54 protein-coding genes (2 of these 54 cut by a window edge) are annotated in these 57,671 nt (G+C 60.9%); 53 read left to right on the plus strand and 1 reads right to left on the minus strand.

What is annotated here, in order from left to right; genetic code table 11:
* The 45 genes from K3819_RS07800 to flhB all read left to right on the plus strand — a co-directional run.
* Positions 1–3,093, plus strand: partial view of a glycosyltransferase gene (locus K3819_RS07800; RefSeq protein WP_221398967.1) — the 3' portion only. 501 nt of this gene lie to the left of the window's left edge; 3,093 of the gene's 3,594 nt are visible here — the last part of the coding sequence; the start codon falls outside the window, past its left edge; the stop codon is at positions 3,091–3,093.
* A gap of 223 nt (positions 3,094–3,316) precedes the next feature.
* Complete coding sequence (locus K3819_RS07805; RefSeq protein ID WP_221398968.1) at positions 3,317–5,725, plus strand: calcium-binding protein; 2,409 nt, start codon at positions 3,317–3,319, stop codon at positions 5,723–5,725.
* 246 nt (positions 5,726–5,971) lie between these two features.
* A complete protein-coding gene (rfbF, locus tag K3819_RS07810; RefSeq protein WP_221398969.1) occupies positions 5,972–6,745 on the plus strand; it encodes a glucose-1-phosphate cytidylyltransferase in 774 nt (257 codons plus the stop codon).
* Positions 6,727–7,809, plus strand: a complete 1,083-nt coding sequence (gene rfbG / locus K3819_RS07815) for a CDP-glucose 4,6-dehydratase (RefSeq protein ID WP_011333026.1) — start codon at positions 6,727–6,729, stop codon at positions 7,807–7,809. The genes rfbF and rfbG overlap by 19 nt, the downstream gene beginning before the upstream one ends.
* Positions 7,806–8,366, plus strand: a complete 561-nt coding sequence (rfbC, locus tag K3819_RS07820; protein ID WP_085611546.1) for a dTDP-4-dehydrorhamnose 3,5-epimerase — start codon at positions 7,806–7,808, stop codon at positions 8,364–8,366. The genes rfbG and rfbC overlap by 4 nt, the downstream gene beginning before the upstream one ends.
* The gene (locus tag K3819_RS07825) at positions 8,363–9,589 is read left to right on the plus strand and encodes a class I SAM-dependent methyltransferase (protein WP_221398970.1); all 1,227 of its coding nucleotides are present in this window, start codon (positions 8,363–8,365) and stop codon (positions 9,587–9,589) included. The genes rfbC and K3819_RS07825 overlap by 4 nt, the downstream gene beginning before the upstream one ends.
* Positions 9,586–10,437, plus strand: coding sequence for an NAD(P)-dependent oxidoreductase (locus K3819_RS07830; protein ID WP_085611544.1), 852 nt, complete (start codon positions 9,586–9,588; stop codon positions 10,435–10,437). Before K3819_RS07825 ends, K3819_RS07830 begins: the two co-directional genes overlap by 4 nt.
* Positions 10,434–11,507, plus strand: coding sequence for a class I SAM-dependent methyltransferase (locus tag K3819_RS07835; RefSeq protein WP_085611543.1), 1,074 nt, complete (start codon positions 10,434–10,436; stop codon positions 11,505–11,507). The genes K3819_RS07830 and K3819_RS07835 overlap by 4 nt, the downstream gene beginning before the upstream one ends.
* Before the next feature lie 17 nt (positions 11,508–11,524).
* Positions 11,525–12,262, plus strand: coding sequence for a cephalosporin hydroxylase family protein (locus K3819_RS07840; protein ID WP_064378606.1), 738 nt, complete (start codon positions 11,525–11,527; stop codon positions 12,260–12,262).
* Positions 12,263–12,317: 55 nt separating this feature from the next.
* Positions 12,318–15,233 carry a TIGR00180 family glycosyltransferase gene (locus K3819_RS07845; protein WP_221398971.1) on the plus strand — a complete coding sequence of 972 codons (2,916 nt, stop codon included), beginning with the start codon at positions 12,318–12,320 and terminating at the stop codon, positions 15,231–15,233.
* A gap of 30 nt (positions 15,234–15,263) precedes the next feature.
* Complete coding sequence (pseB, locus tag K3819_RS07850; protein WP_064594325.1) at positions 15,264–16,265, plus strand: UDP-N-acetylglucosamine 4,6-dehydratase (inverting); 1,002 nt, start codon at positions 15,264–15,266, stop codon at positions 16,263–16,265.
* Entirely contained in the window at positions 16,262–17,419 is a 1,158-nt protein-coding gene (pseC, locus tag K3819_RS07855; RefSeq protein WP_221398972.1) for a UDP-4-amino-4,6-dideoxy-N-acetyl-beta-L-altrosamine transaminase, read from the plus strand. The genes pseB and pseC overlap by 4 nt, the downstream gene beginning before the upstream one ends.
* A 31-nt stretch (positions 17,420–17,450) precedes the next feature.
* Positions 17,451–18,071 (plus strand): pseudaminic acid biosynthesis-associated methylase, encoded by a 621-nt coding sequence (locus tag K3819_RS07860; RefSeq protein WP_011333034.1) that lies wholly within the window; start codon positions 17,451–17,453, stop codon positions 18,069–18,071.
* Positions 18,068–18,763 (plus strand): pseudaminic acid cytidylyltransferase, encoded by a 696-nt coding sequence (gene pseF, locus K3819_RS07865; protein ID WP_221398973.1) that lies wholly within the window; start codon positions 18,068–18,070, stop codon positions 18,761–18,763. The genes K3819_RS07860 and pseF overlap by 4 nt, the downstream gene beginning before the upstream one ends.
* The gene (pseG, locus tag K3819_RS07870) at positions 18,760–20,262 is read left to right on the plus strand and encodes a UDP-2,4-diacetamido-2,4,6-trideoxy-beta-L-altropyranose hydrolase (RefSeq protein WP_221398974.1); all 1,503 of its coding nucleotides are present in this window, start codon (positions 18,760–18,762) and stop codon (positions 20,260–20,262) included. The genes pseF and pseG overlap by 4 nt, the downstream gene beginning before the upstream one ends.
* Entirely contained in the window at positions 20,259–21,311 is a 1,053-nt protein-coding gene (gene pseI / locus K3819_RS07875) for a pseudaminic acid synthase (protein ID WP_221398975.1), read from the plus strand. The genes pseG and pseI overlap by 4 nt, the downstream gene beginning before the upstream one ends.
* 226 nt (positions 21,312–21,537) lie before the next feature.
* Positions 21,538–22,464: a ketoacyl-ACP synthase III gene (locus K3819_RS07880; protein WP_085611535.1), complete on the plus strand. Its 927-nt coding sequence runs from the start codon at positions 21,538–21,540 to the stop codon at positions 22,462–22,464.
* 86 nt (positions 22,465–22,550) lie between these two features.
* Positions 22,551–23,843, plus strand: a complete 1,293-nt coding sequence (locus K3819_RS07885) for a motility associated factor glycosyltransferase family protein (protein WP_221398976.1) — start codon at positions 22,551–22,553, stop codon at positions 23,841–23,843.
* Positions 23,840–24,106: a hypothetical protein gene (locus K3819_RS07890; RefSeq protein ID WP_064594345.1), complete on the plus strand. Its 267-nt coding sequence runs from the start codon at positions 23,840–23,842 to the stop codon at positions 24,104–24,106. Before K3819_RS07885 ends, K3819_RS07890 begins: the two co-directional genes overlap by 4 nt.
* Positions 24,107–24,349: 243 nt before the next feature.
* Positions 24,350–25,210 (plus strand): flagellin domain-containing protein, encoded by an 861-nt coding sequence (locus K3819_RS07895; protein WP_221398977.1) that lies wholly within the window; start codon positions 24,350–24,352, stop codon positions 25,208–25,210.
* A 71-nt stretch (positions 25,211–25,281) separates the two neighbouring features.
* Complete coding sequence (locus K3819_RS07900) at positions 25,282–25,638, plus strand: flagellar protein FlaG (RefSeq protein ID WP_039765579.1); 357 nt, start codon at positions 25,282–25,284, stop codon at positions 25,636–25,638.
* 80 nt (positions 25,639–25,718) lie between these two features.
* On the plus strand, positions 25,719–27,185 hold the full coding sequence (gene fliD / locus K3819_RS07905) for a flagellar filament capping protein FliD (protein ID WP_085611532.1): 1,467 nt from the start codon (positions 25,719–25,721) through the stop codon (positions 27,183–27,185).
* A gap of 129 nt (positions 27,186–27,314) precedes the next feature.
* Positions 27,315–27,713 carry a flagellar export chaperone FliS gene (gene fliS / locus K3819_RS07910; protein WP_007958302.1) on the plus strand — a complete coding sequence of 133 codons (399 nt, stop codon included), beginning with the start codon at positions 27,315–27,317 and terminating at the stop codon, positions 27,711–27,713.
* A gap of 10 nt (positions 27,714–27,723) precedes the next feature.
* Positions 27,724–28,020, plus strand: coding sequence for a hypothetical protein (locus tag K3819_RS07915; RefSeq protein ID WP_039765621.1), 297 nt, complete (start codon positions 27,724–27,726; stop codon positions 28,018–28,020).
* A gap of 172 nt (positions 28,021–28,192) precedes the next feature.
* Positions 28,193–29,668, plus strand: a complete 1,476-nt coding sequence (locus K3819_RS07920) for a sigma-54 dependent transcriptional regulator (RefSeq protein ID WP_039765583.1) — start codon at positions 28,193–28,195, stop codon at positions 29,666–29,668.
* A gap of 109 nt (positions 29,669–29,777) precedes the next feature.
* The gene (locus tag K3819_RS07925; RefSeq protein ID WP_039765586.1) at positions 29,778–30,989 is read left to right on the plus strand and encodes a PAS domain-containing sensor histidine kinase; all 1,212 of its coding nucleotides are present in this window, start codon (positions 29,778–29,780) and stop codon (positions 30,987–30,989) included.
* 5 nt (positions 30,990–30,994) lie between these two features.
* A complete protein-coding gene (locus tag K3819_RS07930; protein WP_064600713.1) occupies positions 30,995–32,386 on the plus strand; it encodes a sigma-54 dependent transcriptional regulator in 1,392 nt (463 codons plus the stop codon).
* Between the two features lie 128 nt (positions 32,387–32,514).
* On the plus strand, positions 32,515–32,844 hold the full coding sequence (gene fliE, locus K3819_RS07935) for a flagellar hook-basal body complex protein FliE (protein WP_011333048.1): 330 nt from the start codon (positions 32,515–32,517) through the stop codon (positions 32,842–32,844).
* A gap of 15 nt (positions 32,845–32,859) precedes the next feature.
* The gene (gene fliF / locus K3819_RS07940) at positions 32,860–34,647 is read left to right on the plus strand and encodes a flagellar basal-body MS-ring/collar protein FliF (protein WP_221398978.1); all 1,788 of its coding nucleotides are present in this window, start codon (positions 32,860–32,862) and stop codon (positions 34,645–34,647) included.
* The gene (gene fliG / locus K3819_RS07945; protein WP_007958288.1) at positions 34,640–35,659 is read left to right on the plus strand and encodes a flagellar motor switch protein FliG; all 1,020 of its coding nucleotides are present in this window, start codon (positions 34,640–34,642) and stop codon (positions 35,657–35,659) included. The genes fliF and fliG overlap by 8 nt, the downstream gene beginning before the upstream one ends.
* Positions 35,660–35,663: 4 nt before the next feature.
* Positions 35,664–36,470: a flagellar assembly protein FliH gene (gene fliH / locus K3819_RS07950; protein ID WP_085611531.1), complete on the plus strand. Its 807-nt coding sequence runs from the start codon at positions 35,664–35,666 to the stop codon at positions 36,468–36,470.
* Positions 36,460–37,818 carry a flagellar protein export ATPase FliI gene (gene fliI, locus K3819_RS07955; RefSeq protein WP_039765593.1) on the plus strand — a complete coding sequence of 453 codons (1,359 nt, stop codon included), beginning with the start codon at positions 36,460–36,462 and terminating at the stop codon, positions 37,816–37,818. The genes fliH and fliI overlap by 11 nt, the downstream gene beginning before the upstream one ends.
* A gap of 6 nt (positions 37,819–37,824) precedes the next feature.
* On the plus strand, positions 37,825–38,274 hold the full coding sequence (fliJ, locus tag K3819_RS07960; RefSeq protein ID WP_011333052.1) for a flagellar export protein FliJ: 450 nt from the start codon (positions 37,825–37,827) through the stop codon (positions 38,272–38,274).
* A gap of 101 nt (positions 38,275–38,375) precedes the next feature.
* Entirely contained in the window at positions 38,376–38,675 is a 300-nt protein-coding gene (locus K3819_RS07965; protein WP_011333053.1) for an STAS domain-containing protein, read from the plus strand.
* 5 nt (positions 38,676–38,680) lie between these two features.
* Positions 38,681–40,384 (plus strand): fused response regulator/phosphatase, encoded by a 1,704-nt coding sequence (locus K3819_RS07970; protein WP_221398979.1) that lies wholly within the window; start codon positions 38,681–38,683, stop codon positions 40,382–40,384.
* 30 nt (positions 40,385–40,414) lie between these two features.
* Positions 40,415–40,762, plus strand: a complete 348-nt coding sequence (locus tag K3819_RS07975; RefSeq protein ID WP_085611528.1) for an Hpt domain-containing protein — start codon at positions 40,415–40,417, stop codon at positions 40,760–40,762.
* Positions 40,763–40,867: 105 nt separating this feature from the next.
* Positions 40,868–42,229: a flagellar hook-length control protein FliK gene (locus K3819_RS07980; protein WP_221398980.1), complete on the plus strand. Its 1,362-nt coding sequence runs from the start codon at positions 40,868–40,870 to the stop codon at positions 42,227–42,229.
* Positions 42,230–42,453: 224 nt separating this feature from the next.
* On the plus strand, positions 42,454–42,957 hold the full coding sequence (gene fliL, locus K3819_RS07985; RefSeq protein ID WP_064594377.1) for a flagellar basal body-associated protein FliL: 504 nt from the start codon (positions 42,454–42,456) through the stop codon (positions 42,955–42,957).
* Positions 42,958–42,966: 9 nt separating this feature from the next.
* Positions 42,967–43,935, plus strand: a complete 969-nt coding sequence (fliM, locus tag K3819_RS07990) for a flagellar motor switch protein FliM (protein WP_003222890.1) — start codon at positions 42,967–42,969, stop codon at positions 43,933–43,935.
* 57 nt (positions 43,936–43,992) lie between these two features.
* Entirely contained in the window at positions 43,993–44,451 is a 459-nt protein-coding gene (gene fliN / locus K3819_RS07995) for a flagellar motor switch protein FliN (protein ID WP_011333057.1), read from the plus strand.
* On the plus strand, positions 44,452–44,910 hold the full coding sequence (fliO, locus tag K3819_RS08000) for a flagellar biosynthetic protein FliO (RefSeq protein ID WP_007951949.1): 459 nt from the start codon (positions 44,452–44,454) through the stop codon (positions 44,908–44,910).
* Positions 44,910–45,668: a flagellar type III secretion system pore protein FliP gene (fliP, locus tag K3819_RS08005; RefSeq protein ID WP_039765605.1), complete on the plus strand. Its 759-nt coding sequence runs from the start codon at positions 44,910–44,912 to the stop codon at positions 45,666–45,668. Before fliO ends, fliP begins: the two co-directional genes overlap by 1 nt.
* On the plus strand, positions 45,665–45,934 hold the full coding sequence (gene fliQ, locus K3819_RS08010) for a flagellar biosynthesis protein FliQ (protein WP_007951951.1): 270 nt from the start codon (positions 45,665–45,667) through the stop codon (positions 45,932–45,934). The genes fliP and fliQ overlap by 4 nt, the downstream gene beginning before the upstream one ends.
* Before the next feature lie 3 nt (positions 45,935–45,937).
* Positions 45,938–46,723 carry a flagellar biosynthetic protein FliR gene (fliR, locus tag K3819_RS08015; RefSeq protein ID WP_085611525.1) on the plus strand — a complete coding sequence of 262 codons (786 nt, stop codon included), beginning with the start codon at positions 45,938–45,940 and terminating at the stop codon, positions 46,721–46,723.
* Positions 46,724–46,726: 3 nt separating this feature from the next.
* Complete coding sequence (gene flhB, locus K3819_RS08020; protein ID WP_039765610.1) at positions 46,727–47,866, plus strand: flagellar biosynthesis protein FlhB; 1,140 nt, start codon at positions 46,727–46,729, stop codon at positions 47,864–47,866.
* A 225-nt stretch (positions 47,867–48,091) separates the two neighbouring features.
* On the opposite strand, the gene K3819_RS08025 is transcribed toward flhB, so the two are convergent.
* Positions 48,092–48,466, minus strand: coding sequence for a DUF6124 family protein (locus K3819_RS08025; RefSeq protein WP_085611524.1), 375 nt, complete (start codon positions 48,464–48,466; stop codon positions 48,092–48,094).
* A 526-nt stretch (positions 48,467–48,992) separates the two neighbouring features.
* Between K3819_RS08025 and K3819_RS08030 the strand changes: the two genes are divergently transcribed.
* The 8 genes from K3819_RS08030 to K3819_RS08065 all read left to right on the plus strand — a co-directional run.
* The gene (locus K3819_RS08030) at positions 48,993–49,661 is read left to right on the plus strand and encodes a hypothetical protein (protein WP_221398981.1); all 669 of its coding nucleotides are present in this window, start codon (positions 48,993–48,995) and stop codon (positions 49,659–49,661) included.
* Between the two features lie 186 nt (positions 49,662–49,847).
* On the plus strand, positions 49,848–51,977 hold the full coding sequence (gene flhA / locus K3819_RS08035) for a flagellar biosynthesis protein FlhA (RefSeq protein ID WP_064378626.1): 2,130 nt from the start codon (positions 49,848–49,850) through the stop codon (positions 51,975–51,977).
* 11 nt (positions 51,978–51,988) lie between these two features.
* Positions 51,989–53,329: a flagellar biosynthesis protein FlhF gene (flhF, locus tag K3819_RS08040; RefSeq protein ID WP_064594406.1), complete on the plus strand. Its 1,341-nt coding sequence runs from the start codon at positions 51,989–51,991 to the stop codon at positions 53,327–53,329.
* A 113-nt stretch (positions 53,330–53,442) separates the two neighbouring features.
* Positions 53,443–54,273 carry a flagellar synthesis regulator FleN gene (gene fleN / locus K3819_RS08045; RefSeq protein WP_003222917.1) on the plus strand — a complete coding sequence of 277 codons (831 nt, stop codon included), beginning with the start codon at positions 53,443–53,445 and terminating at the stop codon, positions 54,271–54,273.
* Complete coding sequence (gene fliA / locus K3819_RS08050) at positions 54,270–55,010, plus strand: RNA polymerase sigma factor FliA (protein ID WP_007951959.1); 741 nt, start codon at positions 54,270–54,272, stop codon at positions 55,008–55,010. Before fleN ends, fliA begins: the two co-directional genes overlap by 4 nt.
* Positions 55,011–55,177: 167 nt before the next feature.
* A complete protein-coding gene (locus K3819_RS08055) occupies positions 55,178–55,549 on the plus strand; it encodes a chemotaxis response regulator CheY (protein WP_003183998.1) in 372 nt (123 codons plus the stop codon).
* A gap of 18 nt (positions 55,550–55,567) precedes the next feature.
* Positions 55,568–56,356, plus strand: a complete 789-nt coding sequence (locus K3819_RS08060) for a protein phosphatase CheZ (protein ID WP_011333071.1) — start codon at positions 55,568–55,570, stop codon at positions 56,354–56,356.
* Between the two features lie 54 nt (positions 56,357–56,410).
* On the plus strand, positions 56,411–57,671 hold the 5' portion of the coding sequence (locus K3819_RS08065) for a chemotaxis protein CheA (protein WP_085611521.1). It continues 1,010 nt past the right edge of the window; the window shows 1,261 of its 2,271 coding nt (coding positions 1–1,261); the start codon lies at positions 56,411–56,413; its stop codon lies beyond the right edge, outside the window.

Genomic DNA, 57,671 nt, shown 5'->3' on the forward strand with positions numbered 1-57,671 from the left:
TTCACCAACGCACTGTTCCGGCGTGCCGACGTTGAAGAGCTGTTGCCGGCGCTGACTCAGGAAGGTCACTGCTTCGTCGCGTCGCTGGATTTTGCCCTGTACGTCTGCCTGCTGCGGCGCGGCAATCTGGCCGTCTCCAACAACGTGCTCAGCGCCGAGCGGCTCTACCCGGAACGTCTGAGTGCGCAACAGCCGATGAAAGACGCGCTCGAGGTCGAGCGTGAGTGGATGCTGCAGATGCTCAAATCGCGCAGCGGCGAAGCCGCGCCGGCGCCGGGATGGGTTCGCTATGTTCCGCTGAGCAAGGCCGATGAGTCTCCGCGGGTCTGGGAAGAGCTGCCGCTGAGTCGCACCCTGGGCTCCAAACAGAGCCGTCAGGAGTGGAGTGTCGGCATCGACAGCTGGAGTTTTGCCGAGCTCTACGCTCAGTGGCTCAATTGCCGAGTGCTGACTGAAGGTCAGCGCACGTTGCTGCCGGAAACCCTGGCCGGCTGGTCGCATCAACCACGGATCGTGCCGATTGTCATCGACGGGCAGGGCAGTCGTGACAGTGTCGAACGCACACTGGCATCGCTTGCCGCTCAGGATTATCCGCCGGAGCTGATCCTTGTCCTGTCCGCCTCGTGTACCGAAACCGAGCTGGACGGGCGGGTGTTCCGCATGCCTTTGCAAGACGACGGCATGGAGCAGATCAATACGCTGCTGCCGCAACTGGCGGGAGCCGACTGGTTCTACCTGTTGCAGGCGGGTGATCGGCTGGTGGCGCCGGCGTTGCTGGTCATGGCCGAGCGCATCGTGCATTGCCCGTCACTGAAATGTCTGTACAGCGACGAGGGCAGCTTGCGTGACGGGGAGTCGGCAGAACCTGCGTTCAAGCCGGATTTCAACCTCGACCTGATGCGCAGCTACCCTTATGTGGGCCGGGCACTGGCTTTCGAGCGTGAGCGTTTTCTGGCGCTCGGTGGTTTTGCACCTGACTTCGCTCAGCTCGCGCCGCACGATGTGTTGTGGCGTCTGGTCGAGAGCGATGGCACACAGGTTGTCGGCCACATTGCCGAGGTCATGCTGGAGTCGCCTTTCGACCTGTCGAAGTGGCTGGCGGCCCCGGGCGTCCTCGAACAGAATCCGCGCGTGCTTGAAGCGCATCTGCAGCGTCTGGGTCTGGCCCACGACATTCGCCGTGGCAGCTGCGAGCTGCTCAATCGTGTCGACTATCATCACGCCCGGCGTCCGCTGGTGTCGGTCATCATTGTGACCCGGGACCAGACCGCCGCCTTGCAGCGTTGCGTCGAGACGCTGCTGGAAAAAACCGCCTACACCGAGTACGAGCTGCTCCTGGTCGATAACGGCAGCACCAGTGCCGAAGCGCTGGCCTGGCTGGACGGCATGGCGCAACTGGGCAGCGACCGGGTTCGCGTGCTGAGCTTCGCGCAACAGGGCAATGCAGCCGCCACGCACAACTTTGCGGTAGGGCAGGCCCGCGGCGAATACGTGCTGATGCTCAATACCTTTGCGGTGATCACCCAGTCCGACTGGCTGGACGAACTGCTCAATCATGCGCAGCGTCCGGAAGTCGGGGTCGTCGGCGCCAAGTTGTACAATCCGGACGGTTGCGTACTGCATGCCGGCCTGATTCTGGGCATGCAAGGCGCCGTGGGATTGCCTTTCTATGGTCAGTCGTTGCAGGCGGACGGGTACATGTTCCGCTTGCAGGCGGTGCATGACCTGAGTGCGGTCGGCGGTGATTGCCTGATGATTCGCAAGTCTGTCTACGAAGCTGTCAACGGGCTCGACGAACAGGATCTGGCGCAGGCCCTCAATGTGGCGGATCTGTGTCTGCGCGTCGGCCGGGAAGGTTACCTGGTGGTCTGGACTCCTTATGCCATGCTGGCCCTGGGCGCGCGGCCGACGGCCGAGGCCACGGCAGAAGAAGAGCAACTGCAGATTCAGGAGCACGAAACGTTCTACAAGCGCTGGTTGCCACTGATTGCGCGCGATCCTGCGTTCAACGTCAATCTGGCGGTGCAGGGTGTCGGTGCGACCAGCTTCAGTCTGGAGCCGGGCCTGCGTACCGGCTGGAGTCCGTTTTCGCGCAAACAGTTGCCGAATGTGCTGGCGGTGCCCATCAACGCTTCCGCCATTGGTCACTATCGCATCAGCCAACCGATGATCGAACTGGAGGCGGCCAACCGTGCCGAGGGGCGGATCTGCTACGGTTTGCCTTCGATCATCGACATCGAGCGGCAGGCCCCCGATGTGATCGTATTGCAGGGGCGCTATTCGGAAAGTGCCATCGATGAAATTCCACCGCTGAAAAACTTTTTCAACGCCCGGCGGATCTACGAGCTCGATGACTATGTCATCGATGTCCCTCATCGCAACGCGCACATTCGCAACATGCCGAACAAGCAGGAAATGGAGCGGCTGGTGCGGCGGGCGATCGGTCTGTGCGATCGGGTGGTGGTGTCTACCCAACCGCTGGCCAACGTTCTGTCGGACATGCATCACGACATCCGGGTCGTACCGAACATGTTGTCGCGGCACTTGTGGACCGACTTGCGCAGCCAGCGTCGCACCTCGAAAAAGCCGCGGGTCGGCTGGGGCGGCGGCACCAGCCACCACGGTGATCTGGCGGTGATTGCCGATGTGGTTCGTGAACTGGCAAACGAGGTCGACTGGGTGTTCTTCGGCATGTGCCCGGATGACTTGCGTCCGTACATGCATGAATTCCACGGCGTGATCCCGCTGGATGTGTATCCGGCGAAACTGGCCAGCCTCAACCTCGACCTGGCCCTGGCACCGCTGGAGTTCCACATCTTCAACGACTGCAAGAGCAACCTGCGCCTGCTGGAGTACGGCGCGTGCGGCTACCCGGTGGTCTGCACCGATACCGAGGCCTATCAGGGTTACCTGCCGTGCACCCGGGTCAAGACCAACTCCACCGAGGAGTGGCTGCAAGCGATCCGCATGCACCTGGCTGATCCGGATGCCAGTTACCGCATGGGTGATCAGCTGCGTGAAGTCGTACTGCGCGACTACGTGCTGCGCGGCGACAACCTGCGGTACTGGGAAAACGGCTGGCTGGCGGACTGACCGGCACTGCTGAAAAAAAGGCGACTTTCGAGTCGCCTTTTTTGCGTCTTCAAGATTCTGTTTGTATCGGTGTCGATACTTTTTTCACCGCAGAGCCTCAAGAATCGGAATTTTCCTGTCGATACTTCTCTATTCGCTGACCTCGGACGGTTGCTGCTGGCGTGATCGGCCTGTGCCCGGGAGGCAGGTTTCCGGTTTCAACAACAATGCAAGGAAGAAGCAAATGTCAGTAATCAATGGAACAAGTGACGCGGACATCCTGTTGGGCACCGATGGCAATGACGAACTCTACGGACTGGAGTCGGATGATCAGTTGATGGCGACCGACGGATCGGATCTGCTCGATGGTGGGGAAGGCTTTGATACGGCGGACTACAGCGGGCTTCCTTCGGCGGTAAATGTCGAGATCGGCGCGGGTGCGTCGACTGTCACGGGTGTCGACGGCAAGAGCGATACCTTGCTCAATATCGAAAAAGTCATCGGTACCAATCTAAACGACACCTTCACCGCCAACCTCTCCGGTGTGACGCTGGACGGAGGCTGGGGCGACGATGTGTACATCGTCGGCAGCGAAGGCGTGACCATCCTCGAAGATGACCACGAGGGCTACGGCGGCCACGACGAAGTGCGTACCAGCCTCAATACCATCAAGATTAATGCCTCTATCGAGCAGTTGACCTTCACCGGAACCGGGGATTTCAAGGCCTACGGCAGTGACACCGACAACGAGATCGTCGGTGGCGCCGGCAACGACTGGCTGTGGGGCGGCGACGGGGCCGACCACTTCGTGGGCGGCGATGGTTTCGACACCGTCAGCTACAGCGATAGCCCGGAGGGCGTGAGATTCAATGACTACACCAACTTCGACTGGCTGACCTTCGCTTATGGGGACACCTTCACCGGTATCGAAGCCATTCAGGGCTCGGCCTTTGACGACGTGTTCTATTTCAATCAGCCTGAGGACCAGGCGTTTATCCTCGATGGTGGCGAGGGTTACGACACGGTCAGCTATCAATACTCCTATCCGGTGGATATCGAGATCGGCGGTAACTCCAGGTTGTTGAATATCGAAAAAATCATTGGCTCCGGTTTGGCCGATCACTTCACAGCCAGCATCGGTGGTGTGACTTTGGCGGGTGGCGGGGGGGATGATGTCTACACCATCAATAGTGCCGGCGTAATCATCGAAGAAATCGAGGGTTACTTGGGTGGCACCGATCACGTTTACACCAGCCTGTCGACGATGCATCTGGAGTCGTTCGTTGAAAATCTGACCTACACCGGGACCGGTGATTTCACCGGCTACGGCAACGACACCTGGAACTTCATCGTCGGCGGCAGTGGCAATGACGTGCTGTATGGCGGTGGTAACGGCGACAGCTTTGACGGTGGCGACGGTATCGATGTGCTCAGCTACGGTGACAGCAAAGTTGCCATGACGCTGAACTGGGCGACCCGAGAGTTCTCCGGGATTGCCGAAGGCGATATGTACATGAACATCGAAATCATCCGTGGCAGTGACTTCGGCGACACTTTCTACGCCAGTGGCAGGGTTTGGGAACTCGGCCTGGATGGCGGAGCGGGTCAGGATTTGCTCAGCTACAAATACGCCTACATGCCGATAGTTTTCGACCTCAGTGGTGCTGCCTACCAGCCATGGAATCCCGTACCTGTTTTTAACGGGATCGAGTTGATCGAGGGCAGTCAGTATTTCGATTATTTCATCGGTTCCGCCGGCAATGACACCTTCATCGGTGGGGGTGGTGGGGACGTGGTCGATGGCCGCGATGGTCACGACAGTCTCTGGTATCTCACCAGCGCGACAGCGGTCGAAGTCAACCTGCAAACCGGCATTAACATCGGTGGCGATGCGCAGGATGACCAGTTGACCAATATCGAAGGCGTGATGGGCAGCCATTTCAACGACACGCTGATCGGCAATGAGGTCGACAACTACCTGGAGGGCGGACGCGGCAGCGATCTGATCAATGGCGGTGACGGCAACGACACGCTCTACGGCGGACTGGTGTCGGACATCGGACCGTTCAGCCTTGAAGGCGGGGCCGACGATGCGCAGGCCGATCAGTTATATGGCGGTTTGGGAAATGACGTGATTGTCAGCGCTGAAAACGACCTTGGCACCCAGGCTTTCGGTGAGGCTGGCAACGACACCCTGACCGTGGTCAACGGCGTCGCCGATGGCGGCGTCGGCGACGACGTATTGACTGGCAAGGGCAGCACCTATTCGCTGTTCGGTGGTGAGGGGGACGACCGGTTGATTCTCAACCTTTTCGGCCAGCAAGAGTCCGGTGGCGTTGCTGATGGTGGTGAAGGGGATGACGCCTATGTGGTGAACACCTCTGGCCTGGTGACGATCAAGGATGGTGGCATCAGTCTGAATGACACCCTGATTCTGAACACCATCGCCAATCTCAGCCAGTTGAACGTCACTCGCATCGGTGACGACGCCTACCTGCATGGCGCCAACGACGGCAGCACCGGCGTTCCTGACAGCGGTGTGAAACTGCAGGGCTGGTACGCCGGGTACAACAACATCGAGCATCTGCAGACCGCTGACGGTCAGGTCTACGACCTGCCGGCCACGGTCGACGGATTTGCGATGTTTGGCTGATCCGCGCAATTCACTGAAGTAGCTTGATGACAGGGATGATTCCGGCAACGGACTCATCCCTTTTTTCATGCCTTGCATTCCCGCTGACGCAGGGCTGGCGGAGCTGGCGCGTTTCCTGCAAGTCCCCCTCAAATCGCCATAAAACGAGCGCTCGCGGTCATTCACCTGCGCCCGGACTGGCAAAGGTTCAGCCGCAAAGGCCTGCAACAGCGAGGCCGAGCCCTGTGACGTAGAAGAGGGGAGACGATGAAGGCAGTTATTTTGGCGGGTGGCCTCGGCACGCGCATCAGTGAAGAGTCGCACCTCAAGCCCAAGCCAATGATCGAGATCGGCGGCAAGCCAATTCTCTGGCACATCATGAAGCAGTATTCCGCCCACGGAATCCACGACTTCGTGATCTGCCTCGGCTACAAGGGCTACGCGATCAAGGACTTCTTCGCCAACTACTTCCTGCACACCTCCGACGTCACGTTCGACATGCGCAACAACCGCATGGACGTTCACCAGAACTACAGCGAGCCGTGGAGCGTCACCCTGATCGACACCGGCGAGGAAACCATGACCGGTGGCCGTCTGCTGCGTGCCGGCCGTTACCTCAAGGATGAAGAGGCTTTCTGCTTCACCTACGGCGACGGCGTCTCCGACATCAACATTGCGCAACTGGTCGACTACCACAAGGGTCACGGCCGTCTGGCGACCGTCACCGCCGTGCAGCCGCCGGGCCGCTACGGCGCCCTTGAGCGCCATGGCGATCAGGTCCTCGGCTTCACCGAAAAACCGCGCGGCGACGGCGGCTGGATCAATGGCGGCTTCTTCGTGCTGTCGCCAAAAGTGCTGTCGTACATCGCCGGTGACGAAACCACCTGGGAAGCGGAGCCGCTGGCTCGCCTGGCCCAGGACGAACAACTGAAAGCCTTCGAGCACGAAGGCTTCTGGCATCCGATGGATACTCTGCGTGACAAGAACCATCTCGAAGCGCTGTGGCAGAGCGGGGAGGCCCCATGGAAGCAATGGGACTGAGTCCGGAATTCTGGCGCGGCAAGCGGGTTCTGGTTACCGGGCACACCGGTTTCAAGGGCAGCTGGCTGACCCTGTGGCTGCAAAGCCTCGGTGCGCAGGTCAGCGGTTTTTCCCTCGATCCGTCGACCGAGCCGAGTCTGTTCGAACTGGCACGCGTGAGCGAAGGCATCAACGATCAGCGCGGCGACTTGCGTGATCTGGGCGCCTTGCTCGAGATCATCGCCGACACCGAGCCGGAGATCGTCCTGCACCTGGCAGCACAGCCGCTGGTGCGCGAAGGCTATCGCGATCCGCTCGGCACTTATTCCAGCAACGTCATGGGCACCTTGAATCTGCTCGAAGCGATTCGTCAGGTCGGTTGCGTGCGGGCCTGCGTGCTGGTGACCACTGACAAGGTCTACGCCAACAAGGAATGGCTGTGGCCCTACCGCGAGGACGAAGCCCTCGGTGGCCACGATCCTTACAGCAGCAGCAAGGCCTGCTGCGAGTTGCTGGCGCAGTCTTACGCGGCATCGTTCTTCCCGGCCGACAAGTACGCCGAGCACGGTCTGGCCCTGGCCACCGCGCGCGCCGGCAACGTGTTGGGCGGCGGTGATTTCGCCCCAGAACGCCTGATTCCCGATGTCCTGAAAGCCTGGTCGGCAGACGAGCCGGTGACCCTGCGTTACCCGCAAGCCGTGCGCCCGTGGCAGCACGCGCTGGAGCCGCTGGCCGGCTACCTGCAATTGGCCGCCGGGCTCTACGAACAAGGCCCGGAATACGCCGGAGCGTGGAACTTCGGCCCGGGTGAAGCGGACATGTGCAGCGTCGGCGAAGTGGTCGAACTGCTCTCCAACCGCTGGCCTCAGGCCCGTGGCCTGCGCCTCGAAAAGAGCGACCTGCACGAAGCCGGTCTGCTGCGCCTGGACAGCAGCCGCGCCCGTCAGGTGCTCGGCTGGCAACCGCGCTGGACGTTGCAGCAATGCCTGACCCAGACCCTCGACTGGCACTTGGCGTGGCAGAACGGCGACGACATGCGCACCGTGACCCTCGGCCAACTGAACCTGTACCGGGGCGCGCTGTGAGCGAGTTTTCCTTGAAACCGTTGCCGCTGGCCGGGTTGTTCAGCGTCCAGCACAGACGCTTCGAAGATCAGCGCGGGCACTTCGCCCGGCTGTTCTGCGAAGGCAGCCTGAAAGCGTTCGGCAGCGAATTCCACATCCGCCAGATCAACCATTCCTGCACCCGCGAGAAGGGCAGCGTGCGCGGTCTGCATTACCAGAATGCCAATGCGCCGGAAGCCAAGTTGATCACCTGCCTGCGCGGTGAAGTGTGGGACGTGGCGGTAGACCTGCGCCCGGACTCGGAAACTTTCCTGCACTGGCACGCCGAGCACCTGAAGGCCGGCGACGGACGCAGCCTGCTGATTCCGGCCGGCTTCGCCCACGGTTTCCAGACCCTCACCGAAGACGCCGAGCTGCTTTACCTGCACAGCGCTGATTACGCGCCGGAGCACGAGGGCGGTCTGTCGGTGAACGATCCACGGCTGGCGATTGCCTGGCCGTTGCCTGTCAATAATTTGTCAGCGCGTGATTCCAGCCATCCCGCGCTCGATCAACACTTTGCTGGAGTGCGTCTATGAACTGCCGTGGGTGCGCTGCACCGCTGAGCCTGCCGCTGATCGATCTCGGCACCTCGCCACCGTCCAACGCCTACGTGCATGCCGATCGGCTGGAGCAGGCCGAACAATGGGTACCGCTGAAGGTCGCCGTGTGCGAGCAATGCTGGCTGGTGCAGACCGAGGATTACACCTCGGCCGACAGCCTGTTCGACGCCGAGTACGCCTACTTCAGTTCGTTCTCCAGTACCTGGCTGGCTCACGCCGAGCGCTACGTGGCCGAGATGGTCGAGCGCTTCGGCCTGACCGCCGACAGCCGCATGGTGGAGGTCGCCGCCAACGACGGCTACCTGCTGCAATACGTGGCCGGTCGAGGCATCCAGTGCCTGGGCGTCGAGCCGACCCGCAGCACCGCGCAGGCAGCACGGGAAAAAGGTCTGGAGATTCGTGAACTGTTCTTCGGTCGCGACACCGCCGCACAGCTGAAAAGCGAAGGCTGGGCCGCCGACCTGATGGCCGCCAACAACGTGCTCGCTCACGTGCCGGATATCAACGATTTCCTCGGCGGTTTCGCAACGCTGCTGAAGCCGACCGGCGTCGCCACCTTCGAATTCCCGCAACTGCTGACGCTGATGGCCGGCGCGCAGTTCGACACGCTGTATCACGAACACTATTCGTACCTGTCGTTGACCGCCGTGCAGACCCTGTGCGAACGCAACGGCCTGGAAGTGTTCGACGTCAGCCAGCTGACCACCCATGGCGGATCGCTGCGGGTGTTCGTCCAGCGCAAGGATGGCGAACGCCGCGCAGTGCAGCCGACCGTGCAACAGCAGTTGCAGGCCGAGCTCGACGCTGGGGTGAAAACCTCCGGGTACTACGCGACGCTGGCGCCGGCTGCCGAACGTATCAAGCATGATCTGCTGCGTTTCCTGTTGCAGGCCAAGGCCGATGGCAAGCGTGTAGTCGGTTACGGCGCCGCTGCCAAGGGCAACACCTTGCTCAACTACGCCGGGGTCAAACCGGATCTGCTGGCCTGGGTCGCCGATGCCAACCCGCACAAGCAGGGCAAGTTCTTGCCGGGCAGCCGCATTCCGATTGTCGCGCCGGCGCAGATCGATATCGAGAAGCCGGATTACGTGCTGGTGCTGCCATGGAACCTGTTGCACGAAGTCAGTCAGCAATTGGCTCAGGTGCGTCAGTGGGGCGGACGCTTCGTGATCGCCGTGCCTGAGTTGAGCGTGCTGTGAAGGTTCTGGTCACCGGGGCCACGGGCTTCGTCGGTCGTCATCTGGTCGCGGCGTTGCTGGCTCGTGGCTGCACGGTGCGGGCGGTTGCGCGCGATGTGCAGAAAGCTGCGGACATGCCGTGGATCAAAGACGTCGAGTTCGTGAGCGCGGATATTCACGCGGCGGATCTGAATGTCGCGGCGCTGACCAAGGGCGTCGATGCACTCGCGCACCTGGCCTGGCCGGGGTTGCCGAACTATCGGGCGCTGTTCCATTTCGAGCACAACCTGATGGCTGACTACCGCTTCATAAAAGGCGCGGTAGAGGCGGGCGTGAAGCAGGTGCTGGTGACTGGCACGTGCTTCGAGTACGGCATGCAGAGCGGCCCGTTGAGCGAACAGAACGACGCGCAGCCGGCCAATCCCTACGGTCTGGCCAAGCACACGCTGCACCTGTTTTTGCAAAATCTGCAGCAGGAGTATCCGTTCACCCTGCAATGGGCACGGCTGTTCTACCTGCACGGTGAAGGGCAGAACCCCAACAGTCTGTTGGCGGCGCTGGACCGGGCAATCGACGCCGGCGATACGACGTTCAACATGTCGGCGGGTGAACAGTTGCGGGACTTCCTGGCGATTGAAACGGCTACCGCGTACCTCGCCGCGATCCTGCGCAAACGCGACTTCGACGGCACGATCAACTGCGCCAGCGGCCAGCCGGTTTCGGTGCGGGCACTGGTTGAACAGCGCGTACGTGAACGCGGCGCGACCATCGGCCTGAACCTCGGCCACTACCCGTATCCGACCCACGAACCGCTGGCGTTCTGGGCGGTGACCGAGCGCCTGCAACAGTTATTGGGAGAGCCGCAATGAGGCACGAGTTGTATCGGGTCACCGACCTGCCGGTGCTGCAAAACCGCACCTTTGCCGATCCCGAATCGGCGAAGGCATCGGCCAGCGCCGACATGTTGCTGGTGCAGGATGAGCGCAGCGGTCTGATCTTCAATGCGGCGTTCGACGCCGACAAGCTCAGCTACGACGCCGACTACCAGAACGAGCAGGCGCATTCCGGCCAGTTCCAGAAGCACCTGAGCGATGTCGAATGCATCATTGCCCGGCACTTCAAGGGTCAGGAACTGATCGAAGTCGGCTGCGGCAAAGGCTATTTCCTGGAGCTGCTCAAGGGCCTGGGTTATCGCATCACCGGCATCGATCCGGCCTACGAAGGCGAGAACGCCGACGTGATCAAGGCCCCGTTCACCCTAGGCCTGGGCCTGGAGGCGGACGCCATCGTGCTGCGTCATGTGCTGGAACACATTCAGGATCCGCTGGGTTTTCTGGCGGTGATCGCCGAAGCCAATCAGGGTGGCGGGCAGATCTACATCGAAGTGCCGTGCTTCGACTGGATCCTCGAACACCGCGCCTGGTTCGACCTGTTCTACGAGCACGTCAATTACTTCCGCCTCGATGACCTGCGCCGGATGTTCGGCACCGTGCACGAGGCCGGTCACCTGTTCGGTGGCCAATACCTGTACATCGTCGCTGACCTTGCCACGTTGCGCCTGACCCCGGAACAACCGGTGCCACGCCTGGCCTTGCCGGACGATTTCACCGCCAGCCTCGAGCGCGCGGTGCAGATCATCCAGGGTGCACCCGAGCAGGGTTCGGCGATCTGGGGCGCCTCGTCCAAAGGCGTGATCTATTCGCTGTTCCTGCAACGCGCCGGCGTGGCGGTGGATCGCGTGGTCGATATCAACCCAGCCAAGCAGGGGCGTTACCTGCCCCTGAGCGGCGCCCGGGTGTCCTCGCCGCAAGAGGCGATGGACGCCTTGCCCGAGGGCGCCAACCTGTTTGTGATGAATTCCAATTACCTCGAAGAGATCAAGCGGATGACCGGTGGACGTTACGTCTATCACGCCGTCGACAGCGCTTCGTTCCAGTGACCCTTGAGATTTTGAAAATGACCGACAACAGCATCAACAAAGCTTTCGAAGCCGAATGCCGCGAGCAGATCGCCCAGCAGGGTGACGACCAGAAACTCACCGGCCTGGCCCGCGATTTCTTCAACGAATCGGCCAAGCACAAGTACAGCTACCACTTCTCGTGGATGGGCCGTCCGATCATCCAGCTGCCGCAAGACATGATGGCCATGCAGGAAATCATCTGGCAGGTGAAACCGGATCTGGTCATCGAGTGCGGCATCGCCCACGGCGGTTCGATCATCTACTACGCCTCCCTGCTGGAACTGCAAGGTCACGGCGAAGTGCTGGGCATCGATCTGGACATCCGTGCGCACAACCGCGAAGCCATCGAAAGCCACCCGATGAGCAAGCGCATCAAGATGATCGAAGGTTCGAGCATCGACCCGGCCATCGCCGCCCAGGTTCGCGCTGCCGCCGAAGGCAAGAAAGTCATTCTGGTGCTCGATTCCAACCACACCCACGACCACGTGCTCGAAGAGCTGCGCCTCTACGCGCCACTGGTTTCGGTCGACAGCTACTGCGTGGTGATGGACACCGTGGTTGAAGACATGCCGGCCGATTTCTTCCCGGATCGTCCATGGGGTCCGGGCGACAACCCGAAGACCGCCGTTTGGAAATACCTGGAAGAGAACAAGGATTTCGAGATCGATGTGCAGTTGCAGAACAAGCTGTTGATCACCGTGGCGCCGGACGGCTATCTGCGTCGCGTTCGTTAATTCGCAACATCACCAAAGCGTTGTCTCGGCGAGTCGCCGGTTGTGGAGAGAAGTTATGCAAGGCAAGTACAGTTCTGAACTGACGCTACCGCTCAACGAGCTGTTGACCGTAGTGCTGATTACGCACAATCGTCCGGCGTTCCTGCGTCGGGCGGTGAAGTATTACAGCAGCCTGCCCTGCAGAATCATGGTGCTGGACTCCACGGCCGAGCGGCCGGAAGGCGACTTCTCCGCAGTTGATTACCAACACGTGCCGCAGTTCGCCTACTGGGGCATGCAGGCCAAGCTGGCCTATGGCGTGGAGCAACTGACCACGCCGTACATGGTGCTGGCGGCCGACGACGACTTCATCCTGCACGATTCGCTGGCCGAGTCGGTGGGCTTCCTGCAGGCGAATCCGGATTACGGCATGTGCCACGGTTACTGCATGATGTACCTGACGCTGGGCGGTGGCGTGAGCTACTACCGCCGCGACAAGAAAGTGCAGGAAGACTATGCGTCCGAACGGGCGCAGGACCGCGTCGTCGACTACATGAGTCAGTACATCCCGCCGTTCTACGCGGTCACCCGTACCGACCTGATGAAAACCTGGCATTCGGCATTGCCGCCGGGCACCAGTTTCCAGTGGCAGGAAATCGGCCATGTATATTTCCTGCTGGCCAGTGCCAAGGCGCGAATCCTGCCGATCCCGTATGTGGTTCGTGAGATCAACTATGGCAACTCTGAGCACAGCACAGAGGTCTACCACTCGCTGACCTATATCGATGCGAAATCCGTGGCCGAACGCGAAGCCTTCGCCGAGTTCCTCGCGGGTCTGCCAACCGGTATCAAAGACTTGAACGCAGAGCAGGGCAAGGCGTTTGCCCTGCAAAGTTTCGAGGCGATGGTCGACAGTCTGCAAAGCGGCCGCGCCCTGACGGCGGAGTTGATTATCCAGTCGACGTGGAACCAGGAGCTCAAGCGGCCGGACCGCCGCTTCGGCCCCCTGCAGTACGTCGAAATGCCGTTCTACAACCAGGCATTCTTCGATCGTCTGGAGCAGTTCGAATTCATGCTGCACGCGATGCCGGCCGGGCGCATTCAACTGGAAAAACTCGAGGGTGTGTGGACGCGTCAGGCGCACCTGATCCAGGCGCGCAACAACGATACCCCGGCCAGCGTGCTCGACCGTCTGTGGCAGGCCCATGATCTCAATGCGTTCAACCGCACCGTAGCCAAGCGCCTGGCCGAGCAACTGGAGCTGTCTGGCGAAAGTGAGGAAGCGCTGAAGATGCGTGACTGGATCGCACGTCTGGAAACGCTGACCGTCGCCGATCACCATCAGGTGTTCGACCAGATGCAATCCGGGCGTCTGCTCAAGTGGCTGGAGTCGCGTCAAGCCGATGCGGTGCAGATCGGGTCGATTGCCGAACATCTGGCCGTGAACGGTGGTGGTCCGCAATTCGGCATTTTCCTGCTGGATATGGATGACGACATCGACAAGTTGCAGGTCAGCCTCGACAGCCTGCTCGAAGGTCAATGCAAGGCATTTCGCATTGTCGTGTTCACCACCGGTGAAGCACCGGCGGCGACCACTGCGCAGAACACGCTGCACTTTGTCCGCGTGACTCCCGAAAATCTGGTCGACAAGCTCAACCAGAGTGCTCGTCAGTCGCCTTGCGACTGGTTGCTTCTGGCTGAGGCGGGGGATGAGTTCACTGCCGGCGGCCTGTTGCGCGCCAGCCTGGAGCTGATGAACGCTGGCGGTATCAGCGCCGTGTCCACGGACGAGATTCAGCGCCGGGAAAACGGTGCGCTGATGGATGTGTTCCGTCCGGGCTTCAATCTCGACCTGTTGTTGAGCCTGCCGGGCCTGATGGCGCGGCACTGGCTGATACGGCGTGAAGTGTTGTTGGAAGTTGACGGCTACCGGGCCGATTTCAGCAAGGCGCTGGAGTTCGATCTGCTGCTGCGCATCATTGAACAGGGTGGCCTGAACAGCCTGGCGCACCTCGATGAGCCGCTGCTGATCACTCAGGCGCCGGAGCTTGAAGAGAATCCGCATGAGCGTCTGGCATTGCTGCGTCATCTGGGCAATCGCGGTTACAAGGCCAAGGTCACGTCGGCGGTGCCGGGGGTCTACCAGATCGATTATCACCATAGTGATCGCCCTCTGGTTTCGATCGTTATCCCGGCCGGGGACGATCTGTCTGCTCTGCAACGCTGCCTGGAAGGCGTGCTGTTGCGCAGCCGCTATCACAAGTACGAAATCCTGATTGCAACCACGGCTTCGCAATCGGCCGAGGTCAATGACTGGCTCGGGACTTATCAGCATCCGAAAGTCAGCGTGCTGCGCGCCGATCAATCGCTCAGCACGGCCGCGCTGTGCAACGCGGCCAGCCAGCAGGCTCAAGGCGAGTTTCTGGTGCTGTTGGCGGCGGACGCGGAAGTGGTCAATCCGAACTGGCTCGACTCGCTGCTCAACCATGCAATGCGTCCGGAAATCGGTGTGGTCGGTCCCAAACTGGTCGACCGCGACGGCAAGGTCAGCCAGGCCGGTCTGATCCTGGGCATGAACGGTGGTGTCGGCTCGGCATTCGTCGGCGAGAAACACGACGCCGAAGGCTATCTGTACCGGTTGTCCGTGGACCAGAACTACACGGCGGTTTCCAGCGTTTGCCTGATGGTGCGCAAAGAATTGTTCGAGGCGTTGGGTGGTCTGGACGACAACACGTTCGCTGCCGGCTTCAGCGATGTCGACCTGTGCCTGAAGGCCGGTCAGGCCGGCTACCTGACTGTCTGGACGCCATCGGTGCAAGTCATCCATCAGGGCGATATCGCCCAGGCTGATCAGGCACTGGCTGCATTGCAGGAAAAATGGGCGACGGCGTTCGCTCAGGATCAGGCGTACAACGCCAACCTGAGCCTGACTGGCAAAGGCTTTGTGCTGAACGACAGCGCTTCGCTGAACTGGGCGCAATTGATCGCCTAGGCCTGGCGTACAAGGAACGGAACTCAAGACATGTTCAACGGTAAATCGATTTTCATCTCCGGTGGCACCGGCTCGTTCGGTCGCAAGTTCATCGCGCGCCTGCTCGAGCAATACCAGCCCAAGCGCGTGGTGGTGTTCTCCCGGGATGAACTCAAGCAATACGAAATGCAGCAGACGTTCAACGCGCCGTGCATGCGTTACTTCCTCGGTGATGTGCGCGACGCTGATCGCCTGCGCCAGGCCATGCGCGGCATCGATTACGTGGTGCACGCCGCAGCGTTGAAGCAAGTGCCGGCGGCGGAATACAACCCGACCGAATGCATCCGCACCAACGTCAACGGCGCGGAAAACATCATCGCCGCCGCCATCGACAACGGGGTGAAGAAAGTCGTTGCGCTGTCCACCGACAAGGCCGCGAGCCCGATCAACCTGTACGGCGCCACCAAGTTGCTGTCGGACAAGTTGTTCGTCGCGGCCAACAATATCGCCGGCGAACAGCAGACGCGTTTTGCCGTGGTGCGCTACGGCAACGTCGCCGGTTCACGCGGGTCAGTGGTGCCGTTTTTCAGCAAACTGATCGCCGACGGTGCGACAGAGCTGCCGATCACTGACGAGCGCATGACCCGCTTCTGGATCACCCTCGATCACGGCGTGCAATTCGTGCTCGACAGCTTTGCGCGGATGCACGGCGGGGAAGTGTTCGTGCCGAAGATCCCGTCGATCCGCGTGGTCGATCTGGCGCGGGGAATGGCCGAGCACCTGCCGCACAAGAACGTTGGCATCCGCCCGGGCGAGAAGCTGCACGAACTGATGGTGCCGCTGGACGATGCGCGGATGACCCTGGAATTTGCCGATCACTACACCATCCAGCCGTCGATCCGTTTCACCAGCGTCGACGTGGATTTCGCCGAGGACAAACTCGGCGAGCGTGGGGTGCCGGTCGGCGAAGACTTCGAGTACCGCTCCGACACCAACCCGCACTTCCTTTCGGTGGGGCAGATCGCCGACCTGCACGCGAAGCTGTCGGTATGATTCCCTACGGTCGGCAAAGCCTCGACCAGACGGACATCGACGCGGTCGTCGAGGTGTTGCAGTCCGACTGGTTGACCCAGGGGCCGACCATCGAACGTTTCGAACAGGCGATGGCCGAGCGTTGCCAGGCTGATTTCGCCGTGGCGGTGTGCAACGCCACGGCGGCGCTGCACATTGCCTGTCTGGCGGCGGGGCTCGGCGCGGGCGACCGCTTGTGGACCACGCCGAACACCTTTCTCGCGTCGGCCAACTGCGGGCGTTATTGCGGTGCCGACGTTGATTTCGTGGACATCGACCCGCTGACCTGGAACCTCGATGCTGAAGTTCTGGCGAGCAAACTCGATGCCGCCGAGCGCGACGGCAGCTTGCCCAAAGTGCTGGTGGCAGTAGCGTTCTCCGGGCAGAGCTGCGACATGCGGCGGATTGCCGAACTGGCCGTGCGCTACAACTTCACCGTCATTGAAGATGCCTCCCACGCGGTCGGCGCTCGTTACGCTGGGCGCCCGGTGGGTTGCGGTGAATTTGCCGCGATGACCGTGTTCAGCTTCCACCCGGTGAAGATCATCACCAGCGGCGAGGGCGGCATGGTGCTGACCAATCGCCCGGAACTGGCCGAGCGGCTGCAACGCTTGCGCAGCCACGGCATGACCCGCGATCCGCAGCAGATGACCGAACCCAGCCACGGCCCTTGGTATTACCAGCAGGTCGAGTTGGGATTCAATTACCGGATCACCGATCTGCAAGCCGCGCTGGGCCTGTCGCAGCTGAGCAAGCTGGACGAGTTCATCGCCCGTCGCCGGGAGCTGGCCGCGCGTTACGACAGCTTGCTGGCGTACTTGCCGGTGACTGTGCCGAGCCTTCAGCCGGAGGCTGAATCGGCCTGGCATCTTTACGTGGTGCGTTTGCAGACCGAGCGCATCAGCCTCAGTCACCGTCAGGTGTTCGAAGGCTTGCGCGCCGCCGGCATCGGCGTGAACCTGCACTACATTCCGCTGCATTTGCAGCCGTACTATCGTGATCTGGGTTTTGCCGAGGGAGACTTTCCCGAAGCCGAGCGTTATTACGCCGAAGCGATCAGCCTGCCGCTGTTCCCGTTGCTTAGCGATCAGCAGCAGGACTACGTGGTCGAGCAATTGCGTCGGTTGACTGAATGATTGCCGCCGTGGCGGTGGATGGAAAACGGTAATGCGTGATCTGAGCGAGCAGGAACAATTCTGGCAGGGCGAATTCGGTAACCAGTACGTTGACCGCAACGTCGGCCAGCCACTGGTGGCGGCCAATCTGGCGTTGTTCGCCAAGGCGCTGACCCGGGCCGGGCGGATCGACAGCCTGCTGGAGCTGGGCACCAACGCCGGCAACAACTTGCAGGCGCTGCGTCAGCTGTTGCCCCGCTGCGAGCTGTTCGGGGTCGAAATCAATGCCAGTGCCTGTGCCCAGGCGCGTGCGCTGGAGATTGCGAACATCTGGCACGGTTCGCTGTTCGACTTTCCCCGTGAACGCCAATACGACCTGACCCTGAGCAAAGGCGTGCTGATCCATCTGGCGCCGGAACTACTGGCGACGGCGTATGCGCAGTTGTATGCGTTGAGTTCGCGCTACATCCTGATCGCCGAGTACTACAATCCGTCGCCAGTGGAAGTGTCCTATCGCGGCAATAGCGGCAAGCTGTTCAAGCGTGATTTCGCCGGGGAAATGCTCGATCGCTATCCCGATCTGCAACTGCTGGATTACGGCTTCGGTTATCACCGCGATCCGCAATTTCCGGTGGACGACATCACCTGGTTCCTGCTGGAAAAACGTCCTTGAACAACGTCGCAATCATCCCGGCCCGCGGGGGCAGCAAACGCATCCCGCGCAAGAATCTCAAGCCGTTCGACGGTGTGCCGATGATTGTCCGTTCGATTCGTACGGCCCTCGATTCAGGCTTGTTCGAGCAGGTGGTGGTCAGCACCGACGACGCAGAGATCGCCGACGTGGCGCGAGCAAACGGTGCTCATGTGCCGTTCATGCGTCCGGTGGAGCTGGCCGATGACTTCACCGGCACTGCGACGGTGATCGCGCATGCCTTGCAGCAGCTGCCAGCCTTCGATTACGCCTGCTGTGTGTACGCCACGGCGCCGCTGTTGCAGGCGCGGTTTCTGCGTCAGGGGCTGGAGTTGCTGGCGCAGCATCCGGACAAGTCCTTTGCTTTTTCAGTCACCGATTTCGGCTTTCCGGTGCAGCGCGCCCTGACCCTGGACGGGCAGGGCGCACTGACGGCGTTGTACCCCGAGTTTCGCAATACCCGTTCGCAGGATCTGCCGGCTGCCTTTCAGGATGCCGGCCAGTTCTATTGGGGCCGTAGTGAGGCCTGGCTGAGTGGAGAGGTGCTGTATTCGCCGGCCAGTCTGCCGGTGATCCTGCCCCGGCATCTGGTGCAGGACATCGATACCGCCGAAGACTGGAAGCGCGCCGAGTACCTTTACGCCGCCCTCAAGGCTGGTGGAGAGCTGCAATGAGAGTGCTGATCCGCGCCGACGCCTCGCCGACCATCGGCAGTGGCCACATCGCCCGGTGCCTGACACTGGCGCGAGTACTGCGCACGCAAGGCAGTCATGTCGCGTTTGCCTGCCGTCGTTTGCCGGGGCATCGGCTCGATGCGTTGCAGAGCGAAGGCTTCGAGACCTTCGCGTTGCCGGATCGCTATGTGGATGAAGATCCCGATCAGGCCATCGAGTCGATGCTGCCGTGGCAGGCGGATATCGATGCACTGGCGGCGCAACTGGAAGGGCAGCCCGGATTTGACTGGGTCATCGCCGACCATTACGGCCTCGACCATCACTGGCAGACCGCAGCTCGTCGCTTCGCACCACGGATCGCCGCCGTCGATGATCTGGCGACCCGCCGCTACAGCGTGGATCTGCTGCTCAATCAGAACCTCTCTGGGCTCAGCGAAAATTATCAGCCGCTGCTGCCGGCCGGTTGCCGAACACTGCTCGGACCGCGCTTCGCCATGCTGCGTGAAGAATTCAGTGGCCCGGTCATCGAGATCAAACCGGTGGCGCGCCGGGTGCTGGTGAATTTCGGCGGCTTTGATGCGGCACGCCAGACTCATCACGCGATGCTGGCGCTGGCGGATTTTTCGGCGCTTGAAGTGGATTTCGTCGCCGGTGCCGACAACCCGGCCTGGGCAGAGATGCAGGCGTTGGCCGAAAGCCGGCCGCACTGGCGCCTACATAGTTTTGTCAGTGATTTTCATCGGCGCATGACCGACGCCGACCTGTTTATTGGCGCCGGCGGTGGCACCAGTTGGGAACGCGCGGCCCTGGGCCTGCCGACGATCTGCATTGCGGTGTCGAACAACCAACAGGCCAACGGCGAAGTGTTGGCGGCGGCCGGCGCGCATGTGTTCATGGGCGCGCGGGAGCAGGTCAGCGTCGAGCAACTGCGTGATGCGATTGGCTTTGTCGTGGGCAACTTTTATTTGCGCCAGAGCCTGGCCGAGCGTTCGCGGCAACTGGTCGACGGGCGTGGTGCGCTGCGAGTGGCGGCGGCACTGGCCGGCGCGGTGCTCAAGTTGCGTCTGGCGACGCCGGATGACGCGCAGTTGCTGTTCGATGGACGTAATGCCGAGGCCGTGCGCCGCTGGTCGCTGGACAGCGCTGCGATTGATTGGACGCAACATGTGAACTGGCTGGGCGCGAGCCTGCGCAATCCTCAGCGGTTGCTGCTGGTGGCCGAGGCGGATGACGGCCCGGTCGGTGTCCTGCGCTACGATCTGCGCGGCTTTGAGGCAGAGGTTTCGCTGTATCTGATCGAGGGGCGTTTCGGCCTCGGCTGGGGCAGGGCGCTGCTGGCACAGGGCGAAGCCTTTGTGGCAGCGCACTGGCCGCAAATGACCGCCATTACCGCCCAGGTCTTGCCGGCCAATCAGCCCTCGATGAATGTTTTCCGTGACGCCGGGTTCACCCAGAGTGCCTGCGCGTTCACCAAGGTTTTGAAGGAATCCCGTCAATGAGCAGTTTCAAGATCGGCAACCGCCGGATCGGTGCCGATGCGCCGCCGTTCATCATCGCTGAAATGAGCGGCAACCATAACCAGTCGCTGGACGTCGCCTTGCAGATTGTCGAAGCGGCGGCAAAGGCCGGTGCCCATGCCTTGAAGCTGCAAACCTACACCGCCGAAACCATGACCCTGGATCTGGCGGAAGGCGAGTTCTTCATCAAGGATCCGAACAGTCTGTGGGCCGGTACTTCGCTCTACGACCTGTATGAAAAGGCCCACACACCCTGGGAGTGGCATGCGCCGATCTTCGCCCGGGCGAAAGAGCTGGGCATGCTTGCGTTTTCGACACCGTTCGATGACAGCGCCGTGGACTTTCTCGAAAGCCTCGATGTGCCGGCCTACAAGATCGCCAGTTTCGAGAACACCGATCTGCCGTTGATCCGCCGTGTCGCAGCGACTGGCAAACCGTTGATCATTTCCACCGGCATGGCCAGCATCGCCGAACTCGACGAAACCGTACGCGCCGCCCGTGAGGCGGGATGCAAGGATCTGGTGCTGCTCAAGTGCACCAGCACCTACCCGGCGACCCCGACCAACAGCAACGTGCGCACGATCCCGCATCTGCGTGAGTTGTTCGGTTGTGAGGTCGGGCTGTCAGACCATTCGATGGGTGTTGGCGTATCGGTGGCGGCGGTGGCGCTGGGGGCGACGGTGGTGGAAAAACACTTCACCCTCGACCGTGCGGCCGGTGGAGTGGACGCCAGTTTCTCGCTGGAACCGGCGGAACTGGCCAGTCTGGTGGTCGAGACCGAGCGCGCCTGGCAGGCCATGGGCCAAGTGCATTACGGCGTGACCGAGGCTGAGCAAAAGTCGCTGGTTTACCGTCGGTCGCTGTACGTCACGGCCGATATGGCGGCCGGTGAACCCTTCACGGCGGCCAACCTGCGCGCCATTCGTCCCGGTCTCGGTCTGCCGCCCAAGCACACCGAAGCCGTCCTCGGGCGCCGTGCGCGCCAGCCGATCAAACGTGGTACGCCGCTGGACTGGTCATTGGTCGAATGACCCGATCTGTCATCGATTCGGCAAAATAGCGTGACCTGCGAGTCATAACGCGCATCTTCACTGTATTGTAATGACCGGGGAGATGGCGCCTGGCCCGTTTTCGGTTCCAGTGATAGCCCTTTGCGCTCCCCGTGGCTGCCCGTTGTGGCGGCCGTTTTCTGTTTGTCGGCGCCCCTCGAATCCTTGCGAGCGGTGGTATTGGGCTGTTTATTATTGGGAAGCCGTAATGATTGGCATAAAAAGCATTGCGAGCTACGTTCCTGTAGCCGGCGTGGACAATTACGCACAAGGTGCAAAATTCGAGAAGGATGAAGAATTCATCCTCGGCAAGATCGGTTCGGCCTTCCTCCCACGCAAAGACGCGGAACAGGAAACCTCCGATCTGTGCGTTGAAGCGGCCAATGCGCTGTTTGCCAACAACCCTGAACTGAAACGTGAATCCATTGATGCGCTGATCGTCGTCACCCAGAACGGTGACGAAGAAGGCCTGCCGCACACCGCGGCCATCGTCCAGGACAAACTCGGCCTGCCGACCAATGTCGCGGCGTTCGATATTTCCCTGGGCTGCTCCGGTTACGTCTACGGCATCTATGCGATCAAAGGCTTCATGGAAGCCGCCGGCCTGAAGAATGGTCTGTTGATCACCGCCGACCCGTATTCGAAGATCGTCGATCCGGAAGACCGCAACACCACCATGCTGTTCGGCGATGCCGCCACTGCCACCTGGATGGGCGAGGACCCGGTCTGGGCGCTGGGCAAGGCCAAGTTCGGCACCGACGGTTCCGGCGCACCGCACCTGAAAGTCACCGATGGCGTGTTCTTCATGAACGGCCGTCAGGTGTTCAACTTCGCACTGCTCAAGGTGCCTGCGCATCTGCACGAACTGCTCGACGATTCCGGTCTGAAGGCCGATGACATCGATGCCTTCTGCATTCACCAGGGCAGTGCGGCGATTGTCGACGCCGTGGCGCGGCGGTTCGAAGGCGAGCCGGAGAAGTTCATCAAGGACATGGTCGAGACCGGCAACACCGTGTCGTCCAGTGTGCCGCTGCTGCTGGAAAAACACGTGATGGATTCCGATTGGAACCGCATCGCGATCAGTGGTTTCGGCGTCGGTCTGTCGTGGGGTTCGGCGATCATTTATCGTCCTTGAATCGGATAAAAACGGCGGATACAAAAATAGCGTTCAAGGGTTAACCTTGAACGCTATTTTTTTGCCTGAAGGGAGCGCGAGGCGCCATGAGTGAGTTTTTCCAGGCCAATGCTGAAGTCGTCGAGCGACGCTGGCCGGCGCTGTTCGCACGATTGCTGAACGAAGACAGTTCGGCGATCGAGGCTGAGCTGACGCAGGGGCTGGGCTCGACGCTGAGCATTGGCGGCATTCAGCTCACCAGCCGGCATGACCGTGTCCGCGAGGCGCAGATTCAGGCTGCCACCCTGCCGGCGGACAAGCCGCAACTGCATGTCTACGGCACCGGCCTCGGGGACTTGCCCACGGTGCTGCTGGAGCGCACCGGGCTCGAGCGCCTGTATGTGCACATCCTCAACGGCGCGCTGTTTGCCCTGGTGCTGCAATTGCTCGATCAACGGGAGTGGTTGCAGGACCCGCGAGTTGAATTGCTCTACGCCGGCGACCTGTCCGACATCTGCACGCCGTTCTTCGCATTGCCTGCCGAGATGTTGCTGGCTGATGACTTCAACGCGAAGATCCGCGATCGGCTGGTCAGCGAAGTGCACCTGAGCTTCAACAATCGTGAATTCGATCCGCAGTCACCGTTCATTCAACAGCGTCTGCAGGACTGCTTGCCGGTACTGCTGGCTGACGATGATGTGGCAACGCTGTTCGGCACCTGTGCCGGTCGGGAGATCTATGTGATCGGCACCGGCCCGACGCTGGAACAGCATTTCGAACGTCTCGCCGCGATCCGCGAGCGGGCCGTTCGTCCGTTGTACATTTGTGTCGATACCGCGTACCGGCCGCTGCGCGAGCATGGGATCGTGCCCGACTATGTGGTGAGTATCGATCAGCGCATCAGCTTCCGGCATTTGCCATTCGAGGAATCCGACGGCATCCCGCTGGTGTATCTGCCCATGAGTGATCCTGAGGTGCTGAGGGCCTGGAAGGGCAAGCGTTATGGTGGCTATTCGGCCAGTCCGGTCTACGCGGCATTGCGTGAGCAGCACCCGAGGGCGCTGCTGCATGTGGGTGGCAGTGTGATTCACCCGGCCGTGGACCTGGCGGTGAAGATGGGCGCTGCACGCATCACGCTGTTCGGTGCCGATTTTGCCTTCCCGATGAATAAGACCCATGCCGGCTGGAATGACGGTGACCTGGGGCCGTCGGTGAATCAGGCGCGGCACTGGGTGCGTGACGGGTATGGCCAGCGCGTCAGTACCCAGCTCAATTTTCGCGGCTATCTGTGCGTGCTGGAGCGATACATCGCCAGTCAGCCGCAGGTGGCGTTTTTCAATAGCAGCCGCGCGGGGGCACAGATTGCCGGGACGGGTTTCAATCAGGAGTTCGTGCAATGACTGCGCTGCAATCATGGGTAGATGAATGCCACCAGTGCGCCGGGCTGTTCCGCTTGGGGCGTGATGTCGAGGCCGCGTTGACCATGGTCGATGTGTTTGAGGGCGCGCAGCAGTCATTGCTGTTGGCCGGCGCGCAGACGCAGCAAGTCTGGGCGCAGTTGCTCACGCAAATGCTCGCGTGTCAGGAGCGTCAGGACTGGCTGGGTCTTGCCGATTTCATGGAGTACGAGTTGATTCAATTGCTGGAAGAATCGTCCGCCTGAAGAGGAGCGAAGGCGCTGGCCCGCCGGTTTGCGCCACGGACGGTTTTATGACGTCATTTTTTCGAAGGTAAAGTGCTGCTAAGTCTTTGTTTTCTAGGGGGTGGCAGGGTGATGGCAAATTTTTTCAAAAAAGCCCTCAAGCAACCTGCAAACCCGACGATAACTATTACGAAGGTTCTCTAGGCCATACCCGGCGGTTGCCAGGGCCGGAAGCCGCAGTACCCAACCAACGAGGAATTCGTCATGGCTTTAACAGTAAACACCAACACCACGTCGTTGAACGTTCAGAAAAACCTGAACCGCGCTTCCGACGCTCTGTCGACTTCGATGCAGCGCCTGTCTTCCGGCCTGAAAATCAACAGCGCTAAAGACGACGCCGCTGGCCTGCAGATCTCCAACCGTATGTCTTCCCAGATCCGCGGTAACACCCAGGCAATCCAGAACGCCAACGACGGTATCTCCGTTGCCCAGACCGCTGAAGGCGCTCTGCAAGCTTCGACCGACATTCTGCAGCGTATGCGTGAACTGGCTGTTAAAGCACGTAACGGTACCAACGGCACTGCTGACCAGACCGCTACCAACGCTGAATTCGCTCAGATGTCCGACGAGATCACCCGTATCTCGGCTGCTACCAACCTGAACGGCAAAAACCTGCTGGACGGTTCGGCTGGTACTGTGACCCTGCAAGTGGGCGCGAACACCGGTTCGGCTAACCACATCGACCTGGTACTGAGCTCCAAGTTCGACGCCGTCAGCCTGTCCGTAGGTAGCGGTACTGTAGTTCTGACCGGTACTACCGGTACTGGCGCTGGTTCTGCTTCGCAGAACATCGACAACGCGATCACTGCAATCGACGCCGCTATCGCTGCAATCGGTGCAACTCGTGCCAGCCTGGGTGCTTCGCAAAACCGTCTGACCAGCACCATCTCCAACCTGCAGAACATCACCGAGAACACCACTGCTGCACAAGGTCGCGTACAAGATACCGACTTCGCCGCAGAGACTGCTAACCTGACCAAGCAGCAAACCCTGCAACAGGCTTCGACCTCTGTTCTGGCTCAAGCCAACCAACTGCCTTCCGCTGTACTGAAGCTGCTTCAGTAATTTCGGAATGAGTTTTAGCGGGGGAGTGCGCTTGCGTGCTCTCTCGCTTTTTACGTTATGAGGTGATGAGCATGGACATGAGCGTCAAGCTTAACGTGTCTTATCCGGCTCCCAAGCCAGTCAATACCGTTGCCGACAAGCCGTCGGAAACCAAGCCTCAGACCGTTGATGCTGTTCCTGCCTCGAAAAAGAGTCAGGAGTCAGATGAGACCAAGCTGAAGCTGGCGGTGCAGGAGATCGAGAAGTTCGTTCAGTCGATCAAGCGCAATCTGGAGTTCTCGATCGACGAGCATTCCGGCAAGGTCATCGTCAAGGTGATCGCAAGCGAGACGGGCGAGGTCGTACGACAGATCCCTTCCGCAGAAGCCCTCAAGCTGGCAGACAGCCTCGCCAACGCAAGTCACGTGTTGTTCGACGCCAAAGTCTGATAGCTGGCATGAATAGTGTTTGAAGTTCTTTAGACGCAGGTATTGGTCAAAAGACTGGCAACAACCCAAGGGAGATGCACATGGCAAGTCCAATTTTACCGGGTTCTGGCCTGGGTTCCGGCCTGGACATCGGTGCGATCGTTACTGCGCTGGTCAACGCCGACAAGTCGCCGAAGCAGACGCAGATCGACAATGCGACGAAAACCAACACGCTGAAGATTTCCGGTGTAGGTACGCTGAAGAGTGCGCTGACGGCATTCCAGACCGCGATGACCAATCTGGGCAGCAAGACCAATCCTGCATTTGCCGGTTACACCGCCACATCGAGTACACCTGCGGTTTTGGGTGTGACTTCGGATAACACTGCAGTTTCCGGTACTTACAGTGTTGTCGTGAGTAAGCTGGCCACCGGTTCGAAAGTTGCCAGTGCATCCTTTGCCGGCGGTGCGGCCAGTGCCATTCCGAGTGGTACCCTGAAAATCAGTCAGAATGGCACTGATTACAATGTCACGATCCCGGCCAATGCGACCTTGCAGAGCACTCGTGACGCCATTAACACGGCACAGGGCTCCAACGGTATTTCCGCCAACATCGTCACCGACAGTACTGGCGCTTCGCGGCTGGTGATCAGCTCCAGCAAGACCGGTTCGGGTTCCGACCTTTCCGTCAGCGGTATTGCCGGTCTGGAAATCGATGGCACCCAGGTGATGGGCGCCACTCCGGCGGCAGGTGCGTCCGGATCGGTCGGCGGCCTCGCTCAGGATGCCTCGCTGACCATTGACGGTCTGGCGGTAACCAGCAAGAGCAACACGGTAACCGGTGCAATCAGTGGTCTGACATTGAACCTGCTGACTGTTCCGGCGATACCCGGGACGCCTGTCACGGTGACTGTCGATACCAACACCAAGGGCTTGCAGACCTCGGTTCAGGCATTCGTTGATGCCTACAATACCTTGAAGAGCACCATTGACACCTTGTCCAAGGCAACACCGGATGAGGATGGCAAGCTGACCGTTCAGGCGGCCTTCACCGGTGACTCCCTGCCGCGTTCGTTGATCGCCGATATCCGTGCGCAGCTGACAGCTCCGGGTGCAGCTGCTGCGGGGAGTCCTATGGCCTATCTGTCGCAGCTGGGTGTGATGACCGACAAGCTCACCGGCAACCTGTCGCTCGATACGACGGCTTTCAACAAGGCCATGTCCACGCCGGGCATGACCGGTCAGGTCCAGCAGATGTTTACTGGTACCAACGACACCAACGGTCTGTTGGCGCGCATGAGCAAGGCGGTGGATCCGTACCTGAAGCCTCCTGCCGGTAGTCTCCCTACCGCCACGGGCTTGCTTGATCAGCGCATGGCCATCCTGAACAACAACACCAAGAGCCTGACCAGTCAGCAACTGGCGCTCGATCTGCGTGTTGCCAACCTGACCAAGACGTTGACTGCAAAATACAACGCCATGGACTTGCTGGTAGGTCAGATGAAGTCTACGGCGAGCAACATCACGTCGTTCTTCGCCTCGCTCAACGCTCAGCAATCCGCGAAGTAACATGCAAGAGCGACAAAAACCCGGCTACGCTTTCGAGCGTGCGCCGGGTTTTTGTCTTGTGGTCTAAAGTTTTTCGACTCGCTGGCGATACACTGTTCATACGAGTCATTGTGGCAAATGAGGTAGAACATGAATCCGATGTTAGCCCTTCGGCAATACCAGAAAGTAGGCGCGCACGCTCAGACATCTGAAGCGAGCCCTCATCGCCTGGTGCAAATGCTGATGGAAGGCGGCCTGGACCGTATCGCTCAGGCCAAAGGTGCGATCGAGCGCAAGGATATTCCTGCCAAGTGCACGTCGATCAGCAAGGCCATCGGCATCGTCAGCGGACTGCGCGAAGGCCTGGATCTGGAAAATTCCGCGGATACGCTGGCTGATCTGGACGGTCTTTATATCTACATGATGAAGCGTCTCGCCGAGGCGAACATCAGCAGCGATCCGCGCATTCTTGATGAGGTTGCCGGCTTGCTGAGCACCGTCAAGGAAGGCTGGGATGCGATCGCACCTGCGCCCGCTCCGCAGTTCTGAGGAGATCACCATGAGTCTTGTTTTGCAGCGAATCGAAGAAACCCGAGTAGCGCTGGTCGGTGCCCTGGCCGAGCGCAACTGGGAAGCCATCGGTCAATTGGACCTCGATTGCCGTTCCTGCATGGAAGATGTCTTGAGTGAAGCCTCGGTGGACGAGGTCGCGTTGCGCGATAATCTGGAAGAGTTGCTGCATGTCTACAAGCAGCTTCTGGAAGTGGCGATGGGTGAGCGTCAGGCGATAGTCGACGAGATGTCGCAGATCACCCAAGCGCAGAACGCGGCAAAGGTTTACCATCTGTTTGGTTAATTAACCCCCAGTTAATCCAGACATGTGCGCCATAAATTTGACTGTGCACGGTTTTTTGACTTAACTAGTGGCTGTTTTCAGATTTCAGGCGTCTACAGGCACAAGGTGTCCTGCAAGCGTCTCGCTTGCCCCTCATTTTGGGCATTGAGTTGACTAGGGAAGTTGCTATTGCATGTGGCGTGAAACCAAAATTCTGCTGATCGATGACGATAGCGTCCGCCGCCGCGACCTGGCGGTGATCTTAAATTTTCTTGGCGAAGAAAATTTACCCTGCGGAAGCCATGACTGGCAGCAGGCAGTCGGCTCTTTGTCGTCTAGTCGTGAGGTCATTTGCGTACTGATCGGGACGGTTAATGCTCCTGGTGCGCTTTTGGGCTTGCTAAAGACACTCTCAACCTGGGATGAGTTCCTTCCGGTTTTGCTGATGGGCGATAATTCTTCGGTGGACCTGCCCGAAGACCAACGCCGCCGGGTGCTTTCGACCCTCGAAATGCCACCGAGCTACAGCAAACTGCTGGACTCCCTGCACCGTGCCCAGGTCTATCGCGAGATGTACGACCAGGCCCGTGAGCGTGGTCGGCATCGCGAACCCAACCTGTTCCGCAGCTTGGTCGGCACCAGCCGCGCGATCCAGCACGTGCGTCAGATGATGCAGCAAGTGGCTGACACCGACGCCAGTGTTCTGATCCTCGGCGAGTCCGGTACCGGCAAGGAAGTGGTCGCACGCAACCTGCATTACCACTCCAAGCGCCGCGACGCGCCGTTCGTACCGGTCAACTGCGGGGCGATCCCGGCCGAGTTGCTGGAAAGCGAACTGTTCGGTCACGAGAAGGGCGCCTTCACCGGCGCGATCACCAGCCGTGCCGGCCGCTTCGAGCTGGCCAACGGCGGTACGCTGTTCCTCGACGAAATCGGCGACATGCCGCTGCCGATGCAGGTCAAGCTGCTGCGCGTGCTGCAGGAGCGCACCTTCGAGCGTGTGGGCAGCAACAAGACCCAGAGCGTCGACGTACGCATCATCGCCGCGACCCACAAAAATCTCGAAAGCATGATCGAGATCGGCACCTTCCGCGAAGACCTTTACTATCGCCTGAACGTGTTCCCGATCGAGATGGCGCCGCTGCGTGAGCGCGTCGAAGACATTCCGCTGCTGATGAACGAGCTGATCTCGCGCATGGAGCACGAGAAGCGCGGTTCGATCCGCTTCAACTCCGCCGCGATCATGTCCCTGTGCCGCCACGGCTGGCCGGGCAACGTCCGCGAGCTGGCCAACCTGGTGGAGCGCATGGCGATCATGCACCCGTACGGGGTGATCGGCGTGGTCGAGTTGCCGAAGAAATTCCGCTACGTCGACGACGAAGACGAGCAGATGGTCGACAGCCTGCGCAGCGACCTGGAAGAGCGCGTGGCGATCAACGGCCATACGCCGGACTTCAGCGCCAACGCCCTGTTGCCGCCGGAAGGTCTCGACCTGAAGGACTACCTCGGTGGTCTGGAGCAGGGCCTGATCCAGCAGGCGCTGGACGATGCCAATGGCATCGTGGCGCGTGCTGCCGAGCGTCTGCGCATTCGCCGCACCACGCTGGTGGAGAAGATGCGCAAGTACGGCATGAGCCGTCGTGAAGGTGATGAACAGGCGGATGATTGACGCCTGTTTTTCAACTGCTTCATTTATAAGCGGTTTTTTTTAGGCACGGGTATTGCTATGTCCCTCGCAACGTTCCGTTTCACTGACGGTCAGCCAAGCGAGAAGCACAATGCCCCAAGCCTCCCAGATGTCTTCTGTTCCCGAGTCCTCGGGGCAACTGCCGTCCGTAGAGCAGGCGAGCCGCCAGGGGCTTGAGCAGGCATTCGCCCTGTTCAACCAGATGTCCAGCCAGTTGACCGACTCCTACAGCATGCTCGAAGCCCGGGTCACCGAGCTCAAGGGCGAGCTGGCCGTGGTCAGTGCCCAGCGCATGCAGGAACTGGCGGAAAAAGAACGCCTGGCCAACCGTCTGCAAAACCTCCTCGACCTGTTGCCCGGTGGCGTCATCGTCATCGACGGTCACGGCATTGTGTGCGAGGCCAATCCTGCCGCTATCGAATTGCTTGGCCTGCCGCTGGAAGGCGAGCTGTGGCGCCACGTCATCACCCGTTGCTTCGCGCCCCGTGAAGATGACGGTCACGAAATTTCCTTGAAAAACGGTCGACGCCTGTCGATTGCCACCCGCTCGCTGGATGCCGAGCCCGGGCAGTTGGTGCTGCTCAACGACCTGACTGAAACCCGTCACTTGCAGGATCAACTGGCGCGCCACGAGCGCCTGTCGTCCCTGGGGCGGATGGTCGCGTCGCTGGCTCATCAGATCCGCACACCGTTGTCCGCCGCGTTGCTGTACGCCAGTCATTTGACCGAGCAGGAACTGCCGGTCGCGACCCAGCAGCGTTTTGCCGGTCGCCTCAAGGAGCGCCTGCATGAGCTGGAGCATCAGGTGCGCGACATGCTGGTCTTCGCCCGTGGCGAGCTGCCGCTGACCGATCGTGTCACACCGAATGCCTTGATGCAGTCGTTGCAGGCCGCGGCGCTGACCCATGTGCAGGATCTGCCGATCCGCTGGCAATGCGACAGCCATGCCGGCGAGTTGCTGTGCAATCGCGACACGCTGGTCGGGGCGCTGCTCAATCTGATTGAAAACGCGATTCAGGCGAGTGCCGGTGAGGTGCGTCTGAAGGTGCATTGCTATACCCGCGACAATACCTTGCGTTTGTGTGTCAGCGACAGCGGCAGCGGTATTGATGCGGCGGTGCTGGCGCGGCTGGGCGAGCCGTTTTTCACCACCAAAGTCACCGGGACCGGCCTGGGCCTGACCGTGGTCAAGGCCGTGGCGCGTGCGCATCAGGGGGAATTGCAGCTGCGTTCGCGGGTCGGGCGCGGTACGTGCGCGCAGGTCATCCTGCCGTTGTTTTCTGCTGTTCAGGGAGCTGAGTGAAGGTCATGGGCATCAAGGTTCTGCTGGTCGAAGACGACCGCTCGTTGCGTGAAGCGCTGGCCGATACGCTGCTGCTGGCCGGTCACGACTATCACGCAGTGGGTTCGGCCGAAGAGGCGCTGAGCGCCGTCGAGCGCGAAGCGTTCAGTCTGGTGGTCAGCGACGTCAACATGCCGGGCATGGACGGCCATCAATTGCTCGGCCTGCTGCGCGCGCGACAGCCGCAATTGCCGGTGCTGCTGATGACCGCCCATGGTGCGGTCGAGCGCGCGGTCGATGCGATGCGTCAAGGCGCGGCGGATTATCTGGTCAAGCCGTTCGAACCCAAGGCTCTGCTGGATCTGGTAGCCCGTCACGCCTTGGGCAGCCTTGGCGTCAGTGATGCCGAAGGCCCGGTCGCGGTCGAGCCTGCCAGTGCGCAATTGCTGGATCTGGCAGCGCGGGTCGCGCGCAGTGATTCCACCGTGCTGATTTCCGGCGAGTCCGGCACCGGCAAGGAAGTGCTGGCGCGCTACATTCACCAGCAATCCCATCGTGCCAGTCAGCCTTTCATTGCGATCAACTGCGCGGCGATCCCGGACAACATGCTCGAAGCCACCCTGTTCGGTCACGAAAAAGGCTCGTTCACCGGCGCCATTGCGGCCCAGGCCGGCAAGTTCGAACAGGCGGACGGCGGCACCATTCTGCTCGATGAAATTTCCGAAATGCCCCTCGGCCTGCAAGCCAAACTGCTGCGGGTGTTGCAGGAGCGGGAAGTGGAGCGGGTCGGCGCCCGCAAGCCGATCACCCTGGATATCCGCGTGGTAGCGACCACCAACCGTGATCTGGCCGGCGAAGTGGCGGCGGGGCGGTTCCGTGAAGACCTCTATTATCGTCTGTCGGTCTTTCCCCTGGCCTGGCGTCCGTTGCGCGAGCGCACCGCCGATATCCTGCCGCTGGCCGAGCGTCTGTTGGCCAAACACGTCAATAAAATGAAGCATGCGACGGCGAAGTTCTCGCCCGAAGCGCAAGCGTGCCTGATCGGGTATCCGTGGCCGGGCAATGTGCGCGAGCTGGATAACGCGATCCAGCGGGCCTTGATTCTGCAGCAGGGCGGGTTGATCCAGCCGCAGGATTTCTGTCTCTCCGGGCCTGCGCTGTTCGCTCCATTGCCGGCGGCCGTTCCGGTTGCGCCGGTCATTCGTGAAGTCGAGATCGAGGCGGATTCGGCCGGTGCGCTGGGCGATGACCTGCGTCGCCGCGAGTTCCAGATGATCATCGACACCCTGCGTACCGAGCGCGGTCGACGCAAGGAAGCCGCCGAAAAACTCGGCATCAGCCCGCGCACCCTGCGGTACAAACTGGCGCAAATGCGCGATGCGGGCATGGATGTCGAAGGCTACCTGTTCGCCACCTGACGGGTGGCGCAAACGTTTGAAACGGCTTTTCTGAAAGCGGTGCCCATGAGCTGGCACCGTTGTTGCTAACACCTGAGTACCCGCCGAGTGAGTGTCAAAAAATTGCGGGCCGCCCAAGAGAGTAGACCATGAGCCAAGGTATTGAATTTAATCGGTTGATGATGGACATGAAGGCCATGCAAATGGACGCCATGTCGAAGCCGAAATCGACTTCCGCTGTCCCGGAAGTGGCAGGCAGCAACTTTTCCGACATGCTCGGTCAAGCCATCAACAAAGTGAACGATACCCAGCAGGCGTCGAGCCAATTGGCCAACGCGTTCGAGATCGGCAAGAGCGGCGTCGATCTGACGGACGTGATGATTGCCTCGCAGAAAGCCAGCGTATCGTTCCAGGCCCTGACCCAGGTGCGCAACAAGCTGGTTCAGGCTTATCAAGACATCATGCAGATGCCGGTTTAAGGACGAGATTGAGTCATGGCAGAAGCAGTCGCCGATAACGTTCCGGCCAAGGCCACCCCGATAGACGGCAAACCGCCGCTGTTCGGCCTGTCCTTCCTGGAAAACCTCTCCGAGATGACCATGCTGCGTCAGGTGGGCCTGTTGGTCGGCCTGGCCGCGAGCGTGGCGATTGGCTTTGCCGTGGTGCTGTGGTCGCAGCAACCGGACTACCGTCCTCTGTACGGCAGCCTTGCCGGCATGGACGCCAAGCAGGTCATGGACACCCTGGCCTCCGCCGACATTCCCTACACCGTCGAACCGAATTCCGGCGCCTTGCTGGTCAAGGCCGATGACCTGTCCCGTGCGCGGCTCAAGCTCGCGGCCGCTGGTGTCACTCCCAGCGACGGCAACATCGGTTTCGAAATCCTCGACAAGGAACAGGGTCTGGGCACCAGCCAGTTCATGGAAGCGACCCGTTATCGTCGCGGCCTCGAAGGCGAACTGGCCCGCACCATCTCCAGTCTGAACAACGTCAAGGGCGCACGCGTTCACCTGGCGATTCCGAAAAGTTCGGTGTTCGTCCGTGACGAGCGCAAGCCAAGCGCTTCGGTACTGGTCGAGCTGTACTCCGGTCGTTCGCTGGAGCCGGGCCAGGTCGTCGCCATTATCAACCTGGTGGCCACCTCCGTTCCCGAGCTGAGCAAGTCGCAGATCACCGTCGTCGACCAGAAGGGCAACCTGCTGTCGGATCAGGCGGAAAACTCCGAAATGACCATGGCTGGCAAGCAGTTCGACTACAGCCGCCGCATGGAAAGCATGCTCACCCAGCGCGTGCACAACATTCTGCAACCGGTACTGGGCAACGATCGCTACAAGGCTGAAGTCTCGGCTGATGTCGATTTCAGTGCCGTCGAATCGACTGCCGAGCAGTTCAACCCGGATCAACCGGCCCTGCGCAGCGAGCAGTCGGTCAACGAACAACGCACCGCCAGCAATGGCCCACAAGGTGTGCCGGGTGCCTTGAGCAACCAGCCACCGTCGCCGGCTTCGGCGCCGCAGACCACCGGTGGCGCAGCCGCCCCGGCGAGCATGGTGCAGCCAGGCCAGCCACTGGTTGATGCCAACGGTCAGCAGATCATGGACCCGGCCACCGGCCAGCCGATGCTCGCGCCGTATCCGGCGGACAAGCGTCAACAATCCACCAAGAACTTCGAGCTCGACCGCTCCATCAGCCACACCAAACAGCAGCAGGGTCGCCTGAATCGCCTGTCGGTGTCGGTGGTGGTGGACGATCAGGTCAAGATCAACCCGGCCAATGGTGAAACCACCCGTGCGCCGTGGAGCGCCGACGAATTGGCGCGCTTCACCCGTCTGGTACAGGACGCTGTCGGCTTCGACGCCAGCCGTGGCGACAGCGTCAGCGTGATCAACATGCCGTTCTCCGCTGAGCGCGGCGAAGTGATCGCCGACATTCCGTTCTACTCCCAGCCATGGTTCTGGGACATCGTCAAACAAGTGCTGGGCGTGTTGTTCATCCTGGTGCTGGTGTTCGGCGTGCTGCGTCCGGTGCTCAACAACATCACCGGTGGTGGCAAAAGCAAGGAGCTGGCCGGTCTGGGCGGCGACATGGAACTCGGTGGCATGGGCGGTCTGGACGGTGAACTGTCCAACGATCGCGTCAGCCTCGGCGGCCCGACCAGCATCCTGCTGCCGAGCCCGAGCGAGGGTTATGACGCTCAGTTGAACGCAATCAAGAGTCTGGTGGCAGAAGACCCGGGTCGTGTGGCCCAGGTCGTGAAAGAGTGGATTAACGCAGATGAGTGATAACCGAGCCGCCGTCGCCAAACTGTCCCGGGTCGATAAAGCCGCGATTTTGCTGCTGTCCCTGGGTTCGACCGATGCCGCACAAGTGCTGCGCCACATGGGCCCCAAAGAGGTCCAGCGAGTTGGCGTGGCCATGGCCCAGATGGGCAACGTCCACCGTGAGCAGGTCGAGCAGGTCATGAGCGAGTTCGTCGACATTGTCGGCGACCAGACCAGCCTGGGCGTCGGCTCCGACGACTACGTGCGCAAAATGCTCACCCAGGCCCTGGGTGAAGACAAGGCCAACGGCCTGATCGACCGCATTCTGCTGGGCGGTAACACCAGTGGTCTCGACAGCCTGAAATGGATGGAGCCGCGCGCCGTTGCCGACGTGATCCGTTACGAACACCCGCAGATCCAGGCGATCGTGGTCGCGTACCTCGATCCGGATCAGGCCGGTGAAGTGCTGGGCAACTTCGACCACAAGGTGCGTCTGGACATCATCCTGCGCGTCTCGTCGTTGAACACCGTGCAGCCGGCCGCACTGAAAGAATTGAACCAGATCCTCGAGAAGCAGTTCTCCGGCAACTCGAACGCTTCGCGCACCACCCTGGGTGGTATCAAGCGGGCGGCGGACATCATGAACTTCCTCGACAGCTCGATCGAAGGCCAGCTCATGGACTCGATCCGCGAAGTCGACGAAGACCTGTCCGGTCAGATCGAAGACCTCATGTTTGTGTTCAACAACCTGGCCGATGTCGACGACCGCGGTATCCAGGCGCTGCTGCGCGAAGTCTCTTCCGATGTGCTGGTGCTGGCCCTCAAGGGTTCGGACGAAGGCGTCAAGGAGAAGATCTTCAAGAACATGTCCAAGCGTGCCGCCGAACTGCTGCGCGACGACCTCGAGGCCAAGGGCCCGGTGCGCGTCAGCGACGTGGAGACCGCGCAGAAGGAAATCCTCACCATCGCCCGCCGTATGGCCGAAGCCGGAGAAATTGTGCTCGGTGGCAAGGGCGGCGAGGAAATGATTTAAGCCCATGGACAAGCATGACGACGATGTGACGGACCTGATCCGTGCCCGGGACGTCCGCGGCTTCGATACCTGGGCCTTGCCCAGCTTCGATCCGCCGGCGCCTGAGCCCGAGCCGGAACCGGAGCCCGAACCGCCGGAAATGGAAGAAGTGCCGCTGGAGGAAGTCCAGCCACTGACGCTGGAAGAACTCGAAAGCATCCGTCAGGAGGCCTACAACGAGGGCTTCGCCATCGGCGAAAAGGAAGGCTTTCACAGCGCCACCCTCAAGGTGCGCCAGGAAGCAGAAGTGGTCCTGACGGCCAAGGTCGATAGCCTTGAGCAACTGATGGCGCACCTGTTCGAGCCTATTGCCGAGCAAGACACCCAGATCGAAAAGTCGCTGGTCGACCTCGTGCAGCACATCGCCCGTCAGGTGATTCAGCGCGAACTGGCCATCGACTCGACGCAGATCGAACACGTCATGCGCGACGCCCTCAAGCTGTTGCCGCTGGGTGTGGGCAATGTGCGGCTGTACGTCAATCCGCAGGATTTCGAACAGGTCAAAGCCCTGCGCGAACGTCATGAGGAAACCTGGCGCATCGTCGAGGACGAAACCTTGCTGCCGGGCGGTTGCCGGGTCGAGACCGACCACAGCCGGATCGATGCGAGCATCGAAACCCGCGTCAGCCAGGTCATGGCCAAGCTGTTCGACCAGTTGCACGAGCAGGCCCTGCACCCGGCCGCGCCGGACCTGAGTCTGGACTTGCCGGAAACGCCGAAACCGGCACCGGTCGCAGAAGAGCCGCTCGCGGACGCCCCCGATGCGCCTTGAACGCACCAGTTTCGCCAAGCGCCTGAGCACTTACGCCGAGGCCACCGAAATCGCCGGTGCGCCGATCCTCGAAGGGCGCCTGCTGCGCATGGTCGGCCTGACGCTCGAGGCCGAAGGCCTGCGCGCCGCCATGGGCACCCGCTGCATGGTGATCAACGACGACACCTATCACCCGTCCCAGGTTGAGGCCGAAGTCATGGGCTTCTCCGGCAGCAAGGTGTTCCTGATGCCGGTCGGCAGCGTGGCCGGCATTGCCCCGGGCGCCCGCGTGGTGCCGCTGGCCGACACCGGTCGCCTGCCGATGGGCATGAGCATGCTCGGTCGCGTGCTGGACGGCGCCGGACGGGCGCTGGACGGCAAGGGTGGCATGAAGGCCGAAGACTGGGTGCCGATGGACGGCCCGACGATCAACCCGCTCAACCGAGACCCGATCAGCGAACCGCTGGACGTCGGCATCCGTAGCATCAACGGATTGTTGACGGTCGGTCGTGGTCAGCGTCTGGGCCTGTTCGCCGGTACCGGTGTCGGTAAGTCGGTGTTGCTGGGCATGATGACCCGCTTCACCGAGGCCGACATTATCGTCGTCGGCCTGATCGGTGAGCGGGGTCGAGAAGTTAAAGAGTTCATCGAGCACATCCTCGGTGAAGAAGGCCTCAAGCGTTCCGTGGTGGTGGCGTCGCCGGCGGACGATGCGCCGCTAATGCGTCTGCGCGCGGCGATGTACTGCACGCGGATCGCCGAGTATTTCCGCGACAAGGGCAAGAACGTCCTGTTGCTGATGGATTCCCTGACCCGTTTCGCCCAGGCCCAGCGGGAAATTGCCCTGGCCATCGGTGAGCCGCCGGCGACCAAGGGTTATCCGCCGTCGGTATTCGCCAAACTGCCGAAACTGGTGGAGCGTGCCGGTAACGCGGAGAAGGGCGGTGGTTCGATCACAGCGTTCTATACCGTGCTGTCCGAGGGCGATGACCAGCAGGACCCGATTGCCGACTCTGCGCGGGGTGTACTTGACGGGCACATCGTGCTGTCGCGGCGGCTGGCCGAGGAAGGGCATTACCCGGCCATCGATATCGAAGCCTCGATCAGCCGGGTGATGCCGGCAGTCGTGGCGCCGGAACACATGCAGCGCGCGCAATACTTCAAGCAGCTGTGGTCGCGCTATCAACAGAGCCGCGACCTGATCAGCGTCGGCGCCTATGTCGCTGGCGGTGATCGCGAGACGGACCTTGCCATCAATCTGCAACCGCAACTGGTCAGATACCTGCGTCAGGGGCTCAACGACAAAATCAGCCTGGGTGAAAGCGAGGCGTACCTCGAAACGATTTTCGCCCCGGCGGCCGGCGGGTAACCGGTCATGGCCCTGAGTCGAGCCGCGCGTCTGGCGCCGGTGGTGGACATGGCCGAGAAGGCCGAGAAAACCGCCGTGCAACGCCTGGGCTACTTTCAGGGGCAGGTGAAAGTCGCCGAGAGCAAACTCGCCGACCTCAACGCCTTTCGTCTGGATTATTCGCAGCAGTGGATCGTGCGCGGCAGCACCGGCGTGACCGGTCAATGGCTGCTGGGTTTTCAGGGTTTTCTGGCGCAACTCGACACCGCTGTCGATCAACAGCGTCAAAGTCTGCAATGGCACCAGAACAACCTGGACAAGGCCCGTGACGCCTGGCAACAGGCATTCGCCCGGGTCGAAGGTTTGCGCAAACTTGTACAGCGCTATCGCGATGAAGCCCAGCGCGCCGAAGACAAGCGCGAACAGAAGCTGCTGGACGAGTTGTCCCAGCGTTTGCCGCGTCATGAGGCGTTTTGACGAGCCGATCTCTGACAGATCCCGACGCTATCGCGCCTTGCCCATGGCCCCTCCAAGTGCTAAACCTTGTACAAGTTCGTCAATGACAAGGAAGCCAGTACATGTCAGTCGTTACAGAAGTCTCTGCGGACAAGAAAAAACTGACGATTTCGGTCAAGGGGCGATTCGATTTCGCCAAGCATCAGGAATTTCGCCAATCCTACGAAAAAGAGCAGCCCGAATCGGTGATTGTCGACCTCAAGGAGGCGACCTATCTCGACAGTTCGGCGCTCGGCATGCTGCTTCTGCTGCGTGATCACGTCGGCGGTGACGACTCGGAAATTCGCGTGGTCAACAGCAGTTCCGACGTGAAAAAAATCCTCGCCATCTCCAACTTCGACAAATTGTTCGACATCAGTTGACGGCCATGCAGCCGCTAGAGCCGCTGACGATCCTGATCGCCGAAGACAGCGCCGCCGACCGGTTGTTGTTGTCGACCATCGTCCGTCGCCAGGGGCACGAGGTGCTGACGGCCACCCACGGTGCGGAGGCGGTCGAGACATTCATCCGGCAAAAACCGCATCTGGTGTTAATGGACGCCATGATGCCCGTCATGGATGGGTTCGAAGCTGCACGGCAGATCAAGAAGCTGGCGGGTGAAAACCTGGTGCCGATCATCTTCCTCACCTCGCTGACGGAAAGTGAAGCCCTGGCCCGTTGTCTTGAAGCCGGCGGTGACGACTTTCTGGCGAAGCCGTACAACCAGGTGATCCTCGCCGCCAAAATCAAGGCGATGGATCGCTTGCGACGTTTACAGGCCACGGTTCTTCAGCAGCGCGACCTGATCGCCAAGCACCACGACTATCTGCTCAACGAGCAACGGGTCGCCAAGGCCGTGTTCGACAAGGTCGCGCATTCTGGTTGCCTGAGCGCACCGAACATCCGTTACCTGCAATCACCCTATGCGCTGTTCAACGGCGATCTGCTGTTGGCCGCGTACACCCCGGCCGGCGACATGCATGTGTTGCTTGGCGACTTCACCGGGCATGGCTTGCCGGCGGCGGTCGGCGCCATGCCGCTTGCCGAGGTGTTCTATGGCATGACCGCCAAGGGTTACGGTCTGGCCGAGACCCTGCGGGAAATGAACGCCAAGCTCAAGCGCATCCTGCCGGTGGATATGTTCTGTTGCGCGACGCTGTTGTGCCTGAGTTTTCAGCGGCGCTCGGTGGAGGTCTGGAACGGCGGCATGCCGGACGGCTATCTGCATTGCCTCGCCACCGGGGTGCGCACGCCGCTGGCGGCACGCCACCTGCCGCTGGGGGTGCTCAGCCCGCAGACTTTCGATGACCGCACCGAGGTTCACCCGATGGCGGTGGGCGACCGCGTGTTCCTGCTCTCGGACGGGGTCATCGACACCTGCGATGCCAACGATCAGTTGTTTGGTGTCGAGCGCCTGCACAAGGTGTTCGCTGCCAATCGCCAGCCGGATCGGCTGTTCGAGGACATCGAGCAGGCGTTGCAGGACTTTCGCGGTGAGGCCCGGGACGATGTGAGCATGGTCGAGGTCAGCCTGCTGGAGGCCGAGCAGATCAATCCATCGGCGCCGGTGTATTCCGACAGTGGCCAGTCCTGTCCGCTGGACTGGTCGGTGAGCTTCGAATTTCGCGGTGCCACGCTCAAGCGTTTCAATCCGCTGCCTTACCTGTTGCAGTTGCTGCTTGAGGTGCATGGCTTGCGGGCGCAGAGTGGCGCACTGTACAGCGTGCTGGCCGAGCTTTATTCCAATGCGCTGGAGCATGGTGTACTGGGCCTGGACTCGAGCCTCAAGCGCGATGCCTCGGGTTTCGCCCATTATTACGAGCAGCGCAATGCGCGCCTCGAGGCCCTGCAGGACGGTTACGTGCGCGTGCATTTGCAGGTGCGGCCGGAAGGCGAGGGCGGTTGTCTGGTGGTGCGGGTCGAAGACAGCGGTCAGGGATTTGACGTCGCGCGCGTGATGGAGCGGCCGCTCGACGAAGTCCGTCTGTCAGGGCGCGGTGTCAGTCTGATCCGCCAATTGAGCAAAAATCCAAGCTGGTCAGACGATGGTCGCAGTGCCCGCGTGGAATTTTTCTGGGAGGCTCTGGCATAATCCGCGCATTCTTGATCAAGGAGTGAACAAGTGGCTGATACACAGGTGGACCACAAAGCGCTGAGCGCGCTGCGGGAAGTGATGGAAGACAGCTATCCGGAACTGCTGGATACCTTTCTCGCCGATTCCGAAAATCGCCTGCGGGAGTTGCAGCAGACTGCCGATGCCGACGCATTGTCTCGCGTTGCGCACAGCTTCAAGGGCAGCAGCAGCAACATGGGGGCGACCCGTCTTGCGGTGCTGTGCCAGGAGCTGGAACAGCATGCCAAAGACAAAAGCCCTTCTGAAATCATCAAGCTGGTCGCCGATATTCATCGCGAATTCGACGATGTGCGGCCCGTATATGTCGCCGAGCGGCAGCGCTCGCTGACGCACTGATTCTGCCGTCGGGCGGTTTTGCAGGTTTCCTGGCGAAACTGGCCCGGCACTTGCAGTCATCTATCCCAACTGTACCTACGATCCCAGTGCAGCGGAGACCGTGCCATGCCTGCAAGCCCCAACATTCTTCTTCAGACCGCCGCCCAGGCCAAGGCGCAAGCTGCCTCGGCCAAGTCATCGGCAGTGGCCGCAGAGCCCGGGGACAAGGCCTCCAGCTTCGCTCAGGTGTTCGCCGATCAAGGCCCGAACAAGCCCTCGGTGACCGTCGACAATTCGGTCAAGCCTGCCCGTGACAAGGTTGCCGACAACAGCGGCAAGAAAGACCTCGGCAAGGATCAGTCTGCCGCCCCGACGCCGGAGGTTGCCGATAGCGGCAAAGCCTTGCCCGCCGACAAACCGGCGACGGCGGCAACGGACGACAAGACCACGGCCGATGACGAAACGGCTGAAACAGCGCCGGCCCCCGTTGCCGAAACGGCGCCGGTGGACCTGGCACTGGTGGCGGCGGTGGAGCCCGTCGTCACGGTACCGGTGGTGGACACGCCGGTCGTCGAGACAGCTGCGCAACCGGAAACCGACAAACCTGCCGTGGCGGCATTGCCAGGAATGGTCAAGGATCCGGCGCCGGCCACTGACCCGGCCTTCGACCCCGAGGCGGATCCGCTGGATTCGCTTCCCGCCGTGCGCCTGGCGATGGAGCAGAGCGGTCACATTTCCGCTTCCAGCCAGTCCCAGCCCAAGGCCACCCCGGCCCAGGCTCAGGCCGACGGTGAATTGACCTCGGCGCAGAATTTCGCTGCCGGCATGGCCAGCATGCTGGATGTGCAGGCGGACAAGGACAGCACCAGTCAGGGCGGTGAAAAGGCGTTCAGCGGTTTGATCGATGACGGCCTGAAAGATCTGAAGACCGCCACCAGCGACACCCGCGTGGATGATTTCGCCAACCGTCTGGCGGCACTGACCCAGGCTGCCACACCGAAAACCGCCAATGCGGTGCCGGTGAACCAGCCGATCGCCATGCACCAGAACGGCTGGACCGAAGAAGTAGTCAACCGGGTCATGTACCTGTCGAGCAACAACCTGAAGGCCGCCGACATCCAGTTGCAGCCAGCCGAGCTTGGGCGTCTGGATATCCGGGTGAACATGGTGCCGGACCAGCAGACCCAGGTGACCTTCATGAGCGCGCATCCGAGCGTGCGTGAAGCCCTCGACGGTCAGATGCACCGCCTGCGCGACATGTTCAACCAGCAAGGCATGGGGCAGGTCGATGTCAACGTTTCCGACCAGAACCGTGGCTGGCAGGGTCAAGGCCAGGAACAGGCGCAGCAGGGGCAGAGTGGTCGAACCAGCGCTGCCGGCGGTCGCCTGGATTCGGCAGAAGAAGAGTTGACGCCGACTGCCGTGGCTGAATCCGCTGTTCAGACCACTAGCGTGATCGGCAGCAGTGCCGTCGACTACTACGCCTGACACGACGCTGTACTCCTGTGGGGGCGGGCTTGCTCGCGAAATCGGTAAGACAAACAACACATCTGTTGAATGTTGAACCGCATTCGCGAGCAAGTCGAATCGTCGCACCGCCGCTCCCACATTGGTTTGTGGTGCTCTCCACGATGCTCCGACACTTCTGGCATAACACTTGCTCTTGCCTTGCCGTGCGACTGTGAAAACCCGATTAGTGACGGATTATTGGCATGGCGAAGAGCGAAGCTGCAGCAGTAAAAGACCCCGCAACCAAAGGCAAACTCAAGCTGATCATCATGATCGTGTTGGGTCTGTTGCTGGCCATCGGTACGTCCGTGGGGGCGACGTGGTTCTTCATGCACAGTGCCCAGAGCAAGCCTGCGGCGGCCGCCGAAGCGGCCCCGGTCGGCAAGCAACCGGCGATTTTCGAGCCGATGGCGCCGGCCTTCGTGGCCAACTACAACCAGAACGGCCGTCAGCGCTACATGCAGGTGAGCATCACCATGCTGGCGCGCAATCAGGCGGATCTGGAAGCGCTCAAAGTGCACATGCCGGTGATCCGCAACAACCTGGTGATGCTCTTCTCCGGTCAGGATTTCGCCACGCTGGCGACCCCGGTCGGTCAAGAGATGTTGCGCCAGAAGGCCACAGCCAGCGTCCAGGAAGTGGCGCAGAAAGAGCTGGGCAAAGTGGTGATCGAACAGTTGCTTTTCACTAATTTCGTACTGCAGTAGGAACACGACATGGCCGTGCAGGATCTGCTGTCCCAGGATGAAATCGACGCGCTGTTGCATGGTGTCGACGATGGTCTGGTACAGACCGATAACGCTGCCGAACCCGGCAGTGTCAAAAGCTACGACCTGACCAGCCAGGATCGCATCGTCCGTGGACGCATGCCGACTCTGGAAATGATCAACGAGCGTTTTGCCCGCTACACCCGCATCAGCATGTTCAACATGCTGCGCCGCTCGGCGGACGTTGCCGTCGGTGGCGTACAGGTGATGAAGTTCGGCGAATACGTGCACTCGCTGTACGTGCCGACCAGCCTCAACCTGGTCAAGATCAAACCCCTGCGCGGCACCGCGCTGTTCATCCTCGACGCCAAACTGGTGTTCAAACTGGTGGACAACTTCTTCGGCGGCGACGGCCGTCACGCCAAGATCGAAGGGCGTGAATTCACCCCGACCGAGCTGCGCGTGGTGCGCATGGTGCTGGAGCAGGCGTTCGTCGATTTGAAGGAAGCCTGGCAGGCGATCATGGAAGTCAACTTCGAGTACATCAACTCGGAAGTGAACCCGGCCATGGCCAACATCGTCGGCCCGAGCGAAGCGATCGTGGTTTCCACGTTCCACATCGAACTCGACGGCGGTGGCGGCGATCTGCACGTGACCATGCCGTACTCGATGATCGAGCCGGTGCGCGAAATGCTCGACGCCGGTTTCCAGTCGGACCTCGACGACCAGGACGAACGCTGGGTCAATGCCCTGCGCCAGGACGTGCTCGACGTCGACGTGCCGATCGGTGCCACCGTGGCCCGCCGCCAGTTGAAGCTGCGCGACATCCTGCACATGCAGCCGGGTGACGTGATTCCGGTCGAGATGCCGGAAGACATGATCATGCGCGCCAACGGCGTGCCGGCCTTCAAGGTCAAGATGGGCTCGCACAAAGGCAACCTTGCGTTGCAGGTGATCGAGCCGATCGAGCGCCGCTGAAGCGGCGCCCTCACTCCCTGATTCTTTTACCGGTTTTTTGCCCGCCGAGGACAAATGATGAACGACGATATGAACACCCAGGACGATCAGGCACTGGCCGATGAATGGGCTGCCGCCCTGGAAGAAACCGGTGAAGCCGGGCAGGCCGACATCGACGCGCTGCTGGCCGCCGACGCAGGTACTTCGAGCTCCAACCGTCTGCCGATGGAAGAGTTCGGCAGCGTGCCGAAGAACAACGACCCGGTGACCCTCGACGGTCCGAACCTGGACGTGATCCTCGACATTCCGGTGTCGATCTCGATGGAAGTGGGCAGCACCGACATCAACATCCGCAACCTGCTGCAACTCAACCAGGGTTCGGTGATCGAGCTTGATCGTCTGGCCGGCGAGCCGCTGGACGTGCTGGTCAACGGCACCCTGATCGCTCACGGTGAAGTGGTGGTGGTCAACGAAAAGTTCGGCATCCGTCTGACCGACGTGATCAGCCCGAGCGAACGCATCAAGAAGCTGCGCTGAGTGAAAAAGGTTCTGGGGGCTTTGTTCGGCCTGGCACTGGCGTTGCCGTTCAGCGTGCTGGCGGCCGAGCCGGTGGCGACCACGGCAGCGGCGGCTGCGCCAGCCGTCAACAGCGGCGTGGCGGGGCAGTTGACGCAGCTGGTGCTGGGGCTGTTGCTGGTGCTGGGCTTGATCTTCTTCCTCGCCTGGCTGTTGCGCCGGGTGCAGCAGGCAGGTCCCGCCGGCAAGGGCCAGGTGATCGAGTTGATCGGTTCCCGCGCGCTCGGGCCGCGTGACCGTCTGATGCTGGTGCAGGTCGGTAACGAGCAGATTCTGCTCGGCCTCAGCCCCGGAACCATCACCGCGTTGCACGTGCTCAAAGAGCCGGTCGAGGTGCCGAGCACCGCTGACAAAGCGACTCCGGAATTTGCCCAGCATCTGTTGAAGATCCTCGGCAAGGATCAGAAGGATAAGAAGTAATGGGTGCGTTGCGCATCGTCTTGACCCTGGCCTTGATGTTGGCCGCGCCGCTGGCATTCGCCGCCGATCCGTTGTCGATCCCGGCGATCACTCTGGGCACCAACGCCGAAGGCGCGCAGGAGTACTCGGTCAGCCTGCAGATCCTGCTGATCATGACGGCGCTGAGCTTCATTCCGGCCGCCGTCATCCTGATGACCAGTTTCACCCGGATCATCATCGTCTTCTCGATCCTGCGTCAGGCCCTGGGCTTGCAGCAGACCCCGTCGAACCAGATCCTCACCGGCATGGCGCTGTTCCTGACGCTGTTCATCATGGCGCCGGTGTTCGATCGCGTGAACAACGATGCCTTGCAGCCGTACCTCGCGGAAAAGCTGACCGCTCAGCAGGCAGTGGAAAAGGCTCAGGTGCCGATCAAGGACTTCATGCTCGCCCAGACCCGCTCCAGCGACCTGGAGCTGTTCATGCGCCTGTCCAAACGCACCGACATCGCGACGCCGGATGCTGCGCCGCTGACCATTCTGGTGCCGGCCTTCGTGACGTCTGAGCTGAAGACCGCGTTCCAGATCGGCTTCATGATCTTCATCCCGTTCCTGATCATCGACCTGGTGGTCGCGAGCGTGCTGATGGCGATGGGTATGATGATGCTGTCGCCGCTGATCATCTCGCTGCCGTTCAAAATCATGCTGTTCGTGCTGGTGGATGGCTGGGCGCTGATCATCGGCACCCTGGCCAGCAGTTTCGGAGGTGTATCGCCATGACGCCAGAAGTAGCGGTCGACATCTTTCGCGAGGCCCTGTGGCTGACCACCATGATGGTGGCGATCCTGGTGGTGCCGAGCCTGTTGGTGGGCCTGCTGGTGTCGATGTTCCAGGCCGCCACCCAGATCAACGAACAGACCCTGAGCTTCCTGCCGCGTCTGCTGGTGATGCTGGTGACGCTGATCGTCGCCGGCCCGTGGCTGGTGCAGACGTTCATGGAATACATCACTCAGCTGTACAAAAACATTCCGATGGTCATCGGCTAAGCCATGCAATCGCTGCTTCAGCTGACCGATACCCAGATCAGTACCTGGGTGGCGACGTTCATGCTGCCGCTGTTTCGCGTCGCCTCGATGTTGATGGTGATGCCGGTCTTCGGAACCACGCTGGTGCCCCGGCGGATCCGTCTGTACTTCGCTTTTGCGATCACCGTGGTGATCACGCCCAACCTGCCGCCGATGCCGGCGGTCAGCCCGCTGGACCTCAGCGGTCTGCTGCTGATCGCCGAGCAGATTCTGGTGGGGGCGGTGCTGGGCTTCTCTCTGCAACTGTTCTTTCAGGCTTTCGTGGTGGCGGGGCAGATCGTCGCGATCCAGATGGGCATGGGCTTCGCGTCGATGATTGACCCTACCAACGGCGTGTCGGTGGCGGTGATCGGGCAGTTCTTCACGATGCTGGTGACCTTGCTGTTCCTGTCGATGAACGGGCACCTGGTGGTGTTCGAAGTGCTCACGGAAAGCTTCACCACGCTGCCGGTCGGCGGCGGGCTGATGACCACGCATTACTGGGAGCTGGCCGGCAAGCTCGGCTGGGTGCTGGGCGCCGCGTTGTTGCTGGTGCTGCCGGCAGTCACCGCGCTGCTGGTGGTCAACATCGCCTTTGGCGTGATGACCCGCGCTGCGCCACAGCTGAACATTTTCTCCATCGGCTTTCCGCTGACCCTGGTGCTCGGCCTGTTCATCGTCTGGGTCGGGCTGGCGGACATTCTCAATCAGTATCAACCGCTGGCCACCGAGGCCTTGCAGTTTTTACGCGAACTGGCAAAGGCGCGCTGAGTCATGGCTGAGAGCGAAAGCGGTCAGGACAAAACAGAAGACCCCACGGAGAAGCGCAAAAAGGACTCCCGGGAAAAGGGTGAGATTGCCCGTTCCAAGGAGCTCAACACCCTGGCGATCATGCTCGCCGGCTCTGCCGCACTGCTGATCTTTGGCGGGATGCTGGCGCAGGATTTGATGGACCTGATGCGCCAGAACTTCACGCTGTCGCGGGAAGTGATCATGGACGAGCGCTCCATGGCGACGTTCCTGATGAGCAGCGGATTGCAGGCGTTGCTGGCGATTCAGCCGATCATGATCACCCTGTTGCTGGCCGCTTTCCTCGGGCCGATCGCGCTGGGCGGCTGGCTGTTCGCCGCCGGTTCGCTGGCCCCCAAGTTCAGCCGGATGAACCCGGCGGCGGGCCTCAAGCGGATGTTCTCGATGAAGGCTGTGGTCGAACTGCTCAAGGCGCTGGCCAAGTTTCTCATCACCTTGGGCGTGGCGCTGGTGGTGCTCAATGCGGACATCGACGACCTGCTGCGCATCGCTCACGAGCCGCTGGACCGGGCGATCATCCACAGCTTGCAACTGGTGGGCTGGAGTTCCCTGTGGCTGGCCTGCGGGTTGATCATCATCGCCGCCGTCGACGTGCCCGTGCAGATCTGGGAGAGCATCAAGAAGCTCAAGATGACCAAGCAGGAAGTGCGCGACGAGCACAAGGACCAGGAAGGTCGGCCAGAGGTCAAACAACGCATTCGCCAGCTCCAGCGCGAGATGTCGCAGCGCCGGATGATGGCGGCGATCCCGGATGCCGACGTGGTCATCACCAACCCGACCCACTACGCGGTGGCGCTCAAGTACGACGCCGAGAAGGGCGGGGCGCCAATGCTGCTGGCCAAGGGCAGCGACTTCCTGGCGCTGAAGATCCGCGAAATCGCCGTGGCCAACAACGTCATGCTCCTCGAATCGCCAGCCTTGGCGCGTTCCATCTACTACTCCACGGAGCTGGAAGAAGAAATCCCCGGTGGCCTGTACCTGGCGGTCGCTCAGGTCCTGGCCTACGTCTACCAGATCCGCCAGCACCGCGCGGGCAAGGGCAAATTCCCGGAACCGCTCAAGGACGATCTGCCGATCCCGCCGGATCTGCGGCGCGATTCCTGATGCTGATGAAGTAAAAAAAACCGCCTCCGGTTGAAACTGGTGGCGGTTTTTTCATGCCTGATGACCTGTGTTGCTTGTGCGGTCGCTTTCGCGGGCAAGTCGAATCGTCGCACCGCCGCTCCCACAGTGATTTGTGGTGTGCTCATATTTTCCGAGCGACGCCAAACCTGTGGGAGCGGGCTTGCCCGCGAAGGCGTCAATCGCCACGGCACATCTATCAAGCCTTTACGCGGAAGTCTGCGACGGCGGTATTTCCAGATTATCCAGCACCCGATTCACTGCCAGCTCACCGAGCATGATCAGTTGCGCAATCCCCACCAGCGTCCGGCGCTGGGAGGCGGGCATGAGATGGGTGAAGTCATTGACGATGGTCCTGGCTGAGGCCAGGGTTTCGCAGGCATCGGCCAGCAGTTCTTCGTTTTTGAAGTCCGCGGTGACGGCGTACATTCTGCGGGTTTTGCGCGGTGGTGGCCTGGAGCCGGGCGGGCAGAGATAGTGATCGAGGGCGCGGTCGGCGGCTTCGTGAAGTTTTCTGGAATCGACGGATTCGTAGGGCGAGGCGGGGTCGGTTTCGGGCGGGTTGGGTGTTGGTTTGATCATGGTGAAGCTCCTTTGGGGTGGAGCCGCCAAATCCAGTCGCTAAACAGGAAGGGTGGCGGCTGTACGCAGGTTAGCGAACCGGTCAAAGGCACCCGGCAGACCGCAAGGGTCTCCCGCATACAGCCACCATAACGAAATTGCAGACATACAGATCCGCAACGAAGCCTGGAACGCTGGTGCACCTTTAATTCGAACCGAGTCGCTAAACCCGATCGCTGATTCGTCAGCGACCGACCCACAATAGAACCCGACCCCACAGCGCACAAGCCGGCGGATTCTGGCGTAGCCGTAGGCAATGGCGCAAGGATTCGTAGCCTCAAAGGCGTGTCTTGAGGTGTCTTTTAAACGCCAGAGTTTAAAAGACAATGGGTGCCGTCGGTCTGAAACGTCCCGCGACCTGTTAGTTCTGACAGTAGACGCGTGTTGTGCCCGGGCGCCTTATAAATCCGGAATTCACGCCGTTGCCTATTCGCACTCCGCGAACGCAGTGGTTGATAACTCATTCACTTGAAATCGGGGATAGAACATGACAAGGCGCGTTTACCGAAAACTGCCGGGCATGGAGATGGAGTTCGTTTCAGGGAAACTGGAAAGGGACGCAGACGAGCGGGCCATCTTCTATGAGGCGACGTTCGACCTGAAGCTGGACTTTCTCAACTTTCTGGTCATGGCTAATCAGTTCATTGCGAATTATCTGGATAAGCCCATCAATGCGATTCGGCCTGAACTGGCCGGGTTTGCGTATCACTACTCCTACAACTACTTCTTTGGTGCGGCCGGTAATATCAGCGATAACCCGTCGTTGTTCGCTCTCTTCACCGACCCTGGTTACTACATGGACCAATGGGCGAGTGATGGCGGGCCCGTAGAGCAACGATATGGAAAACCCTCGTTCACGGTGGTCGGCAACCAATTGCGCATCACGACGCGGCAGTACTTTCGGCTGGATGCGGGGGCTCCTCCGATTGAAATCAGCGACCTGCCATTCATGCGTTTCGAATGGGCATTGAATCTGATGGAAGGTCATGCGAAGTCCACTGATGTCGCGCCTGTCACCATGGTGGTACTGATGTATACGGAGGAGGACGTTGTCGATGTTGGTGGTCACAGCGTGTTCAGGGGCACGCGCTATCTGGATAATGCAGCCCTCTCTTTCGGACCGATCACTTCGGCGCACATTCTGGTAGCCAGTTGACTATCGGGAATTCATCTCAGTGAACATCGCTGAACAGGGGCGGGCGCACGACGTGCGTGCCGCCCCTTTGTGCATTCATCACCCCTCTGTTTCAAGCCTTGGCAAAAGTTGGAAGGCTTCTTGCAGTAGCCGCCGTGCGCCTGCTTCGGGCGTCAAAAGTTTGCTTTAAAGGAACGGGGAAAACCGGTGGATCGCTCTCAGTTATTCAACACTGCTCGCTCGAATGTTGCCGACCTCAGTCGAGGCAATCTGGGTGTGCCGCTGTTGCTGCTGGTCATGCTGGCGATGATGATGTTGCCGGTGCCGCCGTTCCTGCTCGACGTGTTCTTCACCTTCAACATTGCCCTGTCGATCGTCGTGCTGCTGGTCTGCGTGTACGCCTTGCGGCCGCTGGATTTTGCGGTGTTTCCGACGATCCTGCTGGTAGCGACGCTGTTGCGACTGGCGCTGAACGTGGCGTCGACGCGGGTGGTGATGCTCCACGGTCAGGACGGCCACGCCGCTGCCGGTAAGGTGATTCAGGCCTTCGGTGAGGTGGTGATCGGCGGTAACTACGTGGTCGGTATCGTGGTCTTCGCGATCTTGATGATCATCAACTTCGTCGTGGTGACCAAGGGTGCGGGCCGGATCTCCGAGGTCAGCGCGCGTTTCACCCTCGACGCGATGCCCGGCAAGCAAATGGCGATCGACGCCGACCTCAACGCCGGTCTGATCGATCAAGCCCAAGCCAAGGCCCGTCGTCAGGAAGTGGCCCAGGAGGCAGAGTTCTACGGTTCGATGGACGGTGCCAGCAAGTTCGTGCGCGGTGACGCCATCGCCGGCCTGCTGATTCTGTTCATCAACCTCATCGGCGGCATGGCCGTCGGTATCTTCCAGCACAACATGACTTTCGCCGACGCCGGCAAGGTTTACGCCTTGCTGACCATCGGTGACGGTTTAGTGGCGCAATTGCCATCACTGTTGTTATCTACAGCGGCGGCGATCATGGTGACCCGTGCTTCCGGCTCGGAAGACATGGGCAAGCAGATCAATCGCCAGATGTTCGCCTCGCCCAAAGCGCTGGCGGTAGCTGCCGGTCTGATGGCGGTCATGGGCCTGGTGCCGGGCATGCCGCACTTCTCGTTCCTGACCATGGCTGCACTGGCGGCCGGTGGCGCTTACCTGTTCTGGAAGAAGCAGAACGTGGCCAAGGTCATCGCGCTGGAAGAGGTCAAGCGCCAGCAGGAACTGCTGCCGTCGCCGGCCCGCGCCATGGAAACCAAGGAGCTGGGCTGGGACGACGTGACTCCGATCGACATGATCGGCCTGGAAGTCGGCTACCGCCTGATTCCGTTGGTGGACCGCAACCAGGGCGGGCAATTGCTGGCGCGGATCAAGGGCGTGCGCAAGAAGCTCTCGCAGGATCTGGGCTTCCTGATGCCGACCGTGCACATCCGCGACAACCTCGACCTGGCGCCGAGTGCGTATCGCCTGACCCTGATGGGCGTGATCCTGGCCGAAGCCGAGATCTACCCGGATCGCGAACTGGCGATCAACCCGGGTCAGGTCTACGGCTCGCTCAACGGCATTACCGCCAAAGATCCGGCTTTCGGCCTGGAGGCGGTGTGGATCGAAGTCAGCCAGCGCGCGCAGGCGCAATCGCTCGGTTACACCGTGGTCGATGCCAGCACCGTGGTTGCGACTCACTTGAACCAGATTCTGTACAAGCACTCCAGCGAGCTGATCGGCCACGAAGAAGTGCAGCAATTGATGCAATTGCTGGCCAAGAGCTCGCCGAAACTGGCTGAAGAGCTGGTGCCGGGCGTGGTCACGCTGTCGCAGCTGCTCAAGGTGTTGCAGGCGTTGCTGGCCGAACACGTGCCGGTGCGCGATATCCGCAGCATTGCCGAAGCCATCGCCAATAATGCCGCCAAGAGTCAAGATACCGCCGCTTTGGTGGCCGCTGTGCGGGTCGGCGTATCTCGCGCCATCGTCCAAAGCATTGTAGGGACTGAGTCGGAGCTGCCAGTTATCACGCTGGAGCCAAGGTTGGAACAAATATTGCTCAATAGTCTGCAGAAGGCAGGACAAGGCTCGGAAGAGGGCGTTCTGCTGGAGCCGAGCATGGCCGAGAAGCTGCAGCGTTCGCTGATCGAAGCGGCGCAGCGCCAGGAAATGCAAGGTCAGCCGGTGATCCTGTTGGTAGCAGGCCCGGTACGCGCGATGCTCTCGCGCTTCGGTCGCCTGGCAGTTCCCGGACTGCACGTGCTGGCCTACCAGGAAATTCCGGACAACAAGCAAGTGACCATCGTTGCGACAGTAGGGCCCAACGGCTGAGGTAGTGGTTTATGCAAGTTAAGCGTTTTTTCGCCGCCGATATGCGTCAGGCCATGAAGCTGGTTCGTGATGAGCTGGGCGCTGATGCCGCCATCATTGGCAACCGCCGCATCGCCGGCGGCGTCGAGCTGACGGCGGCGCTCGATTACAAACTGTCGGCGCTGGCCCCGCGTGTTCCGAACATGGAACTCGAGGATGAGCTGCGCAAGACCCAGTCGCGCATCGTCACCGCCCAGGCCGAACTGAGCCTGCGTGGCGAAGCCGACGGCAACACCAATCGCCAGTTGTTCGCCGGGCTGCCGTTGACGGCCGGCCTGCCGCTGACCGCTGCCGAACCCCTGACCGAACCCACTTACGAGGCGCCGGCCCGCCCAGCCCCGGCGCCTGCACCGGCCGCCGCTGGCGTCGACCCGCGTGCACTGGACTCGATGCGCTTCGAGCTCAACAGCCTGCGCGAACTGATGGAAGTGCAACTCGGCACCCTGGCCTGGAACCAGCTGCAAGGCAGCCGTCCGGCCCAGGCCAATCTGTACCGTCGTCTGCAACGCATCGGTTTGTCCGGCCCGTTGTCCCGTGATCTGCTGTCGATGATCACCGAGATCGACGAACCGCGTCAGGCCTGGCGCATGTTGCTGGCGCACTTGGCACGAATGATTGCCGTACCGGAAGTCGAGCCGTTGGAAGAGGGTGGGGTGATTGCCATGGTCGGCCCGGCCGGCATGGGCAAGACCACCACCCTCGCCAAACTGGCCGCCCGCTACGTGCTCAAGTACGGCGCGCAGAACATCGCGCTGGTGAGCATGGACAGTTTCCGCATCGGCGCGCAGGAGCAGCTCAAGACTCTGGGTCGCATCCTCAATGTGTCGGTGACCCACGTCGATCCGGGCCAGTCCCTGGTGCAGGCGCTGGATCCACTGCTGCGCAAACGCGTGGTGCTGATCGATACCGCCGGCCTGCAGGCCAGCGATCCGGCGCTGCGCATGCAGCTGGAAAGCCTGGCCGGTCGTGGCATTCGGTCGAAAAATTATCTGGTGCTGGCAACCACCAGCCAGAAACAGGTTCTAACCGCCGCGTATCACAGTTACAAGCGTTGCGGGCTCGCCGGCTGCATCCTGACTAAACTGGATGAGACGGCCAGCCTTGGCGAAGTGCTGAGCCTGGCGATCAGTCACGAACTGCCGGTCGCCTACCTGACCGATGGGCCGCGTATTCCGGATGATCTGCATCTGCCGCGCCGTCATCAACTGGTCAGCCGCGCCGTCAGTGTGCAAATGCAGGAAGAACCCAGCGAAGAAGCCATGGCTGACATGTTCGCTGATATCTACCACAGTCCGACCAAGCAGGTTGGCTGAGGTAATGAACCGTTTTTGTACCTACATCGATGGTCTGCCATGCATTGTTCCGGTTGTGAACGCGCAGCCAGTAATGTGGCCTCCGTCTATGCAAGACAAGGTAAAGAAATAACATGGGCAGCATGCATCCCGTACAGGTGATCGCGGTGACCGGCGGCAAAGGTGGCGTCGGCAAGACTAATGTGTCAGTGAACTTGTCCCTGGCGCTGGCAGAGCTTGGCCGTCGGGTCATGCTGCTGGACGCCGACCTGGGGCTGGCGAACGTCGACGTTCTGCTGGGCCTCACCCCAAAACGCACCCTGGCCGACGTGATCGAAGGCCGCTGCGAGCTGCGCGACGTGCTGTTGCAGGGCCCCGGCGGGATCCGCATCGTGCCGGCCGCTTCCGGCACCCAGAGCATGGTTCACCTGAGCCCGGCCCAGCATGCCGGCCTGATCCAGGCGTTCAGCGACATCGGCGACAACCTCGACGTGCTGGTGATCGACACCGCTGCGGGTATCGGTGACTCGGTAGTCAGTTTCGTTCGCGCGGCGCAAGAAGTGTTGCTGGTGGTCTGCGACGAGCCGACCTCGATCACCGACGCTTACGCGCTGATCAAACTGCTCAACCGCGACTACGGCATGAACCGCTTCCGCGTCCTGGCCAACATGGCCCAGAGCCCGCAGGAAGGTCGCAACCTGTTCGCCAAGTTGACCAAGGTCACGGATCGCTTCCTCGACGTCGCCCTACAATACGTCGGCGCGGTGCCGTACGACGAAAGCGTGCGCAAGGCGGTGCAGAAGCAGCGTGCGGTCTATGAAGCCTTCCCGCGTTCCAAGTGCGCGCTGGCGTTCAAGGCGATCGCACAGAAGGTCGACACCTGGCCGCTGCCCGCCAACCCGCGCGGCCACCTCGAATTTTTCGTCGAGCGCCTCGTGCAGCAAACGGCAGGACCTGTGCTATGACCGCCAGCGGTATGAACCTTTACAAAAAGTCGGCGCGTGACGCGCAGTACGAGCTGATCGAGCGTTACGCGCCACTGGTCAAACGCATCGCCTACCACTTGCTGGCGCGATTGCCGGCCAGTGTGCAGGTCGAAGACCTGATCCAGGCCGGGATGATCGGCCTGCTCGAAGTCTCGACCAAATACGACGCCAGCAAGGGCGCCAGTTTTGAAACGTACGCGGGCATCCGGATCCGCGGTGCGATGCTCGATGAAGTCCGAAAAGGGGATTGGGCACCGCGCTCGGTTCACCGCAACACCCGTATGGTCAGCGACGCAATTCGCTCGATTGAAGCTAAAACCGGCCGTGACGCTAAAGATCACGAAGTTGCGGCCGAACTCCAATTGAGTCTCGACGATTACTACGGGATTTTGAACGACACCCTGGGCAGCCGGCTGTTCAGTTTCGACGACCTGTTGCAGGACGGCGAACACGAAGGGCTGCACGAGGATGGCGCCAGTGCTCATCTGGAGCCGTCGCGCGATCTGGAAGACGAACGTTTCCAGGCCGCGCTGGCGGACGCGATTGCCAATTTGCCGGAGCGTGAGCGACTGGTGTTGGCGCTGTACTACGACGAAGAGCTGAACCTCAAGGAGATCGGTGAAGTCCTTGGCGTCAGTGAATCGCGGGTCAGCCAGTTACACAGCCAGTGCGCGGCCCGCTTGCGGGGGCGTTTGGGGGAGTGGCGAGCGCGCTGAAGGCAGTGTGGGGACACTGCGAACGAGGCTGGTGCGGTGGTGAACGGCACCGGTCTCGATCTGTTGTGCTCCAGACAGTCGTCGAGTGTTTTGCCGGATTGATTGAAATGGCGCGTCCAGGTGCTGGGCGCGTTTAAGACTGCTTGGAGGTCGAATTGAACAAAGACATGAAAATCCTCATCGTTGATGACTTCTCAACGATGCGGCGGATCATCAAGAACCTGTTGCGTGATCTGGGGTTCACCAACACCGTTGAAGCCGACGATGGCACCACTGCCATTCCGGTGCTCAACAGCGGCAGCATCGACTTTCTGGTGACCGACTGGAACATGCCCGGCATGACCGGTATCGACCTGCTGCGCCACGTGCGCGCCGATGAAAAGCTCAAGCACCTGCCGGTGCTGATGGTGACCGCTGAAGCCAAGCGCGAGCAGATCATCGAAGCGGCCCAGGCCGGCGTGAACGGCTATGTGGTCAAACCTTTCACGGCCCAGGCGTTGAAAGAAAAAATCGAGAAGATTTTCGAACGCATCGGCTGATGAACGCGCGGGGGAGCTATGGAGCATAACGAATCTTCACAGGGCGATTTTGAGTCGACCCTGAAAAAACACGCGGTCGAACTGGTCGAAAGCCTTGAAAAAGGCAAGTTCGGCGACGCGGTGCAACTGATCCATGAGCTCAATCAGACCCGTGACCGTGGCCTGTACCAGGAAGTGGGCAAGCTCACACGTGAACTGCACAGTGCGATCGTCAATTTCCAGATCGATCCGCACATGCCGCAGGCTGAGGAAGTGTCGCAGATTACCGACGCTACCGAGCGCCTGGGCTACGTGGTCAAACTGACCGAAGCTGCCGCCAACCGCACCATGGATCTGGTGGAAAGCGCGACCCCTGTGGTCAATGGCCTGGCTGACGAAGCCCAGGCCTTGAGCGCCGATTGGGGCCGTTTCATGCGTCGTGAGGTCGGGGCTGAAGAGTTCCGTGAACTGGCGCGCCGGGTCGACGGTTTTCTGGCACGCAGCAGCGCGGACAACCGCGCGGTGTCGAGCAATCTGAATGACATTCTGCTCGCCCAGGATTACCAGGACCTCACCGGCCAGGTGATCAAGCGCGTGACCCAATTGGTCACCGAAGTCGAAAGCAACCTGCTCAAGCTCGTGCTCATGGCCAGCCAGGTGGACCGCTTTGCGGGCATCGAACATGACCGTGCGGCGATGCTTGCTGAAAAAGATCCACAAAAACATCTCTCGCAGGGTGAAGGTCCGCAGATTCATGCCGATAAACGAGAAGACGTTGTGTCCGGTCAGGACGATGTGGACGATTTGTTATCCAGCCTTGGATTCTAGAGTTTTGGAATTATAGGTTTTTTGGGTTTTTAGACCTGTAGGAGCACCCCATTAATGAGCTTCGGCGCCGATGAAGAGATCCTTCAGGATTTCCTGGTTGAGGCCGGCGAGATTCTTGAGCAACTGTCCGAACAACTGGTCGAGCTGGAAAGCCGCCCGGATGACGCAGATCTGCTCAACGCAATTTTTCGCGGTTTCCACACTGTAAAAGGGGGCGCCGGCTTCCTTCAGCTCAACGAGCTGGTGGAGTGCTGTCACATCGCCGAAAACGTGTTCGACATCCTGCGCAAGGGTGAACGACGCGTCGATGCAGAACTGATGGACGTGGTGCTCGAAGCGCTGGACGCGGTGAACAGCATGTTCAGCGAAGTCCGCGATCGCAGCCCGATCACCGCCGCCACCCCGGAACTGCTGGCTGCCCTGGCGCGTCTGGCCGAACCGCAATCGGCGGATGAAGCCCCGGCTTCGCCGGTTGCCGAGATGATCGAAGAGCTGGTCGTCGAAGGCGATTCGGGCGACATCACCGATAACGAATTTGAACAGTTGCTGGACTCGCTGAACGCCGTCAAGGCCGAAGCCGAAGCCCCGGCGGCTGCCGCTGCGCCTGCTTCCACCGAAGCGGCCAGCGATGAAATCACCGACGCCGAGTTCGAGTCGCTGCTCGACCAGTTGCATGGCAAAGGCCAGTTCGCGGCCGACGCCGTAGCTCCGGCGGCCGCTGCACCTGCTGCCCCGGCGGCGGGCGACAGCTCGGACATTACCGACGACGAATTCGAAGCCTTGCTCGATCAGTTGCACGGCAAGGGCAACTTTGCCGTCGATGCGCTGGAGTCGGCGATTGCTTCGGTGCCTGCGCCGGCGGCTCCGGCAGCCGCTGCGGCCGGTAGCGATCTGATCAGCGACCACGAGTTCGAATCGCTGCTCGACGATCTGCATGGCAAAGGCAAATTCACTGACGTCGCCACCGGTGCGGTCGTGACTGCTGGCAATGCTTCGGCTGTTGCAACGCCTGCTGCGAAGGCCCCGGCCGCCGCGGCAAAACCTGCTGCGAAAGCGCCTGAGCCGAAAGCTGAACCGGCCAAGCCAGCCGCCGCTGCTGCACCGGCTCCGGCCCGTGCTCCGGCGAGCCCTCCACCGGAAAAACCGGCGAGCGAAGCCGAAACCACCGTTCGCGTTGATACCGCGCGTCTCGACGAAATCATGAACATGGTCGGCGAGCTGGTGCTGGTACGTAACCGTCTGGTGCGTCTGGGCCTGAACAGCGGCGACGAGTCGATGCAGAAGGCTGTGTCGAACCTCGACGTGGTCACTGCCG

This window comes from Pseudomonas sp. 3-2 (genome assembly GCF_019710535.1).
In the GTDB taxonomy this organism is placed as follows: Bacteria; Pseudomonadota; Gammaproteobacteria; order Pseudomonadales; family Pseudomonadaceae; genus Aquipseudomonas; species Aquipseudomonas pharyngis.

Bases quoted from the DNA above. Each gene is read 5' to 3' on its own strand.
- fliN (WP_011333057.1), top strand. From the start codon at position 43,993: ATGAACGACGATATGAACACCCAGGACGATCAGGCACTGGCCGATGAA.
- K3819_RS07825 (WP_221398970.1), top strand. From the start codon at position 8,363: ATGAACTGCCGTGGGTGCGCTGCACCGCTGAGCCTGCCGCTGATCGAT.
- K3819_RS07930 (WP_064600713.1), top strand. From the start codon at position 30,995: ATGGGCATCAAGGTTCTGCTGGTCGAAGACGACCGCTCGTTGCGTGAA.
- fliG (WP_007958288.1), top strand. From the start codon at position 34,640: ATGAGTGATAACCGAGCCGCCGTCGCCAAACTGTCCCGGGTCGATAAA.
- flhF (WP_064594406.1), top strand. From the start codon at position 51,989: ATGCAAGTTAAGCGTTTTTTCGCCGCCGATATGCGTCAGGCCATGAAG.
- fliM (WP_003222890.1), top strand. From the start codon at position 42,967: ATGGCCGTGCAGGATCTGCTGTCCCAGGATGAAATCGACGCGCTGTTG.
- fliJ (WP_011333052.1), top strand. From the start codon at position 37,825: ATGGCCCTGAGTCGAGCCGCGCGTCTGGCGCCGGTGGTGGACATGGCC.
- K3819_RS07835 (WP_085611543.1), top strand. From the start codon at position 10,434: ATGAGGCACGAGTTGTATCGGGTCACCGACCTGCCGGTGCTGCAAAAC.
- fliP (WP_039765605.1), top strand. From the start codon at position 44,910: ATGGGTGCGTTGCGCATCGTCTTGACCCTGGCCTTGATGTTGGCCGCG.
- K3819_RS07895 (WP_221398977.1), top strand. From the start codon at position 24,350: ATGGCTTTAACAGTAAACACCAACACCACGTCGTTGAACGTTCAGAAA.
- K3819_RS07970 (WP_221398979.1), top strand. From the start codon at position 38,681: ATGCAGCCGCTAGAGCCGCTGACGATCCTGATCGCCGAAGACAGCGCC.
- fliE (WP_011333048.1), top strand. From the start codon at position 32,515: ATGAGCCAAGGTATTGAATTTAATCGGTTGATGATGGACATGAAGGCC.
- K3819_RS08030 (WP_221398981.1), top strand. From the start codon at position 48,993: ATGACAAGGCGCGTTTACCGAAAACTGCCGGGCATGGAGATGGAGTTC.
- K3819_RS07900 (WP_039765579.1), top strand. From the start codon at position 25,282: ATGGACATGAGCGTCAAGCTTAACGTGTCTTATCCGGCTCCCAAGCCA.
- K3819_RS07840 (WP_064378606.1), top strand. From the start codon at position 11,525: ATGACCGACAACAGCATCAACAAAGCTTTCGAAGCCGAATGCCGCGAG.
- flhB (WP_039765610.1), top strand. From the start codon at position 46,727: ATGGCTGAGAGCGAAAGCGGTCAGGACAAAACAGAAGACCCCACGGAG.
- fliL (WP_064594377.1), top strand. From the start codon at position 42,454: ATGGCGAAGAGCGAAGCTGCAGCAGTAAAAGACCCCGCAACCAAAGGC.
- rfbG (WP_011333026.1), top strand. From the start codon at position 6,727: ATGGAAGCAATGGGACTGAGTCCGGAATTCTGGCGCGGCAAGCGGGTT.
- fleN (WP_003222917.1), top strand. From the start codon at position 53,443: ATGGGCAGCATGCATCCCGTACAGGTGATCGCGGTGACCGGCGGCAAA.
- K3819_RS07885 (WP_221398976.1), top strand. From the start codon at position 22,551: ATGAGTGAGTTTTTCCAGGCCAATGCTGAAGTCGTCGAGCGACGCTGG.
- K3819_RS08060 (WP_011333071.1), top strand. From the start codon at position 55,568: ATGGAGCATAACGAATCTTCACAGGGCGATTTTGAGTCGACCCTGAAA.
- rfbF (WP_221398969.1), top strand. From the start codon at position 5,972: ATGAAGGCAGTTATTTTGGCGGGTGGCCTCGGCACGCGCATCAGTGAA.
- K3819_RS07805 (WP_221398968.1), top strand. From the start codon at position 3,317: ATGTCAGTAATCAATGGAACAAGTGACGCGGACATCCTGTTGGGCACC.
- K3819_RS07920 (WP_039765583.1), top strand. From the start codon at position 28,193: ATGTGGCGTGAAACCAAAATTCTGCTGATCGATGACGATAGCGTCCGC.
- pseC (WP_221398972.1), top strand. From the start codon at position 16,262: ATGATTCCCTACGGTCGGCAAAGCCTCGACCAGACGGACATCGACGCG.
- K3819_RS07880 (WP_085611535.1), top strand. From the start codon at position 21,538: ATGATTGGCATAAAAAGCATTGCGAGCTACGTTCCTGTAGCCGGCGTG.
- fliH (WP_085611531.1), top strand. From the start codon at position 35,664: ATGGACAAGCATGACGACGATGTGACGGACCTGATCCGTGCCCGGGAC.
- fliS (WP_007958302.1), top strand. From the start codon at position 27,315: ATGAATCCGATGTTAGCCCTTCGGCAATACCAGAAAGTAGGCGCGCAC.
- K3819_RS07965 (WP_011333053.1), top strand. From the start codon at position 38,376: ATGTCAGTCGTTACAGAAGTCTCTGCGGACAAGAAAAAACTGACGATT.
- K3819_RS08025 (WP_085611524.1), bottom strand. From the start codon at position 48,466: ATGATCAAACCAACACCCAACCCGCCCGAAACCGACCCCGCCTCGCCC.
- pseG (WP_221398974.1), top strand. From the start codon at position 18,760: ATGAGAGTGCTGATCCGCGCCGACGCCTCGCCGACCATCGGCAGTGGC.
- K3819_RS07845 (WP_221398971.1), top strand. From the start codon at position 12,318: ATGCAAGGCAAGTACAGTTCTGAACTGACGCTACCGCTCAACGAGCTG.
- K3819_RS07915 (WP_039765621.1), top strand. From the start codon at position 27,724: ATGAGTCTTGTTTTGCAGCGAATCGAAGAAACCCGAGTAGCGCTGGTC.
- pseB (WP_064594325.1), top strand. From the start codon at position 15,264: ATGTTCAACGGTAAATCGATTTTCATCTCCGGTGGCACCGGCTCGTTC.
- pseI (WP_221398975.1), top strand. From the start codon at position 20,259: ATGAGCAGTTTCAAGATCGGCAACCGCCGGATCGGTGCCGATGCGCCG.
- K3819_RS07860 (WP_011333034.1), top strand. From the start codon at position 17,451: ATGCGTGATCTGAGCGAGCAGGAACAATTCTGGCAGGGCGAATTCGGT.
- fliI (WP_039765593.1), top strand. From the start codon at position 36,460: ATGCGCCTTGAACGCACCAGTTTCGCCAAGCGCCTGAGCACTTACGCC.
- fliR (WP_085611525.1), top strand. From the start codon at position 45,938: ATGCAATCGCTGCTTCAGCTGACCGATACCCAGATCAGTACCTGGGTG.
- K3819_RS07980 (WP_221398980.1), top strand. From the start codon at position 40,868: ATGCCTGCAAGCCCCAACATTCTTCTTCAGACCGCCGCCCAGGCCAAG.
- fliF (WP_221398978.1), top strand. From the start codon at position 32,860: ATGGCAGAAGCAGTCGCCGATAACGTTCCGGCCAAGGCCACCCCGATA.
- fliA (WP_007951959.1), top strand. From the start codon at position 54,270: ATGACCGCCAGCGGTATGAACCTTTACAAAAAGTCGGCGCGTGACGCG.
- K3819_RS08055 (WP_003183998.1), top strand. From the start codon at position 55,178: ATGAAAATCCTCATCGTTGATGACTTCTCAACGATGCGGCGGATCATC.
- fliD (WP_085611532.1), top strand. From the start codon at position 25,719: ATGGCAAGTCCAATTTTACCGGGTTCTGGCCTGGGTTCCGGCCTGGAC.
- K3819_RS07925 (WP_039765586.1), top strand. From the start codon at position 29,778: ATGCCCCAAGCCTCCCAGATGTCTTCTGTTCCCGAGTCCTCGGGGCAA.
- fliQ (WP_007951951.1), top strand. From the start codon at position 45,665: ATGACGCCAGAAGTAGCGGTCGACATCTTTCGCGAGGCCCTGTGGCTG.
- K3819_RS07890 (WP_064594345.1), top strand. From the start codon at position 23,840: ATGACTGCGCTGCAATCATGGGTAGATGAATGCCACCAGTGCGCCGGG.